Genomic DNA, 55,239 nt, shown 5'->3' with positions numbered 1-55,239 from the left:
CATGCTGATCGCGGAGCTCCAGTGGGTGAACCAGCTCCAGTCGGTGATCCTGCCGGGACTCGTCTCCGCCTTCGGGGTGTTCTTCATGCGCCAGTACCTGGTGCAGTCGCTGCCCGACGAGCTGATCGAGGCGGCGCGGGTGGACGGCGCGTCCACGGCCCGGATCTTCTGGTCGATCGTGGTGCCGATCGCCCGCCCCGGCATGGCCGTCCTCGGTCTGCTGACCTTCATGGCCGCCTGGAACGACTTCTTCTGGCCGATCGTGGCGCTCTCCTCGCAGGAGCCGACCGTCCAGGTGGCGCTGCGCCAGCTCGGCGGCGGCTACGTCCACGACCAGTCCGTGATCATGGCCGGCACCCTGCTCGGCACGCTGCCCGTGCTGCTGGTCTTCGGCCTGCTCGGCCGCCAGATCGTCGGCGGCATCATGCAGGGCGCGGTCAAGGGCTGAGCCCCTCCCGTCTTCTTCGTCTCTTCCCTCGACTTCTTGGAGTTGCCTCCTCATGACCGCTGTCGACGCACGCCCCGAGTCCTCCGCGACGCTCCGTTTCCCGGAGGGTTTCCGCTGGGGCACCGCCACCGCCGCGTACCAGATCGAGGGCGCGGCCACGGAGGACGGCCGGACGCCGTCCATCTGGGACACCTTCAGCCGGACGCCGGGCAAGGTCCGCAACGGCGACACCGGTGACATCGCCGCCGACCACTACCACCGGGTGCGCGAGGACGTGGCGCTGATGCGCGAGCTGGGCGTGACGGACTACCGGTTCTCGGTGGCGTGGCCGCGCGTCCAGCCGACCGGCCGCGGGCCCGCGCTGCAGAAGGGGCTGGACTTCTACCGGCGGCTCTGCGACGAGCTGCGGGAGGCGGGGATCCGCCCGGTGGCGACGCTGTACCACTGGGACCTGCCGCAGGAGCTGGAGGACGCGGGCGGCTGGCCGCGCCGGGAGACGGCGGAGCGGTTCGCCGAGTACGCGGGGATCACGGCGGCGGCGCTCGGCGACCGGGTCGCGACCTGGACGACGCTGAACGAGCCGTGGTGCGCCGCCTTCCTGGGGTACGGGAACGGGGTGCACGCGCCGGGCCGGACCAGCGACGCGGAGGCGCTGCGCGCGGCGCACCACCTGAACCTGGCGCACGGCCTCGCGGTGGGCGCCCTGCGGGAGGCGCTGCCGGCCGGGTCGGAGGTGTCGCTGACGCTGAACCTGCACGTGGTGCGGGCGCTGACGGAGTCGTCGGAGGACCTGGACGCGGCGCGCCGGATCGACGCGGTGGCGAACCGGATCTTCCTGGACCCGGTGTTCCGGGGCCGGCTGCCGGAGGACCTGGTGCGCGACACGGCCCGGGTGACGGACTGGGGGTTCGTGCGGGACGGGGACCTGGCGACGATCTCGGCGCCGATCGACTCGCTGGGGCTCAACTACTACTCCCCCACCGTCGTCGCGGCGGGGTCCTCGGAGTCGCCGTCGCCGTGGGGCGGCGCCGAGCGGCACGTACGGTTCCTGCCGGCGCCGGGGCCCCGGACGGCGATGGACTGGCCGGTGGACGCGGACGGGCTGTACGAGCTGCTCGTCCGGCTGCGCGACGAGCTGCCGGGCGTGCCGCTGGTGATCACCGAGAACGGGGCGGCGTACGACGACTACGCGGACCCGTCCGGGCAGGTGCGGGACCCGGAGCGGGTGGCGTACCTGCACGGGCATCTGGCGGCGGTGCGCCGGGCGATCGAGGACGGCGCGGACGTGCGGGGCTACTTCCTGTGGTCGCTCCTGGACAACTTCGAGTGGGCGTTCGGGTACAGCAAGCGGTTCGGGATCGTGCACGTGGACTTCGCGAGCCAGCGGCGGACGCTCAAGGACAGTGCCCGCTGGTACGCGCGGGTGATCGCGCGGGGCGGGCTGCCGTCCTGAGCGTCCGGCCCGCCGCCGCGCTTCCGGTCAGGCGGTGGTGAGGACGGCGAGGCGCTGGGTGGCGCGGGTCATCGCCACGTAGTGGTCGACCGCGCCCTCGACGCCCTCGCCGTACGTCTCCGGGTCGAGGAGGACGACGAGGTCGAACTCCAGGCCCTTGGAGAGGCTCGGGGTGAGCGCCCTGACCCGGGGGCGGTCGCCGAGTGCGGGGAGCCGGCCCTCGGCGGCGATGACGCAGGCGACTCCGTCGGCGTTCGCGGCGAGCCAGTCGTCGAGGAGGGCGTCGAGTTCGCCGGTGGTGCCGTGGTGGACGGGGAGGCCGGAGGCGCGGACCGAGGTCGGCACGTTGGCGTCCGGGAGGGCGGCGCGGATGACCGGTTCGGCCTCGGTCATGACCTCTTCCGGGGTGCGGTAGTTGATGCTGAGCGAGGCCGTCTGGACGCGGTCGAGGCCGACGCGCTCCAGGCGCTCCCGCCAGGTCTCGGTGAAGCCGTGGCGGGCCTGGGCGCGGTCGCCGACGATGGTGAAGCTGCGCGAGGGGCAGCGGGCGATCAGCATCTGCCATTCGGCGTCGGTGAGTTCCTGGGCCTCGTCGACGACGACGTGGGCGAAGGGCCCGGCCAGCGGGTCGCCGGCGGCGACGGGCAGTCCGGCGTCGTCGACGAGGCTGTCCTGGAGGTCCTGGCCGAGGAGCATGGTGACGGCGCCCTCGCCGTCGTCGTCGCCCCGCACGATGGTGTCGATGACGCCGGCCATGCGCTCCTTGCGGGCGGCGAGGGTGGCCTTCTCGCGGCGCTTGCGGGCACTGGACCGGGGGTCGCCGAGGCGCTGCCGGGCGGCGTCGAGGTAGGGCAGGTCGGACTCGGTCCACGCCTGGGCGTCGGCCCGCTGGAGGGCGCGCACCTCGTCCCGGTCGAGCCAGGGGGCGCACAGGCGGAGGTAGGCGGGCACGGTCCACAGGTCGCCGACGAGGTCGGTGGGCTCCAGCATGGGCCAGGCCCGGTCGAGAGTGGAGACGAGTTCGCGGTCGTGGCGCAGGGCGCGCTCGAAGAGGACGTCGGGAACCTCGCCGCGGGTCTTCTCCTTCAGGAGGGTGACGAGCTCCTCCCAGATCAGTTCGCGGGCCTCGTTGTGCGGGGTGCTGGGGCCGGGGGCGTCGAAGGCCTCGGCCCAGTCGTCGGCGGTGACGGTGAGGTCGCCCCAGTCGGTGGTGACGCGGGTCGGCCCGGCGGGGGGCTCCTCGTAGAAGCGGACGGCCTTCTCGATGCCCCGGACCAGGGCGGCGGAGGACTTGAGCCGGGCGACCTCGGGGTCCTTCTCGGGGCGGACGGTCGCCCCTTCGGGGACGAGGTCGCGGACGGTGCAGGTCCGCACGCCTTCCTCGCCGAGGCTGGGCAGCACGTCGGAGACGTAGGCGAGGTAGGGCTGGTGGGGGCCGACGAAGAGGACGCCGCCCCGGCGGTGGCCGAGCCGGGGGTCGGCGTAGAGGAGGTAGGCGGCCCGGTGGAGGGCGACGACGGTCTTGCCGGTGCCGGGTCCGCCGTCGACGACGAGGGCGCCGCGCGAGCCGGCGCGGACGATGGCGTCCTGGTCGGCCTGGATGGTGGAGAGGACGTCGCGCATCCGCTCGGAGCGGTTGGTGCCGAGGCTGGCGATGAAGGCGGACTGGTCGTCGAGGGCGGCGTGTTCGCCGAGGCCGCCCTCGGTGAAGACCTCGTCCCAGTAGTCGGTGATCCGGCCGCCGTTCCAGCGGTAACGGCGGCGGCTGGCGAGGCCCATCGGGTGGGCGTGGGTGGCGCCGAAGAAGGGCTCGGCGGCGGGCGAGCGCCAGTCGACGAGCAGCCGGTTCCCGGCGCTGTCGGTGAGGCCGAGGCGTCCGATGTAGAGGGGCTCGGAGCCGTCGGCGGAGACGATCCGGCCGAGGCAGAGGTCGAGGCCGAAGCGGCGCAGGGCGCGCAGCCGGCCGGAGAGGCGGTGGACCTCCAGGTCGCGCTCCATCGCCTCGCGGCCGACGCCGCCGGGGGCGCGGAGGGCCTCGCCGAGGCGCTCGGAGAGTTCGGCGACGGCCTGGTCGAGGCTCTCGGCGACGGCGGCGAAGTGCTTCTCGTCGTCGGCGATCAGCGCCGGGTCGGCCTTGGCGGCGAGACGGTCGGGAAGCTCGAAGGGGCCGGTGGTCCGCTGAGGCATGGGCACGCGCGCAATCTCGTTTCAGCAGGTGAAGGGGTAGATGTGCGATTGTGCGGCATCCGGGGGGCCTTGCCGCAAGGCCCCCCGTGCGCTATATCTTGAACATGGCGGGAGGAGTCCCGCCTTTCGCATGTCCGGCCCCACCGGTCCGCGTGCCGCGCGGGCGCCGGGCGCCCGGGGCCGTCAGCGGGTGTCGCCCGTCCAGTCGAAGCGTGCCGGATCGCCGGCCCGGGGGGCGTACACGGCCTTGCCCTCCGCGCCGTAGCGGCTCAGCTCCGTCTCCAGGACGGCGCCGGCGCGTATCTCCTCGCCGGTCCAGTCGGTGACGTCGAGCAGCAGCCCGTCGAGCGGGCCGCCGACCAGCTCCGCGTAGGCCCGCCCGGGGCGCGGTCCCGGGCGCGGGTCGTCGTGGTCCTGGCCGTAGACCCGGCCTCTCAGCAGCTCCTCGTCACGGTTCCCTCCCATGCCGTCTTCCTTCCCCCCGCCGCCGGGACTCTCGCTCCGCCTGTCCATGGCCCCAGGGTGACAGCCGCCACTGACAACGGCCCGCCGGCCGGCCCCGTACGGGGGCTTCCATGGGCGCCGGGGAACCGGACGGGGCGTCAGACCGTCCTCCCGGGCAGACCACCGGATCCCGTTCCGGCCGTGCCACCTGGAAGGACGTCGATGTCGATCACGCTCGCCGAGGAGATCACGCTGTTGTCCCTGGACGACGAGTCCGGGGAGGCGAAGGAGCGGCAGTCGGCGGCCTGGGCGGTCGCGGGCGGGATCCTCCTGGAGCTGGTGCTCGCGGGGCGGGTGTCGGTGACCGGCGGACGGCTGGCCGTGACGGACGAGGGCCCCACCGGGGAGGCGCTGCTCGACGGACGCCTTGCGGCGGTCGCGGCCTGGGCGGGGCGCCGGGGCAGGGTGCCGAAGGTCACCGAGTGGCTGGCGAAGGACCAGGCGAAGGCGCCGGCCGCGACGGTCGCCCGGCTGTGCGAGCGCGGGCTCGTCGTGGAGGAGACGCGCCGGGTCCTGGGCCTGTTCCCGGTCCGGCGGTATCCGGAGGCGGACGGCTCGGTCGAGCGGGAGCTGCGGGAGCGGCTGCGGGCCGTGGTCCTGGACGGCGCCGCGCCGGACGAGCGGACCGCCGGGCTGATCGCCCTGCTGCACGGGGCGAAGCTGCACCGGATCGCCTTCCCCGGCGAACCCCGCAAGGAGGTCGCCGCGCGGATGGCGGAGCTCGCGGAGGGCCGCTGGGCGGGCGAGGGCGTGCGGGAGGCGATCCGGGACATGCAGGCGGCGATGGCCGCGGTGACGGTGGTCACGATCGTCGCGGCCGCCGGCTGAGCGGGGGGCGGCTCAGGTCACGGCGTGTCCGTGTGCGGCGGCCAGGGCCTCGAGTTCGGGGTCCCCGTACAGACGGCGCAGGGTCTGGAAGACGGTGACCTTCTCCGGTCCGAAGCGGGCGATCCCCGCCTCGAAGGTGTCGGGGGAGACGAAGCGGGGCGGGGTGCTCTTGCTGTGGAACTTGTCAGCGTACATGACCATCCGCTCCTCCGGCGTGACGGGCACGTAGTCGGCGGGCGGGATGGGCAGCCCCTGCGTGAGGACGTCCTCCTGGGTGAGGCCGACTCCGGTGTGGCAGGAGCAGAAGCGGCAGAGGGTCTCGGGGAGGCCCTCCTCCGCGAGCAGCCGGTGGCCGAGGACGCCGTGGGTCACGTAGGAGGCGCCGTCGATGCGCCCGGCGGAGTCGTACAGGCGGTAGACGCCGATGTCGTGGAGCAGGCAGCCGGCGCGGACGAGCTCCGCGTCGGTCCCCCGGCCGTGTCGGGCGAGGAGCTGCTCGGCGATGGCGGCGACGATCTCGCAGTGGGTGAAGACGAGTTCGAAGGCGGCATCGCTCGGCGCGTGCTTCCGGTGCAGCGCCCGGATGTCGTCATATGAGGGGATCTCCACACCGGAAGGATAGCCGGGCGGGCCTCCGCCCCCGCCGGGGTTCGGCGCTGGCGTGACGGCCGGGCGCCGCGCCCGTCGGGGCCGGCGCCGCCGGGCCCTGTCCGCCGCGCGTCGTGAGCCGGGCCCGGGAGAGGGGGGAACCGAACCTTCCACCGCTCTGCCACAGGAGTCGAACTGCGCGTCATCATCCGGTAACTGACGGCTCGTTCCCTCGGTATCCAGGCAGTTCCCACTCGGGAAGGACTCCCATGCAGCGTAGGCCCCTCCTCATCCTGGTGGCCGCCGCGGTCCTGTCGACCGGGTCCTCGGTGCCCCTCGCCCAGGCCCGTCCCACCGGCCCCGCGGCCGCCACGCCCGCCCCCGCCCCCGCCGCACCGGCCGCCGGTGCCACGCGCGGCGCCGTCCACGCCGCCACCCGCGTCACCAGCGCCCCGGCACCGGGCGTGACGCTCACCTCCCTCACGTACGGGAAGCGCGACGCGAACGACTACTGGACCGTCCAGGTCAACCTCCCGCAGCAGCCCGACGGGCCCCTGACCGGCGCGCCGCTCGCGCTCGGACCCCACGACACCGCGCAGCGGGTCGCGAAGAACCTGGGCGCGGCCGGCTTCCCGCCGCGCGTCGAACGGGTGACGACACCCGCGTACGCGGACCGGCCCGCGGGGGTGCTCGGCTGGACGGTGCGGACCGGGCGGTACGCGGACGAGGCCGACGCGACCGCGCTCGTCGCACGGCTCAGGGCCGCCGGCTTCACCGCCCGCACCCGCTACACCGCCCAGGACGGCACCGACGAGGACGCCCCCCAGCGGGTGCACGTCCTGCGGATCGACCTCGACGCCTTCGGGGGCCGTCTCGCGGCCGGCCACGGTCCCGCGCTCAAGGGCACCGAGAAGCTGACGGACCTGATCGACGCCTCGGGCGCCGTCGCGGGGATCAACGGCCAGTGGTTCTACAACAGCGCGCCCGGCGGCATGTACGTGAAGGACGGCCGGATCCTCGGTTCCGCCACCCAGGGGCGGGCCGGCGTCCGGCTGGACCGCGGCGGCCGCTCCTTCGCCGTCGACACCTTCACCACCCGGGTGACGGTGACCGCCGGCGGCGAGACGGCGGAGGTCGACGGGATCAACCGGCTCCCCGGCGAGGTCTGGAACTGCGGCGGGGTCGGCGGCGACCAGCCGACCGAGCGCCCCCAGCACGATTTCAAGTGCACCGACCCCAGTGAACTCGTCCGCTTCACCCCCGAGTGGGGCGCTCCCCCGGCCGGCGCCGGCGCGGAGGCCGTCCTCGACGCCCGGGGCCGGGTGACCGCCGTGCACGCCACGCGCGGCGCGGCCGTCCCGGCCGGCGGCTCGACGCTGCAGGCCATCGGCGACAGCGCCGCCTGGCTGCTGCGCACCGCGCGGGTCGGCGCCACCCTCTCCTTCGACGAGCGGATACGGGACGGCCAGGGCCGTCCGGTCGCGCTCGGGCCCGACACGACGATCCTCCAGGTGGGCCCGTCCCTGGTCCGCGCGGGCCGGGTCGCGGTCAACGCGGTGGGCGACGGCATCGTCCGCGAGGGCCCCGACCAGTCCTTCACCTACGACTGGACGGTACGCGCCAACCCCCGGTCCATGATCGGCAGGGACGACCGGGGGCGGCTGCTCCTCGTCGTCGCCGACGGGCGCGATCCCGGCGTCAGCGAGGGCCTGAGCGTCGACGGCGCCGCCCGCCTGATGCGCTCCCTGGGCGCCCGTGAGGCCCTCAACCTCGACGGCGGCGGTTCGAGCGTCCTCGCGACCTCCGCGGGGATCGTCAACCGGCCCTCGGACGCCTCCGGCCAGCGCTCCCTCGGCAACGCGCTGCTCCTGCTCCCCTGGTGACGCCCGCCGCGTCACGACCGCCGCGTGTCGGTGGGAGTGGCGACGGGCGAAGGGCGCCCGGAGCGGCGAGACTGGGCCCGGACCGGGTGTCGACCGCAGGCAGGTGCACATGTTCGAGGACATCCCGCCCCTTCCCGGCACGGAGGGGGCGGCCTCCCTGGGCGGTGTGGCGGTGTCCGCGCTCGACCACGCCGTCCTCGACGCCGTGTTCCGGCAGTCCTCGGTCGGCGTGCACGTGCTCGACCGGGAGCTGCGGGTGATCCGGGTCACCGGTCCGGCGCTCGCGACGCGGGGCGCCTCGGAGGAGGTGCTCGGCCGGCCGGCGGTGGAGGCGTACCGGCGCTTGGGCGTCGACGTGAAGCAGCACGTGCTCCGGGACGTCCTCGACGGCGGGCCGCCGGCCCGGGACGTCCTGGTGCGGGGCCGTCCGGAGGGCGACGCGGACCGGGAGCACGTCTACTCGGTGTCCGTCCACCCGCTGTACGACCCGGCACCGGACGGCGCGGACCGACCCGCGATCGGGCTGGTCGCCACCGTCACGGACGTCACCGACCGGGTCCTGGCCGAGCAGCGGCTCGCCCTGCTCTACGAGGCCCGCGAGCGGATCGGGCGCACGCTCGACGTGGAACGGACCGCCCGCGAACTCGTCGAGGTGACCACGCCCGGCTTCGCCGGCTCGGTCGTCGTCGCGCTGACGGACGCGGTGCTGCGCGGGAAACCCCCGGAGCTGCGGCGGCCGGACGAGACGCCGCTGCTGCGGTGCACCGCCGTGGGCGGCTCCGGGCAGGCGGACGGCGACGCGCCGCTGCCGGAACCGGGGGCGGTGCTGCTGCCCGGGCTGTTCGGCGAGCGGCTGCCGGACGGTCCCGAACTGCGGCGGTGGGACGGCGGGGTACGGCTGGTGGCGCCGCTCGCGGTGCGCGGGCAGCTGCTCGGGGCCGTCGCCTTCGGGCGGCCGCCCGGGGCCGACCCGTACACCGAGGACGATCTCGCCGTCGTCGAGGGGGTGACCGCGCACACGGCGACCTGTCTGGAGAACGCGCTCCGCTTCACCCGCGAACACATCGTGATGACGGCCCTGCAGTCCTGGCCGCTGCGGCCCGACGGCGAGACCCGGCACGCGGTGGAGCTCGCCCAGCGGCACCGGCCCGGCGGCACGGGCGCGGGCTCGTGGTTCGACGTGATCGCGCTGCCGGGCGCGCGGGTGGCGCTGGTGGTCGGTCAGGTGGAGCGGCCCGGGCTGAGTGCGGTGGCGACGATGGGCCGGCTGCGGACCGCCGTGTACAGCCTGACGACGCTCGACCTCGCCCCGCACGAACTGCTGGCCCGGCTGCACGCGGTGACGCTGCGGCTCGCCCGGGAGCAGGGCCACGGGGACGGGAACGGCGCCGACGAGCCGGCCGCCAGCTGCACGGTCGCCGTGCACGATCCGCTGACCGGCCGGCTCGACCTCGCCCGGGCCGGGACGTCGCTGTGCGTCGCCGTCCGGCCGGACGGCTCCCTCGACGCGGACCTGGTGGACGAGGGGCCGCTCCTCGGCGAGGACGGCCCGCCGTTCGCCTGCTCCTCGCACCTCCTGCCGGAGGGCACCACGCTGTGCCTCGCCTCCTCCGCCCGCGCGGGCGGCGGCCCGTCGCGGGCGCGGGTGGCCCAGGCCCTGGCCGCCCCCGACCGGGGCCCGCACCCCATGGCGGACGACCTGGCGGCGCTGCTCGCGCCCGAGCGGGTCCTGCTGGTGGCCCGCACGCTGCGGCTGCCGGCCTCGGACGTCGCCGAGTGGGAGCTGCCGGGCGAGCTGTCGGCGGTGGCGCCGACACGGCACGCGGCGGAGGAGCGGGTGCGGGAGTGGGGCCTCGGCGTGGACCCGCTCACCGTCGAACTGGTCGTCAGCGAGCTGGTCACCAACGCGGTGCGGCACGGGGCTCCGCCGTACGCCCTCCGGCTGCTGCGGGGCGGGTCCGCCCTGACCGTGGAGGTGCGCGACGGCGCGGCCGCCGCCCCGAACCTGCGGCACGCGAAGGCCGGCGACGAGGGCGGCCGGGGCCTGCACATCTGCGCGATGCTGGCGGACGCGTGGGGCGTGCGGTACGAGGAGGACGGCAAGACGGTGTGGGCGGAGATCGCGCTGGACGCGGAGGGGGGCGGGGGCCGGGCCGCCGGGTGAACGGCCCCGGCCGGATCAGCCGATCCCGTACGCCCGGGGGGCCAGCGGCGCGACGGCGCGCGGGGCGACGAAGAGCCCGAAGCCGTGGTTGGCGGCGATCGCCCGGATGTGGTCGGCGGAGAGGGACCCCTGCCGTTCCAGGACGAGCGCGGGCAGGCCGGAGCGGGTGTGCCCGGCGGTGCGGTGGAAGGCCACGATGCTGACGGACGTCGGCCGGTGGAAGGGATGGCGGCGACGGGCGGCCTCCTCGTCGGCGTGGGCCAGGACGCGGACGCCCTCCTCGGCGCCGAACTCGTCGACGAGGCCGTCGGCCCGCCAGTGCGGCGGCTCGTGGTCGCGGCCGGTGAGGTGGCGGGAGCGGTTGACGGAGGTGACGGCGAGGAAGTCGCCGCCGGTGAGCGCCAGCGCGGCTGCGAGGAAGGCGTGCGAGGGGCAGCGGGTGCCGGTCGCGACGACCTGGACGGTGGGCCCGTCCCCGCCGGCGGCGACGAGCGCCTCCGGCACCCGGCCGGACGCGGGGCCGCGCAGCCCGACGGGCCCGAGCCCGAGCAGCTCGTCCATCAGCGACCTGACCTGCTGCCAGGGCACCCCGTCCGGCAGCCGCGTCCAGTCGAACGCGGCCGGCACCCGCTCCGGCACGGTCGTCGCGCTCGCGGTCCGTCCGGCCGGTCGCCCCTTCATCCGGCTGACCCGCTCCACGGCCTCCCGCTCCGGCCGGCAGCTCAGCGCGTAGACGTTCCCGAACCCGTACGCCACGGCCTCCCCGCCCGCGACGGCGCCCGCCGCCTCCCGTACGTCCTCCGGGTCGTCGAGCACCAGGGTCTTCACCGCCGCGTCCTGCTGCACGCTCACGGAACCACCTCCGCGTCTTCGCCATGTGATCGTTTTACGCGTGCAACGACCCAGCACCCCCACGGTCACCCGAACCGCCCCATCGGCCCATCGGATGCGCTCCGGGGTCGGGCCCGGGCGGCTCGCCCGGAGGGGGGTGGGCGTGGGGGTGCGGGCGGTGGTGCCGGCCGGGCGCCCGTCGGCGGGGTCAGACGACCGCGCCCGTGGGGTTGCTCGTGCGCGGCTTCGCCGGGCGGGCGGGGGGCTTCGGGGCGCGGGATTCCAGGGTGACCGTCAGGGGGAGGGCCGTGAAGACCGTCGACGCCATGCCCAGGACGACGCCGGCCAGGAGGGCCACGGAGAAGTCCGTGAGGGTGTCGCCGCCGAGGACGGCCAGGGCCGCGAGGACGAAGAGGGCGCCCATGCCGGTGTTGACCGTCCGCGGAAGGGTCTGGGCGACCGCGCGGTCGGCGAGGTCCGCGAGCGGGAGGCGGGTGCCGGTGCGGCGGATCTCCCTGAGGCGGTCGAGGACGACGACCGAGTCGTTGACCGAGTAGCCGACGACGGTCAGCAGCGCCGCCAGGAAGACGCTGTCCACCGGCTTGCCGAGCCAGGCGAAGAGGCCCACGACGAGCAGCACGTCCTGGGCCATCGCGACGACGGCCGCCGCCGCGTACGTCCAGCGGAAGCGGACGGAGAGGTAGGCGAGCTGGGCGGCGACCGCGAGGCCGAGCGCGAGGAGCGCGTGGGTGCGGAGCTCGCCGCCGAGGCTCGGGCCGACCAGGTCGTCGCGTTCGACGGTGACGGGGCCCGCGGTCCCGGTGAGGGCCTCGGTGATGCGGCGCTGCGCGGAGTCGCCGGTCTCCGCCACGCGTACGGTGACGTCCCGGCCGCCGTCGCCGGTGGCCTGGACGACGGCGTCGGGGAAGCCCGCCGCGGCGACCGCCGCGCGCGCCGCGTCCGCGTCGACGGGGCGGGTGGCCGCGTACTGGACGTCCCGGCCGCCGGTGAACTCGACGCCCAGCTGCACCCCGCGCACGCCGATCCCCGCGAGGGCGACCAGGAGGAGGACCGTGCTGACGGTGAACCAGCGGCGCCGGTGGACCATCAGCCGCGGTGCCCGCCGGGCCAGCCGGGTCCGCAGCCGGCCGAGCCCCGCCATGCCGGTGAGCGCGGGCCTGCGGCGTACGGCGGGCAGGGCGAGGGCCGCGTCGGCGAGCAGCCGGGTGATCACCATGGCGGTGACCATGGAGGCGAGGACGCCGAGGGCGAGGGTCACGCCGAAGCCCTTCACCGGCCCGGTGGCGAAGGCGAAGAGGAGGCCCGCGGCGAGGAGCGTGGTGACGTTGGAGTCGGCGACGGCGCTCCACGCCTTGGCGAAGGCGGTGGCGAGCGGGCGGCGCGGGTCGCGGACGGCGGTGGTGCGGCCGAGCGCCGCGTACTCCTCCCTGGCCCGTTCGAAGACGAGGACGTTCGCGTCGACGGCGATGCCGACCGCGAGGACGAAGCCGGCGAGGCCCGGGAGGGTGAGGGTGGCGCCGAGGGCGACGACCGCCGCGTACGAGAGGAGTCCGTAGAGGAGCAGGGCGAGCGTGGCGAGGAGGCCGAGGAGCCGGTAGACGACGATGACGAAGACGCCGGTGCAGGCGAGGCCGATGACGGCGGCGAGCGCGCTGGCGCGGATCGCGTCGGCGCCCAGCGTCGGTCCGACGGCGCTCTGTTCGAGGGTGGTGACGGGCAGCGGCAGCGCGCCGCCCTCGACGAGCGCGGCGAGGTCGCGGGCCTCCTCGGCGGAGAAGCCGCCGGTGATCTGGGTGGAGCCGCCGGCGATGCCGGCGCCGCAGGTCACGCCGGCCTGGACGGCGGGCGCGGAGACGATCCGGTCGTCGAGGACGATCGCGACCCGGCGGGCCGGGTCGCCGGCCGGTGCGCAGGCGGCCTCGCCGGTGAGCCGGGCCCAGTCGGCGGCGGCGCCGTCGCGGAAGGCGAGGTCGACGGTCCAGCCGCGGCCGCTCGTGGTGTCGAGGACGGCGTCGGCGCTCTTCACGCCGTCGCCGGTGAGGGCGGGCGCGGCGAGGGCGAGGAGGCCTCCGCCGTCGGGGTCGGCGAGGACGCGGCTGCCGTCGGCGGCGGGGCGGCCCCCGGGCACCGCGGCGGCGGTGCCGGTGACGGCGTGGACGGTGAGCTGGGCGGTGCGGCCGATGACCTCGGCGGCCTCGCGCGGGTCGCGCAGGCCGGGGAGCTCGACGACGATCCGGTTCTCGCCGGCGCGGGCGAGCGAGGGCTCGGCGACGCCGAGGCCGTCGACCCGCTTGCGGAGCACTTCGAGGGCGCGGTCGGTGGCCTCCGCGTCGGCGCGGAGCGCGGGGGTGTCCTGGGTCTCCAGGACGATCCGGGTGCCGCCGCGGAGGTCGAGTCCGAGGCGGGGCTGGGTGGTGAGGGCGGTCCAGAGGGCGAGTGCGACGACGGCGAGCGCGAGGAGCGCGCGCCGGAGCACGGCGGACGAGGGCATGGGTCCTCCACGGGCGGTGCACGGCCGGAGGCGTGAGGGCGGACGGTCCGTGCGGGCATGACGGGGGTACGCGCGCGTGGCCGGGGCTCGGGCATGCCGAGGGCCCGGACGGCGGCGCGGTGGAACGGCGTCACCTGTGCCGGGTGGAGGGCGGACCCCGGGGGTCCCTGGGGTCGTACGGGAGGCCGGGCGGGGCGCGCTCCCGGCGCGGGTCGCCCGCGACGCGCCCGGGTACGGGGATCACGTCGGCGGTCCGGACGACCGGCGGTGCGACGGGCGGGACCGGGAAGCGTACGGACTGCTCGACGACGGCGGGGAGTTCGGCCGCCTCGGCACCCGTCAGCTGCGGGTCCGGCGCGGACGGCGCCGCGGCGGCGGCCGTCGGGACCTCGATGCCGGCGCCGGTGCCGGTGGTCGCGGGCGCCATGAGGAACGCGCAGAGCGCGCAGAGCAGCGCCGGGAGGAGCCGGGCGAGGGCCGGGGACGGTCTCATGCTGCGCACCGCCCGCCTCCCCGCTCCGTCGTGACCTCGTGTCGGATCAGCCTAGACGGGCGGGCCGCGGGATGAGTACGGGGGTGAGTACGGGCGCGCATGTCGGAGGCGGGGGCTCCGGCCGACGATGGGCGGGCCGTCGTCGTCCGGTTCCCCGAAGGTGGAGGGTCCGCCCGTGCTCAGTCGTCTCGCCGCGCATCTCGTGCCGTTCTTCGGACGGTTGACCGTGACCGCGGACCCCGGTGCCCGGATCGAGCCGGGCACCATCATCGTCGCCAACCACACGTCGCTCGCCGATCCGGCGCTGGTCCTCGCCGCGCTGCGGCACCGGCTCGGCGCCGAGCCGGTGCTGCTCGCGGCGGCCGGCCTGTGGCGGGTGCCGGGGCTCGGGCGGGCGCTGTCCCGGGACGGGTACGTGCCGGTGCACCGCAACACGGCGCACGCCTCGGCGGCGCTGGACCGGGCGGCGGTGGCGCTCGCCTCGGGGCGGCCGGTGATGCTCTACGCGGAGGGGCGGATCCCGCCGCGCAGGGAGGCCTCGGAGGCGCCGCCGGAGGAGTTCCGCACCGGCCTCGCGCGGCTCGCGGGGGCGACGGGCGCGACGGTGGTGCCGGTCGGGCAGGCGGGGGCGCGACGGATCACCTCGGGCGGGACGGTGAAGCAGATCGCGGGCGTGCTGACGGCCCCGCTGCGGCGCCCGTGTCTGCACGTGCACATCGGGGCGCCGCTGCGGCTGCCGGAGGACGTGCCGGCGGCGACGGCGCTGGCGCACGGGGCCGTCACGGAGGCGTGGCGGACGGCGGCGCTGGCGCTGGGCGAGCCGGCGGCCGGGGCGGAGCCGGCCCGCCGCCCGAGGCGGTCCGGCTGACCCTTTCCGCCGGAAAGGGCCCGGGCGGCCGGGTGTCCTCGACGCGGCGCGGTCCGGGCCGGACCCCGCGGGACGGGTCAGACTGACCCGAGGCCGAGGTCGCCGCCGGGCGGGGGCACGAGGTAGCGGGCGACGGCGTCGTCGGTGACGCCGGCGAGCGCGGGCGGGTCCCAGCGCGGGTTCCGGTCCTTGTCGACGACCTGGGCGCGGATGCCCTCGACGAGGTCGTGGCTGGTGAGGGCGGCGCAGGAGGCCCGGTACTCCAGGTCGAGGACGGCTTCGAGGCCGTCGAGTCCGCGGGCGGCGCGGAGCACGGCGAGGGTGGCCTTGAGGGCGGTCGGGGACTTGGCGAGGAGGGTGTCGGCGGTCTCCTTCGCCGCGGGGACGCCGGAGTCGAGGAGGCGGTCGACGATCTCCTCGACGGTGGGGGCGGAGTAGCAGGCGTCGATCCACTCGCGCTGCTCGGCGAGGACGCCGGGGGCGGCCGGGGTGGTGTGCCGGGCGAGGGCCTCGTCGGCGGGGAGGCGGGTGAGGTCGGCGGCGAGGACGTCGAGCGCGGCGGCGGGGACGTGATGGTCGGCGAGGCCGGTGAGGAGGGCGTCGGCCGCGCCGATCTGCGCGCCGGTGAGGGCCAGGTGGGTGCCGAGTTCACCGGGGGCGCGGCCGAGGAGCCAGGTGCCGCCGACGTCGGGGACGAAGCCGATGCCGGTCTCGGGCATGGCGATCCGGGAACGTTCGGTGACGACGCGGACGGAGCCGTGGGCGGAGACGCCGACGCCGCCGCCCATGACGATGCCGTCCATGAAGGCGACGTACGGCTTCGGGTAGCGGGCGATGCGGGCGTTGAGGCGGTACTCGTCGCGCCAGAAGGCGGCGGAGGCGGTGCCGCCGGCGCGGGCGTCGTCGTGGATGGCGCGGATGTCGCCGCCGGCGCACAGGCCCCGCTCCCCCGCGCCGCGCAGGACGACGGTGGTGACGGCCGGGTCGTCCGCCCAGTCGGTGAGGGCGGCGTCGAGGGCGAGGACCATGGGATGGGTGAGGGCGTTGATGGCCCGGGGCCGGTCGAGGGTGAGGAAACCGGCCCGGCCCTCGGTGCGGCGCAGGACGTCGGGGCCCGGGGCCGCGGAGGCGGCGGCGGGGTTCTCGGCGGGCACGGCGATCACTCGGTCCTTCCCTGGCACGGCTCTGTGTCGCCGCCCACGCTACCCGCCGGCCTTGGGCCGACGGGCGGGGGGAGCCGGGGCGGCCTAGCGTGGATCGGGGGCCGGTGGCGAGGAGGGAGCGCGGTCATGGGCGGCAGCGCCGACAAGGCCCGGGGCAGGTGGAAGGAGCTCGCCGGGAAGCTCACCGGCGACGAGCGGCTGGCGGCCGAGGGCAGGACGGACCAGGCGCGGGCCAAGGCCCGCGAGGCGGTGAGGAGACTCCGTGAACGCGCTCGTGGCGTCAGGGACTCGTTCGGGCGTTCCTGACGGCCGCCGTCCCGCCGGGACGCACGGACGCGGGGTCGGAACGACTCCCGGGTACGGGTCCGCCGACGGACCCGGGCTCGGTTTCGGGCTCGGGCTCGGGCTCGGTTTCGGGCTCGGGCTCGGTTTCGGGTGGTGGCGCGATGGCGCTTGACCTGCTGTTGATCGGGCTGGCGGTGACGCTCTTCCCGCTGCCCGTCATGGCCTTCGTCGTGGTGCTGGCCTCGCCGCGCGGGGTGCGCAAGGGGCTGGTGTTCATCCTGGCCTGGGTGGCGTGTCTGGTGCTGGTGATCACGCTGGTGCTGCTCCTGACGGGCGGGAAGCCGCCGGAGCCCCGCTCGCCGCCGTCCATAGCGGCGCTCTGGGCCTCGCTGGTCTTCGGCGTCGGCCTGGTGGGCTACGGCCTGTACCGGTGGCGGCGGGTGCGGAGCGGCGCGATCGCGCCGAAGGCCGCGGAGAAGACCTCGGCGACCGCCCACGAGGGGGCCTCGCTCTGGTCCGCCGCGGTCCTCGCCGTGCTTCTCCAGCCGTGGGGGATGGTCGGCGCCGCGGCCGCCACCGTCGTCCAGGCCGATCTCTCCGACGCCGGGTCCGTCGTGGCCCTGGCCGCCTTCTGCCTGGTGGCCACGTCGAGCCTGCTGGTCATGGAGCTGTCGATGGTCTTCGCGCCGGAGCGGTCCGCGGGCGCCCTGATGGGGCTGCACGGCTGGTTGCGGCGGCACAAGGAGCCCGCGGTGATCGGCGTGTGCCTGGCGCTGGGCCTGTGGCTGATCAGCCGCAGCCTCTACCAGCTGGCGTGACGCACCGGCGCCCGCCCGTCCCGGTGGGCGTCGGCCGCGGAAAAGGCACGGAGGTGGAGGGAGGGGGGCGGGAAGGACTCACCCGCTTCTCGCGGATCCTGATTGCACGGTGCGCGGCCTCGGGGACCGCTACCCCGTGTCCTCACGCGGAGTCCTTCCCGTCATCCCCATGGAACCACCCCGTGGCGCCGCCCGCAGGTCAGGCGGCGCCCGGTGGTTCAGGCCGGGAGGAGGTCCGGGAGGACCCTGCCCCGGCGGGGGGAGCTGAGGCGCAGTTCGATGATGTCCCGGACGGTCGGCCACTCCTCGTCGAGGATCGAGTAGAAGGCCGTGTCCCGGACGGCGCCGTCGAGGCCGCGCGAGTGGGCCCGGCGGATCCCCTCGCAGGTGGCGCCGAGGCGTTCGATGGCGACACGCGAGCGGGTGTTGCGGGCGTCGGCGCGCAGCGTGATCCGGCGGACGCCCCAGGTGTCGAAGGCGTGGCGGAGCATGAGCAGCTTCGCCTCCGTGTTGATGCCGGTGCCCCGGGCGTCGCCGGAGATCCAGGTGTTCCCGATCTCGGCGGCGTCGGGGACCGCGGTGAGCGGATCGCCGTGGGGGTGGCCGGGGGTCGGCGGCCAGACGAGCGGGCCCCGCCAGTAGTCGAGTTCGAGGAAGCGGGTGGAGCCGATCACCCGGTCGTCGGCGGTACTGACCAGGGCGAAGGGCAGGCAGCGCCCGGTGGCCTGTTCGGCCAGGGCGCGGGCGATGTAGTCGAGCGCGGATTCCAGGCCGTTCGGCACGGGAGTGAAGGCATAGGCCGATCGGTCCGCCTCGCCGGCCCGCGCAAGGGCTTCGGCGTGCCGCATCGCCAGCGGCTCCAGGCGCACGGAGCGCCCGGTCAGGAGAACAGGTACTGGCACGGAACCTCGGGTCTTTCACGGGCAGGGGTCACTTCCGTCACGACGCTGTGCGCCGGAAGTGAAGGGGGGAATCTCGCCGGGTGCCGAGGTCAGCCGATGTCGCGTCGAAAGACGCCGGATGAGCAGGCAAAACGGTTCGTCACCAGGTGCGAGGAGGAACAGTATGCAGCCCCGACAGCTCTGAGAACAGAACCTGCGGAGAACCCGGATCCACGCGCGGGTGAAGCCTCCCGGAGGGGCCCCGAGGACGGTCTCAGGGGGCGGACAGGGACGCCCGCCCCTCGGACGGCCTCAGTGCTCAGACGCAGGTGGGATGGCCCCAGCCCTCACTGTTCTTCGCGATGCTCTCCCCCTTGTCATAGGCACGCCCACAGCGGCAGCGGCCCGGAAACTTGGCCTTCAGGGTGCCGCCGGACGGGCGACTCCGGCGGGCACCGGAAGCGGTGGATCCGCCGGGCGCGGAGGAGCGCGCCCGGGGCGTGCGGGGCGCGGAGACCCGCGCGGAGGCGGGCTCGGGGTCCGGCAGGGCGGAGCCGGCGTCCGAGCCGAGGGGTTCCTGGGTCCGGGCGCTGTGGCTGGCGGCCCGGTCGGCGGCGTCGTTGAGGGGGTCGCCGCCGGTCCGGTGCGCGGGGGTGTAGACGAAGTCGACGTCCCGGCCGGTGAGCAGGGCGTCGATGCGGACGACGAGGTCCTTGTTGGCGACCGGGGTGCCGGCGGCCGTCTTCCAGCCCTTGCGGCGCCAGCCGGGCAGCCAGGTGGTGACGGCCTTCATGGCGTACTGCGAGTCCATCCGGATCTCCGCGGGGGCGGCGGGATCCAGGGTTTCCAGGAGCCGTTCCAGGGCAGTGAGTTCGGCCACGTTGTTGGTGGCGCGGCCGAGCGGTCCGGCTTCCCAGCGCTCCAGCGTGCCGTCCGCGCGGCCGATGACCCAGGCCCAGGCGGCGGGGCCGGGATTTCCCTTGGACGCGCCGTCACACGCGGCGATGATCTTCTCAGGCATCCTTCGATCCTGACACGGGCGGGGGTGTGCTCGGGGCCGTCGGCGGTGTTCGTACGGGGTCCCCCGGGCGAGGGGCGGCGGGCTCCCCGCGCCACGCGCCGTCGGCGCTTCCCCGTAGACTCGCCGTCTGCCCGCCGGTGCGCGGCACCGACCCAGCTGACAGGAAGCGACGGACTCCATGAACCACGCGGACGGCACCGCACCGATCTACGCCCAGCTCATACGGGAGCGGGGGGACGTTCCCGGTGACGTGCGCCAGACCGCGGAGGAGGTGCTGCGGGACCTGAGCCGCTACATCAAGCTTCCCGCGCCCACGCAGCAGCAGCCGACGGGCCTCCAGGGGATGCCGGGCGTGCCGGGCCAGCCCGGGATGCACGGCCAGCCGCCGATGGGCGGGCCGGGGATGCACGGGCAGCCGCCGATGGGCCGGCCCGGGCTGCCGGGCCCGTCGCCGATGGGGCAGCCGGGCATGCACGGTCAGCCGGGGATGCCGGGGCAGCCGGGCATGTCGGCTCCGGCCCTTCCCGCGGTTCCCGGTCAGCCGATGCCCGGCCAGCCCGGGATGGCGGGCCCCGCGGGACTGCCGGGCCCGGCGGGCCTCCAGGGCCCCGCCGCGACCCCCGGCCAGGGCGGCCCGACCGGTCACGCCGGCGTCGTCGCGATGCGCTCGCTGCCCCAGGGCGGCTGAGACGCGCGCCCCGGGGCGGTACAGGGAAGCGGCGCCGGCGACGAGGCCGCCGCGGGGCGGTACGCACGGATCGGGCGTCGCTGCCGCGCCGGTGCGTACGACGGTCCGGACGCGGCCGCCGTCCTCCGCCGCCATTTCCAGGGGCTCGGCCCTGGTGCCCATGACGGTGACCGACTCCCCGCCGCACGCCGGGACCGGCGCTTCGAGATCCCCGTCACGGTGCGGCACGGCCTGGTCCCCGGTCCGCTCCGGACGACGGGCGCCCCCACGACCCTCGCACCCGGACACGCGGGGTACACGGACCCGCGCCTCGCGTCGTCCGATCGGTGGACCCCCGGGTCCACCGGAGGGGTCGGAGGGTGTGGACGGGCGGGCGAAAGAGCGGGGTGCCCGGAGGCCGGAGGATCGGGGTACGGGAGGGGCCGGGTCCGCGCGGCGTCCTCCTCCTGTCCCGTATCCGAGGAGCCGAGATGACGAAGATCCCCCGCACGTCCCGAACCGCTCGCGTCCTGCTGCCCGCGGCCGTCGCCGGGGCGCTGCTGTCGGGATGCGCCCAGGCCGACGAGGCTCCCGCCGCAGCGCCGGGCCGGTCCGCGAGCGCGGCTCCCGCCCCCGCCGTCACCGTCACTCCCCCACCCTCCGCCGAGTCCGGCGCGAAGCCCGCGGCGGGGACGCTGCTCGTCAGCGACTTCGGGTCGGACACGGTGACCTTCGTCGATCCGGCACGCGGCGCCACCGGCTCCGTACGGGTGGGCACCGCGCCGTACGGGCTGGCGCTCGGTGAGGACGGGCGGGCCTGGGTGGCGACGGCCGAGGGCGTCGCCGTCGTCGACACGGACACCCGCCGTCGCCTGGCCCTCGTCCCGTACCGGACGGACAGCGGGCCGGTGACCACCGGCGAGTACCGGGGCGGCGGGATGGGCATCGCGCTGTCGCCGGACGGGAAGCGGGTGTACGTGGGGGTGAACGTGCCCGGCGGGAACGGCACCCTGGAGGTGATCGACACCGCGTCCGTGGAGGTCGTGGACGTGGTCGGCGTGGGGCGCCGGCCGTTCGACGTGGACGTGAGCCGGGACGGGTCCGCCGTGTACGCCACGAACCACGACTCCTTCGACGTGACCGTCGTCGACGCGGACTCCCTCGACGCCCGGCGCGTCGAGGTCGCCCCGTACGGCACGGAGGGCGGGCTCGGCTCCTGGCTGAAGCCGCACTACACCGCCGTACGCCCCTCGGACGGGAAGCTGCTGCTGCCGTTCGAGGGCGAGCGGCTCGCCGTCGTCGACCCGGCCACCGGCCGGGTCGAGATCGAGGACATGACCGCGAACACCCACCAGCACGGGGCGGCCGTGACGGCGGACGGGACGCTGTACGCCGTCGGCACCGGGCCGATCGACCCGAGCGAGGACCGGGGCCCGTCGCTGACCGTCCGGCCGCCCGGGGGCAGGGAGCGGGTCTACCCGCTCGACGGGCCGCACGAGGACGTCGCCGTGTCGAAGGACGGCCGCACCGCGTACGTGACCGGCGGCTTCACCCGGGACGGGTACTGGGACGGGATCAGCGTCGTCGACCTCGGCTCGGGCGAGGTGAAGCGCCTCGCGGCGGGCTCGCGCCCGCTGGGCGTGGTCGTCCTCTAGGGGCCGGGCCCTGGTCGGCTTCCGAACCTCTCAGGGATTCCCCCCTAGGCCCTGTCCGCCGTGATCAGCCACGCCGTGCTGAGCAGCCTGACGGTGCCGTCGGGCTGCTCGTGCGCGCGCAGGTGGTCGGTGAGGGCGGCGCGGGCGCGGGCCCGCGCGGGCCCGTCGGCCCGGTCCATCAGGTGGCGGCCGGGGCCGGTGGCGAGGAGGAAGTCCGCCGCGTCCGTGGCGTCCCGGCCCCAGGTGCCGTACGCGCGCGTCTCTTCGAGCGTGACCGCCGTGAAGCCGGCGGCGGTGAGGACGGCGCGGACGCGGTCCGGCTCGCCGAGGGAGAACATGCCCGGATGTCCGGGGCGGGCGAAGTCGCCGACGGGCAGGATGCCGCGCAGGGAGGCCATGGCGGTGACCCAGCCGTTGAGGCCGGGGTCCGACGGGCAGATCAGGGCGAGCCGGCCGCCGGGGCGCAGGGCGCGCGCGATGTTCCCGAAGGCGGCTTCGGGGTCGGCGAAGAACATGGCGCCGTAGCGGCTGATCGCCGCGTCGAAGGCGCTCGCGTCGAGGGGATGGGTCTGGGCGTCGCCCCGGGTGAAGGTGACGTTCCGGACGCCTTCGGCCTCCGCCAGGGCGCGGGCCTCGGCGAGCATGGGGCCGGAGAGGTCGAGGCCGGAGGCGTGTCCCCGCGGGGCGCGGAGGGCGGCGAGCCGGGTGGTCCGGCCGGCGCCGCAGCCGATGTCGAGGGTGCGGTGGCGCTCCCCGATGCGGGCGGCGTCGAGCAGCGGCTCGTTGAAGCCGTCGTTGACGGCGTTCCAGCGGTCCTGGTGGCGGGCCCAGTGGGCGCCTTCCGGGCCGTTCCAGGCCTGCTCCTGCGCGGTGTTGACGATGACGGTCACGACTGCCTCCGTGAGTGACGGACCAGAATGGGCGGTCGCCCATTCTCGTGCGGCCCACAGTATGGGCAGGTGCCCATTCCGGCAATCCCGTCTACGATCCAGGTGACCCCGGCGGCCGGACGCCGGAAGGCACGAGCGACGTACGACGGAGAGGACGGCGGGTTCATGTCACCGCGTGGAGTGGCGACGCCGGATGTGCGCGAACGGCTGTTCGCGGCGGCCGAGCGGGTCGTGGAGAGGGACGGTCCGGGGGCGCTCACCAGCCGGTCCGTGACCACGGAGGCGGGGTGCGCCAAGGGGTTGCTGCACGCGCACTTCGAGGGCTTCGACGAGTTCGTCGCCGAGCTGTGCCTCGACCGCTTCGCCCGTACGACGGCGAGCGCGCGGGCCCTCGCCGGGCTGGTCGGCCGGGGGACGGTGGCCGGCAACCTCGACACGGTCGTCCAGGCCCTCTTCGACTCCGGCGGCCCCGCGCTCTCCGGCCTCGCCATGGCCCGCCCGGCCGCCGCGCTGCGCGTCCGCGAGGCCCTGGCGGCCGGTGCGCCGGGCTTCGCCTCGGTCGAGGAGGCCGTCGCCGGCTACCTGGAGGCCGAACGCGCCCTCGGCCGCACCCCCGCTTCCCTGGACCCGGCCTCCGTCGCCCTCGCCCTGGTCGGCGCCGGCCACCACCTCCTGATGACCACCTGGCCCGGCTCCCCCGACCCCCGCCCCGCGATCCGCCGCCTGGTGACCGCCCTGGTCGCGGGCGGGGGCGCGGAATGAGCGACGCGACGGCGGACGCGGGCGCACCCGTCGGATCCGGAGGACGGGCCGGACCCGGCGAGCGGGCCGAACCCGACGGACGGGCCGGACGAACCGCGGCGGCAGGCGTCGAACACCTGGACGTCCTCGTCGTGGGCGCCGGGGTGTCCGGCATCGGCATCGCCTGCCACCTGCGCAGGGAGCTGCCGGGGAAGAGCTTCGCGATCCTGGAGGCCCGCGCCCGCCTCGGCGGCACCTGGGACCTCTTCCGCTACCCCGGCGTCCGGTCCGACTCCGACCTGCACACCTTCGGCTACGCCTTCAAGCCCTGGCGGGACCGGCAGGCCATCGCCGACGGCTCCCGGATCCGGGACTACCTGCGCGAGACGGCGGCCGAGCACGGTCTCGACGGGGCCATCCGCCACCACCACCGGGTGCGCGCCGCCTCCTGGTCGGACGAACGAGCCCTGTGGACCGTGGAGGCGGAGCGCGCCGACACGGGCGAGTCGACCACGCTGACCTGCGACTGGCTGGTCGCCGCCGGCGGCTACTACCGCTACGACGAGGGGTTCACCCCCGCGTTCGAGGGCCGGGAGCGGTTCCGCGGCACGATCGCGCACCCGCAGCACTGGCCGGACGACCTGGATCACGCGGGGAAGCGGGTCGTGGTGATCGGCAGCGGCGCGACCGCCGTCACGCTGGTGCCCGCCCTGGCCGGCAGCGCCGCGCACGTGACGATGGTGCAGCGGACACCGACGTACGTCCTGCCGGTGAACCGGAACGACGCGCTCGCCGACGCCCTGCGCCGCTGCCTCGGCGAGCGGCGCGCCCATGCGCTGATCCGGCGGAAGAACGTCCTCCTGCAGAGCGTGTTCTTCCGCTTCTGCCGGCGGTACCCGAAGGCGGCGCGCCGCCTGATCCGCCGGCTCAACGCCCGTCGGCTGCCGCCCGGTTATCCGGTCGACGAGCACTTCAACCCGCCGTACGAGCCGTGGGACCAGCGGCTGTGCACCGCGCCCGACGGCGACCTGTTCACCGCGGTCCGGGAGGGACGGGCGACGGTGGTGACCGACCGGATCGCCGCCTTCACCGAGACCGGCGTGGAGCTGGCCTCCGGCCGGCACGTCGACGCGGACGTCGTCGTCACCGCCACCGGTCTGAACGTCCGGCTGATGGGCGGCATCGCGCTCACCGTCGACGGCGCCCCGGTGCGCCTCGCGGACACCGTCGTCTTCAAGGGGCTGATGCTGTCCGGGGTGCCGAACCTCGCCCTCGCGATCGGCTACACCCACGCGTCCTGGACGCTGAAGATCGACCTGGTCGGCGAGCACCTCTGCCGGTTGCTCCGGCACATGGACGCGCGCGGCCTGACCGTCTGCCGCCCCGAGCCGGCCGATCCCGCCATGCCGACCCGGCCGTTGTTCGACCTCGGCGCGGGGTACGTCCGGCGCGCCGCGGACGAGCTGCCCCGCCAGGGCGACCGGGGGCCGTGGCGGACGTCGGTGGACCACCGCGCGGACGTGAGGCTGTTGAGGGACGGGAGCGTGTCCGATCCCGAGCTGCGCTTCAGGTGACCAGACGCTCGATGGAGGTCTTGAAGTCGTCCGTGAGGTCCGGGAGGAACTGCTGGACGGTGGGGGCGGTGACCTCGCCGTCGCCGGAGAAGAGGCCGGCCCGGTACGTGGTGACGGGCGGGCGCCGTCTTCCGTGCGGGGTCCTCGGGCAACGTGTCCCGGGGACGGGAAGGCCGCCGGTCAGAGGCCGACGATGAGCTGGACGCAGACGATCTTCACCAGGATGGCGAGGGCGAAGAGGGTGGCGTAGCCGGTGTTGACGCGGCTGTCGGAGACCCGGCCGTTGGCGTACGCGGTGATGGCGGGATTGCCGACGTATCCGGCGAGCAGGCCCATCGTGCGGGGGCGGCTCTGGCCGAGGAGGCGGCAGACCAGGACCATCAGGGCGTAGCTGAGGACCGCGCCGGCGACGAGGACGGCGAGGAGCTTGAGGCCGAAGACGGAGAAGGCGTCGCGGCGGAAGGCGTAGCCGGAGGTGAGGCCGACGCAGGCGAGGAAGACGAGCAGGCCGATCTGGCGCAGGGTGAGGTTGGCGCGGGTGGGCAGGACCCAGACGAGGGGGCCGGTGCGGCGGAGCCGGCCGAGGAGCATGGCCATGACGAGGGGGCCGGCGGCGGTGCCGAGGGAGAGGGCCGTGGAGCCGATCGTGAGGGTGGGGATGCCGATGAGGAAGCCGGCGGCGAGGCCGAGGCCCATGCTGACGGCACTGACCTCGCTGACCTTGGCCTCGGTGTCGCCGAGGTGGGCGGTGACGTCGGCGGTGCGTTCGCGGGGCATCGCGACGCGGACGCGGTCGTCGAGCTGGAGCAGCAGGTCGTCGTGGGCGAGGAGGTCCTGGTCGCCGCGGCGGACCCGGGTGGCGCGGGCGCCGAAGCGTGGGCCGAGGCCGAGTTCGGCGACGGTGCGGGCGGCGAGGTCCGGGTTGGTGAGGAGGATGCGGCGGTAGTCGACGACGTCGCGGTGGTCGAGGAGGTGCTCGGGGGCCTCCGTGCCGAGGGCGGCGACGCCGGCGGCGACCGCCTCGGGGCCGCCGACGAGGACGAGCGCGTCGCCGGGGGCGAGCGGCCCGGGATCCCCGCCGTCGACGATGTGGACGGTGCCGCCCGCCGGGCGGTGGGCGCTGGCGAGGAGGTCGCCGGAGGCCGTGCCGGGGACGTCGGCCCAGCGTGCGGGGCGGGTGACGTCGACCGTCCGGGTGACGAGCCGGTCGGGGAGGCCGGTGCCGGGGTCGCGGCGGCCGGGCCAGTTCCGGGCGGCGGCGACGGCCGCGACGAAGAGGATGGTGAGGATGACGGCCAGCGGGTAGCCGATCGCGTAGCCGGTGGCCGCCTGGGTGGGGTCGTCGGAGGCGGCCTGGGCGGCGGCGAGGCCGGGGGTGGTGGTGCCGATGCCCGCGTAGCCGCCGGCGAGGAAGGGACCGGGGATGTCGAGGAGTCCGCTGCCGAGGACGCCGACGGCGAGCGCGGTGAGGACGAGGGCGACGACCGCGCCGGCCATCACCGCGAGCTGGGGCCGCAGCTCGCGGAAGAAGGCCGGTCCGGCCTCCAGGCCCACCGTGTACACGTACAGGGCGAGGCCGAGGACGGACAGCCCCGCGGGGACCGCCGCGCCGACGTCCGGGTCCAGCGCTCCCACCAGCAGTCCGACGAAGAGGACGCCGGCCGCGCCGAGCTTCACGGGACCGAAGCGGACCATGCCGAAGAGCGATCCTGATGCAATGACGATAAAAAGGGTAAACCACGGATAGTCAGCGAAAAATTGCCACATGTCCCTATGCAGTCACAGGGGACGGCACATTGCACGCTCATAGGGAAGGCGGCAAGCGTGACGCGACCGAGGATCCTCGTGGTGGGCGCCGGGTTCGCCGGCGTGGGCTGTGTGAAGCGGCTCGAACGGCGGCTGACCGAGCGGGAGGCGCGCATCACGCTGCTCTCCCCCTTCTCGTACCAGCTCTATCTGCCGCTGCTCCCCCAGGTGGCGGCGGGCGTCCTGACGCCCCAGTCGGTGGCGCTGTCGCTGCGGCGCAGCCAGCGGCACCGGACGCGGATCGTGCCGGGCGGCGCGGTGGGCGTGGACACGGCGGCGAAGGCCGTGGTGGTCCGGACGATCTCCGGGGAGTACGACGTCGAGCCCTACGACCATCTGGTGCTCGCGCCCGGCAGCGTGACCCGGACCTTCGACATCCCGGGGCTCGCCGACCACGCCCGCGGCATGAAGACCCTGGCGGAGGCGGTCTACGTGCGGGACCACGTGATCGCCCAGCTGGACCTGGCGGACGCGAGCGACGACGACGCCGAGCGGGCGGCCCGGCTGCAGTTCGTGGTCGTCGGCGGCGGATACGCGGGCACCGAGACGGCGGCCTGCCTGCAGCTGCTCACCCACAACGCGGTCAAGCGCTATCCGCGGCTCGACCCGGCCCTGATCAAGTGGCACCTGGTGGACATCGCGCCCCGGTTGATGCCGGAGCTGGGCGAGAAGCTGGGCGCGGCGGCGATGGACATCCTCACGAAGCGGGGCATCCAGGTCTCGCTGGGGGTGTCGGTGGCCTCGGTGGACGACGAGAACGTGACCCTGACGGACGGTCGGGTGCTGCCCTGCCGCACCCTGATCTGGACGGCCGGCGTGGCGGCCAGCCCGCTGGTCGGGACGGTCGGCGCGGAGACCGTGCGCGGCCGGCTCGTGACGACGGCCGAGATGCGGGTGCCGGGGACCGACGGGGTGTGGGCGCTGGGTGACGCGGCGGCCGTGCCGGATCTGGCGAAGGGCGAGGAGGGCGCGATCTGCCCTCCGACGGCGCAGCACGCGATGCGGCAGGGCAAGGCGCTCGCGGACAACCTGGTGTCGACCCTGCGCGGCGGGTCCCCGCGGCCGTACACGCACAAGGACCTGGGTCTGGTGGTGGACCTGGGCGGGATGGACGGGGTGTCGAAGCCGCTGGGCGTGGAGCTGCACGGGCCCGCGGCCCAGGCGGTGGCGCGCGGCTACCACTGGGCGGCGCTGCGGACGAACGTGGCGAAGACCCGGGTGATGACGAACTGGCTGCTGAACGCGGTGGCCGGGGACGACTACGTGCGCACCGGGTTCCTGGCGTCGAAGGCGGGGACGCTGCGGGACTTCGAGTACACCGACGCCTACCTGACGCCCGACCAGATCCGGCAGCACACCGAGCCGTTCCGGGGAGCGGTCGGCTGAGTCCGCCTCCCGCTCCCCGCGTCCCGCCCGGCCTCCGGCTCCGCCCGCTCAGCGGGCGAGTTCGGGGGCCGGTCCCATGACGACGACGGGTTCGGCGGCCGGGTCGAGGGCGACGAGCAGGGTGCGCAGGTCGTCGCGGTCGAGGGCGACGCAGGCCTGGGTGGGGCCGCCGTGGTCGACGTGGATCCAGACGCCGCCGCCCTTGGCCGCGCCGAGCGGGCGTTCCTTGTCGAGCGGGGTGCGGCCGGGGACCCGGTTGTAGTCGATGGCGATGACGTGGTCGAAGGAGCCTTCGAGGGACTCCCCGCGGAAGCCGGTGCCGCTGATGGCGAATTCGGGGTCCTCGTCGTAGGGGAGGCGGGCTCCGGGGTCGGGCAGCCGGCCGCCGGCGTCGCCGATGCGGTAGACGCCGATGGGGGTGCGCAGGTCACCCGCGGAGTGGTCGGCGGTCCAGCCCTTGAGGGCGTTGCGGGCGGGCCACGGGCCGCCGGCCTCGTACCAGCGGCCGCCGGGGGCGCGCTGGTGGAGGACGGCGGTGGCGGTGTTGCTGTTCTCGGTGGCGCCGGTGACGACGAGGGCCTGGGTGGCGCCGTCGGGGATCCGGGCCTGGGTGAGGGGGCCGAGGCCGGGAACGCGCGGGGCGGTGCGGGGGCGGGCGTCGGTGGCCGGGGCGGCCGCGCTCTTCTCGGGGGCGGGGGCGGTCGCCGGGGCGGGGCCGGTCGGTTCCGGGTGCGCGCAGGCGGTGAGCAGCAGGGCCGCGCACAGGGTGCCGGCGCCGAGGAGCGCGGGGGCGCCCTTGCGGACGAAGGCGGGCATGGGAAGGCATCCTCCTGGCCGGGGGCAGTGGAGCGATCCGTACCCGTTCGGCGGGCGGCGCTGCGCGGGGCGGCGGTGGCCCACCCGTACGGCGGAGCGGGCGGTGGGGGGGGAACCGGGTTGACCGGCGGGCGGGGACCGGGTTGGGTACGGGAATGAGTGATCTTGAGGCGTACGGGGAGCTGCGGGTGGTTCCGGCGGCGGACGGGCGGCGGCTGGCCGACTGGCGGGCGGTCCACAACGCGGTCATCCCGACGGCGGTGCTGACCGAGGACGAGGTGCGGGAGCGGGCCGGGCGGAACCGGCTGGACGTGGCGTATCTGGACGGGGTGGCCGTGGGCTGCTCGACGGTGCGGCCGCCGGACGGGGAGACGCCGGCGGCGACGGTGATCGCGCGGATCCTGCCGGAATACCGGGGGCGGGGTCACGGGACGGCGCTGTACGAACGGGGGCTCGCGCACGCGCGGACGCTGGGCGGCGACGGGGTGGAGACGGTGGTCCTCGCCTCGAACGAGGAGGGGCTGCGGTTCGCGCTGGCGCGGGGCTTCACGGAGGTGGAGCGGTACGTGCTGCCGGGGGACACGATCCCGTACGTGACGCTGCGCCTGACGTGATATCCGCCTTGGGAACAGTCGCCTGACCGGGCGTCAGGTCTTCTCGTCGCGGCTCTGGGAACCTCCGTCGCCCGGCGCTACCCTCCGCGCATGATACGGACGGTGGTGTGGGGGACCGGAAATGTCGGGCGGGCGGCCATCCGGGCCGTGGACGCCCATCCCGGGCTCGAACTCGCGGCGGTCCTCGTCGCCGACCCGGCGAAGGCGGGCCGGGACGCGGGCGCGCTCGCGGGCCTCGGGCACGGGCTCGGCGTGGTCGCGACCGACGACGTCGGGGCGGTCCTGGGCGCACGGCCGGGGGCCGTGGTGTACGCGGCCTCCGGGGACGCGCGGCCCGACGGGGCCCTGGAGGACGTGGTGCGGGCGGTGGCCGCGGGGGCGGTGGTGTCGATCTGCTCGATGGCCACGGTGTAGCCGCCGGCGGCGGCCGGGGTGACCGAGGTGACCCGGTGGAGGGCGGCGACGGTGACCCGGCCGGTGGCGGCGGCCTGGGCGAGGTAGGTCTTCCGGAGGGTCTTCTTGCCGTGGTTGTCGCCGTAGATGACCTCGCCGGCCAGGGCGGACTTCGGTACGGCTCCGGCGGCCTCCCGCTTCATGTGGTCCCGGTCGTAGACGTCGGGCACGAAGACGAACGGGAAGCCGGAGCGCTGGGCGTGCTTGCGGCCCACGCGCGCGTACTGGTAGGCGTCGGTGCCCTCCCACCAGGCCTCGTCGACGGAGGTGACGCCGAGGCCCGCGTTGGCGCGCGGGTAGTGGGTGGCGTACATCTCGGCCGGGTCGACGGTGGGGAGGATCTCGGGGAAGCGCTCGCGGAGCGGGGTGACGGCCATGCCGCCGTTGACGAGGGAGCCGCCTCCGATGCCGCGGCCCTGGTAGACGGTGATGCCGGCGAAGTCCTCGGCGTCGAGGATGCCGGTGTGCCGGGACACGTCCTTGTCGAGGGGGAAGCCGAGGAACTGGCTCAGCGGCTGCTTGGTGCGGGTGCGCAGCCAGAGGGAGCGGTGGTCGGGGACGGTGGTGTTGGCGAAGACCTTGCCGTCGGGGCCCGCGGTGTCCCAGGCCATGCCCATCTCGGTCATGTGGACGTCGACGCCGGCGCGGGCCGGCAGGAGGGCGGCGACGGAGCCGCCGTGTCCGGTGCCGACGACGAGGACGCGCACGCGGGAGTCGGCGGGGACGGGGCGGACGTCGAGGCCGGGGACCTGGGCGCGGGCGGGGGCGGGGAGAGTGCCGGCCAGGGCGGCGGCGCCGAGAACGGAACCCGTTCCCGTCAGGAAGCGGCGGCGGCTGACCCCGTGAATTCCCTGGGCGGAAAGGGGCATTCACTCATGCGATCTTCCTCACTCGTGAGCGAAGGGGAACATGTTCTACGACCGACCGCCGAGGAAGTCACGAGAAACCGACGGGTAACTTCAGGCCTGGCGAGCCCTCTCGATCTCCCCGGCGACGTACGCCGCGTGGGCCCGCGCGGCGGGCAGCGCGTCCGCCCAGGAGCCGTACTCCCCCGCCAGGTACTGGGCCCGGGCCGCCGCGAGCACCGGCCGGTGCGCTTCCGGGAGCTCCGGCAGCAGCGCGGCGGCGGCCGCGTCCTTCGACCGGATCCGGCCGGTGCGGAGGGTGGTGAGGATCCGGGCCAGGGTGAGCAGGACGTTGCGGGTGTCGCCGTCCAGATCGGCGAGGAGCCCGGGCACGCCCGCGACGATCGCCGCCCGCAGGTCGGCATCGGGAACCGGGTCGAACAGCTCGGACGGGCGCGGCCCGAGCAGGGAGACGTCACCGGTGCGGGCCATGGTGATCAGCGGGGCCAGATCGGGGCAGGGCGAGGGGGCGGGGGTGACCCCGGCCTCGAAGTCGTCGCGCAGCCACTCGCCGTAGAGGTACTCGCAGACCGGCGGGTACCGCCAGGGACGGACCTCGGCGTGGACGACCAGGCTCAGCTCGACGGGCCGGGCGGGGCCCTCGTACGCCCGCGCGCCGGAGACGGCGAGCAGCGCGTCGGTGAGGGCGCGGCGCTCGGCCGCGGTGGTCGGCCGGCTCAGCACCGCGAGGACGTCGACGTCGCTGGTGGGCCGCAGCCCGCCGAGGACGGCGGAACCGTGCACGCAGGCGGCCGGGACGGCCCGGTCGCCGAGGACCTCGCGGACGACGCGGACGACGTGCCGGGCCTGCGCGGTGGCGTCCGCGCTCGCGGTCGCTCCGGCTTCGGGCACGGGGGCTCCTGGCGGCGGTCGGGGACGGGGAGTCCGTCACCGTACCGAAGGAACCGGGGGCGTACCGGGGTGTTTCGGCTCGCGCCGGAGACAACCGGGGCGCAGGGGGTGCTTCCGCTCGCGCGGGAAGGAACCGGGGTCGTACTGGGGGGCTTCTCGCTCGCGCGGGAAGGAACTGGGGCCGTGCAGGGGATGCCTCCCGCTCCCGCGGGGAGGAACCGGGGCCGTACGGGAAGTGTTTCCGGCTCGCGGGCGGAGGAGGGGGCGACGCCCGCGAGCCGGTGCCGGGGCCGCTCGCCGGAGGGTGCCGGGCCGTCAGGCCCGGGTCGGGACCGGGGTGGGGGCGGCCTCGCGGGAGGCACCGGTGGCGAGGGCGGGAGCGGGGCGGACCGGGCCTTCGAGGAGGCGGCGCAGGAGGGCGGTGCGGCGGGCCGGGTCGTCGCCGTCGGTCTCCGCGAGGAGCACGGAGAGGACGGCGATGCGGGCCTGGGCGGCCCGCAGGGTGCCGGCCAGCAGGCCGCCGTTGGCGACGAGGTCGACGGCGCCGCCGCCGGTGTAGATCTCGGCGAGCGGGCCGGCCGGGACGCGGGTGGTGACGGCGACGAGGACGCCCCGCGCGGTGGCCTCGGCGACGGCCTCGGCGATCTCCGGGGTGGCGTTGCCGGCACCGGTGGCGACGAGGACGATGCCGCGGGCCCCGGCGGCGAGGGCCGCGTCGAAGTGGAGCCGGTCGCCGTCGGTGTGGTGGAGGACGACGTCCACGCGGGGCAGCGCGCCCCGGCCCGCGGCCGGGTCGGCGGTGCGGGCGGCGGCCGGCAGCGGAAGGACGGCCGGACGGTCCGGGAGGCGCTCGATGTCGACGCGGGAGAATCCGACCCGGCCCAGGCGCTCGGCCGACGGGTCCGAGAAGGCGTCCGCGGCGAGGGTCTGCGTCTTCACCGTGCCGCGGGCGGCGTGCACGCGGCCGTCGAAGACGACGAGGACGCCGAGGTCGCGGACGGTCGCGGCGACCTGGAGGGCGTCGTACAGATTGCCGGGGCCGTCGCCGTCGCCGGTGCCGAAGGGGCGCTGGGCGCCGGTGAGGACGACCGGGCGGGCGTCGTCGTGGTGGAGGTCCAGGAGGAAGGCGGTCTCCTCCAGGGTGTCGGTGCCGTGGGTGACGACGATGCCGTCGACGCCCGGGTCAGCCAGGGTCTCGTGGACCGTGCGGAGCAGCACGAGCTGGTGGGCGGCGGTGAGGAGCGAGCTGTTGACGTTGAAGAGGTCGCGGACCTCGACCGTCACGCCCTCGGGCAGCGGGGCGGTGGCGAGGACGTCGTCGCCGGAGGCGTCGGCCGCGTAGCCGGTCCCCTGCCAGCGGCTCGCGATGGTGCCGCCGGTGCTGATGACGACGATCCGCCGCGGGCTTCCGTCGTTCGTCCGCTGCATGTCCGCCGCCTCTCCGTGCCTGGTGTGCCGCGGCCCCGCCCGGTTCCGGGGCCATCTCGGCAACGGTAGGCCAGAAGGAGGAGCAGGCGATTGCCAATCCCGGCGCAGAAATGTTTCACCGTGGCAGATAATCGCGCCATGGACCGAATCGATCTCCACATCTTGCGCGAGCTCCAGCAGGACGGCCGGCTGAGCAACCAGGAGCTGGCCCAGCGGGTCGGCCTGAGCCCCTCCCCCTGTCTGCGCCGGGTGCGCCAGCTGGAGCAGGACGGAGTGATCCGGGGGTACCGGGCGGTCATCGACCCGGAGGCGGTGGGCCGGGGCTTCGAGGTGCTGGTCTCCGTCGAGGTGAGGCGCGACCGGGAGACGGTGGAGGCCTTCGAGGAGGCGCTCCAGTCGATCCCGGACGTCATCGAGGCGTACCGGCTCTTCGGCAGCCCGGGGTGCCTGCTGCGGATCGCGGTGGCGGACCTCTCGGCGTACGAGCGGCTCTGGATCGAACAGCTGACGGCGCTGGCCGGGGTCACCGAGGTGAACTCCCAGATCATCATGAAGCGGATCAAGGAGCCGAAGGGGATGCCGGTGGACCTCCGGGGCGCCTGAGGCCGAAGTGGCGCGACTCGCCCGCCCGCGGCCGCCGCGTATGCGAGAACGTCACCGAATGGCTCTTTGTCCGTAACACGACAACCCCCTCTCCCGTGCGACCCTCCCCGGTGACACGAAGTCAACACGCGTAGAACGCCGTCCCCTCGAGCCGGGCGCACGGCGGTCGTCCGCGTGCCCGTCCCCGGGAAAGGGCCCCCATGTCGGTTGCACGGATACGCAGGTGGAAGGTCTGGGCGGCGCTGTCGGCCGCCGTCGCCGGACTCACGCTCCCCGTGGTGACGGCGACCCCCGCGGCCGCCACCACGACCGCGTACGACACCACGTACTACAAGAACGCCGTCGGCAAGACCGGCACCAGCCTCAAGTCGGCGCTGCACACCATCATCAGCAGCCAGAACAAGATCTCGTACGACGCGGTCTGGAACGCCCTGAAGGTCACCGACCAGGACCCGAACAACACCAACAACGTCGTCCTGCTGTACAGCGGCGCCTCGCGCAGCAAGGCGCTCAACGGCGGCGACGTCGGCGACTGGAACCGCGAGCACGTCTGGGCCCAGTCCCACGGCAGCTTCGGGACCTCGGCCGGCCCCGGCACGGACCTGCACCACCTGCGCGCCTGTGACGTCCAGGTCAACAGCATCCGCGGCAATAAGGACTGGGACCTCGGCGGCAGCGCCGTCAGCGGCGCCACCGGCAGCTACACGGACTCCAACTCCTTCGAGCCTCGCAACGCCGACAAGGGCGACGTGGCCCGGATGATCCTCTACATGGCCGTCCGCTACGAGGGCGACGACGCCTGGCCCGACCTGGAGCCCAACGAGTCGACCGCCAACGGCAGCGTCCCCTGGCACGGCCGCCTCTCGGTCCTCAAGCAGTGGAACGAGCAGGACCCGCCGAGCGCCTTCGAGGAGCGCCGCAACGACATCATCTTCAACTCCTACCAGGGCAACCGGAACCCGTTCATCGACCACCCGGAGTGGGTCGAGGCGATCTGGTAGCCCGTCAGGGCCGCACGTCCGGCTCCCCGTCCGGCTCCCCGCCCGGTTCCGGACCGACGGGGAGCCGGACCCCGGTTTTGGATTGTCGGAGGATCATCAATACGATCCGCCGATGATCACGAGAAAACGGCTGGCGACCGGGGTCTGCGCACTGCTCGTCGCCCTGACCGCCGCGCTGCTCCCCGCGAGCGCCTCCGCCGACGGACCGGCGGCGAAGGAATCCCCCAAGGTCGAACTGGTCCTCGACGTCAGCGGCTCCATGCGGGCCAAGGACATCGACGGCAAGTCCCGGATGAGCGCCGCCAAACAGGCCTTCAACGAGGTCCTGGACGCGGTGCCGGAGGAGGTCAGGCTCGGCATCCGCACGCTCGGCGCCGACTACCCCGGAAACGACCGCAAGCGCGGCTGCAAGGACACCCGCCAGCTGTACCCCGTCGGACCGCTCGACCGGACCGAGGCGAAGGCCGCCGTCGCCACCCTCGCCCCCACCGGCTGGACCCCGATCGGTCCGGCCCTGCTCGGCGCGGCCGACGACCTCGGCGAGGACGGGGCGACCAAGCGGATCGTCCTCATCACCGACGGCGAGGACACCTGCGCCCCGCTCGACCCCTGCCAGGTGGCCCGCGAGATCGCCGCCAAGGGCATCCACCTCGTGATCGACACCCTGGGCCTGGTCCCCGACGCCAAGACCCGGCAGCAGCTCACCTGCATCGCCGAGGCCACCGGAGGCACGTACACCTCCGTCCACCGCACCGACGAACTCTCCCGGCGGGTCCGCCAGCTGGTGGACCGCGCCGCCGACCCGGTGGTGACCCCCGTCGCCACCGAGGGCGCCGGGCGCTGCGCGGACGCCCCGCGGCTCACGCCGGGCCTCTACACGGACCGGGAGGCCTTCGGCGAGCACCGCTGGTACAAGGTCGACCTGCTGCCCGGCCAGGAGCTGCGCGCCTCCGTCAGCGTCTCCGCCGACCGGGCCGTCAACGACGACTACGGGGTGCTGCTGCGCGCCGTCACCCGCCACGGACGGGAGATCGTGCGTGGCTCGGAGGCCGGCGACGGCCGCACCGACGTCATCTCGACCGGACTGCGCTACCCGAAGCCGGAGGCGCAGGACGCGGACGGCGACGACAAGCCGGCCGCCGAGACCGTCTGCCTCCAGGTCAGCAACTCCTTCTCCGCGCCCCCGGCGGTGAAGACCACGCCCGGCATGCCGATCGAGCTCACCGTCGACGTCGTGGACGGCCCGGCGAGCGCCTCGGACGTCGCCTCCTTCGGCCTCGGCCGCGGCTGGTGGCTCCTCGGCGCGCTGGTGCTCGCCGGCTTCCTCGCCGGTCTGATCTGGGGCTGGCTGTCCCGCTGGCGCGTCGCCGTCTGGAGGACCCACTGATGCGTACCGTACGGATGCTCGCGGCGGCCGCGCTGGCCGGCGCCGCCCTCCTCGGCCCCGCCGCGCCGGGCGCCCTCGCCGACGCGCCCACCCCATCGGCCACGGCCGGCGAGGACGCCGGCCCCACCGAGGCCGGCACCACCTTCCGGACCGCCGCCGCCTTCCGCCCCGGCCAGGAGGCCACCGCGCAGGCGGCGACGGGCGACTACCTGTACTGGGTGTTCCCGGCCGACACCGGCGAGCGGCCCACCGTGAAGGCGACGGTGACGCTGCCGGAGAGCGCCCTGCGGCACGGCCCGGCCACCTGGCGGGTCGACGTGTACGACGGCCTGCGCCGCCGTCAGCCGTGCATGTACGGAGCCCAGTCGCGCACCGCCGCGAAGGAGGCGGCGTCACTGGAGCTCGCCTGCGTGCTGCGGCCGGTGCGGGCCTCCGCCGACGCCTGGGCGAACGACCCGCTGCCGGGCAGCTACTACGTGCGGCTGACCGTCACCGGGCTGCCGGAGGAGGACCTGGGCCAGTCGTTCTCGGCCCGGGTCGGCGTCGACGTCTCCGACAAGGGCGGCGCGTACGCCACCGACGGGGCGCTCGCCGCGCCGCTGGTGCCGGGTGCCACCACGGCCGAACCGGCGGAGCAGGCCGAGGAGGAGGACCGCCGGACCGCCGTGGAGGCGGCCGCGCCCGAGGACGGCTGGTCCTCCGGCCGGTGGTCCGACCGCTGGCTCTGGACCGCGGCCGGCGGTGTCCTCGCCGCGCTCGCGGGCATCGGCGGCCACGCCCTGACCAGGGGTGCGGGCCGTCCGCCGCGGGTGCCGCCCGCCACCTGAGCCGCCCCCTTCCGAAGGCCCCCGTCGCGCACGCGGCGGGGGCCTTCGCGCGTCCGGGCCGGAACCGGGTTTACAGTTCGTGACACGAACTATATGGTTCGTAGCACGAACTACCTGGGCGGGTGCGCCGCCCGGGGGCTTCTTCCGGAGGGGAACACGGACATGAACGCGATCGTCACCGTCATCGGCGGGGGTTACGGCGGCTCGACCCTCGTCAAGGCGCTGGAAGCGGACGCCGAGGCGGGCGTCGAGGTGGTCCTCGTCGACCCGAAGGACGCCTTCGTGCACGCCGCCGGCGCGCTGCGGGCCCTCGTCCGGCCCGAGTGGGCACCGAACGTCTTCTTCCCGTACGACCGGCTCCTCTCCCGGGGCCGGGTGGTCCGCGACCGGGCCGTCTCGGTCGACGCCCGCGGCGTCACCCTCGCCTCCGGGGAACGCGTCGACGCCGACTACGTGGTGGTCGCCACCGGCTCCGCCTACCCGTACCCGGCGAAGTTCGCCACCGACTCCTCCGCCGAGGCCCTGGCCCTGCTCCGCGCCACCCACGAGGAACTGGCCGGTGCCGGCCACGTACTGATCAGCGGTGCCGGCCCGGTCGGCCTGGAGCTGGCCGGCGAGGTCCGGGCCGTCTGGCCCGACAAGCGGATCACCCTCGTCGACCCGGGCGAGGCGCTCCTCCCCGGCTTCGACCCCGAGCTCCGCGAGGACCTCGCCCGCCAGCTGGAGGAGCTGAAGGTGGAGGTGCGGCTCGGCGTCACGCTCACCGAGGAGCCGCCGGCCGGTCCCGGCCGCGCGGGGACCTTCACGGTGGGCACCTCGGACGGCGGCGCGCTCACCGCCGACATCTGGTTCCGGGCCCACGGCGGCAGCGTGAACGGCGGCTTCCTCGCGGACGAGCCGGCCGGCGCGCTCACCCCGCGGGGGCAGCTGCGCGTCGACGAGCGCCTGCGGGTCGAGGGCCAGGAGCGGGTCTACGCGATCGGGGACGTCACGGCCCTGGAGGAGGCCAAGATGGCCGGGTACGCGATGCGGCACGCGGAGGTCGTCGCGGCCGACATCCTGGCCCGGGTGCGGGGCGAGGAGCCGGGGGTCACGTACGCGCCCTCCCCCGTCCCCTCCGTGCTGCTGCCGCTCGGGCCGCTCGGCGGGGTCGGACAGTTCCCGTCCCCGGACGGGCCGCTGGTCCTGCCGGCCGCCACGGTCTGCGAGTACAAGGGCGGCGACCTCTTCACCGGCCGGTTCGCCGAACTGTTCGGCACGGGTGCCGGCACCGGCGGGGCGTAGCCCCGGAGGAGGCGCGTAGCTCCGGAGGAGGCGGGCTCAGCGCCGGTCGGCGAAGACCTCCGGGACCTCGTTGTCCACGACGACCCGGCCGAGGAGCTCGGCCAGCCGCTCCCGCTCGGGGCCGTCGAGCCCCGAGGGCAGCAGGTCGATGCGGCGGCAGGCCTCCGTGTAGAAGGCGTCGGCGAGACGGGCGCCCTCCTCGGTGAGGACGACCCGCACGGCCCGGCCGTCGTCCGGGTCGGCCTCGCGGCCGACGAAGCCCAGCCTGGAGGTGCGGTCGACCAGGCCGGTGAGGCTGGACTTGGCGAGTCCGAGCTTGGCGCCCAGCTCGCCCATCCCGGTCGGCCCCGGCATCAGGACGCAGAGCAGCTGGCCCTGCTGGGGCGTCAGCCCGTACGCGTGCGCGGCCTCCGCGTACGCGGTGTTCACCAGGAACGCGGAGCGCACCAGCGCGCCGACCACTCCGATCCGCTCACCCTCGTCCTTCGCCATGCCGACAGAGTACCTACCCTTCGCGGCACGAACTATCTTCCGGGAGCCCGTCAGGGCATGCGGCGGGCCCCTTCGAGGACCGCCTGCCGGATGCGGTGGTAGGTGCCGCAGCGGCAGATGTTGCGCAGCTCGTCGAGGTCGGCCTCGGTGACCTCGCGGCCCGCCTCCCGGGCCCGGCGGACCGCGTCGACGGCCGCCATGATCTGGCCGGGCTGGCAGTAGCCGCACTGGGCGACGTCGAGGTCCAGCCAGGCCTCCTGCATCGGGTGGAGGTCGGCGCCGACGGTGTCGGGCAGCCCCTCGATGGTGGTGACCTCGTCGTCGGCCGCGAGCTCGCCGACGGGCACGGCGCAGGGCGTGAACGCCTTGCCGTTCAGATGGCTCGTACAGGCCCGGCAGACGCCGACCCCGCAGCCGTACTTGGGCCCGGTGACGCCGAGGACGTCCCTGAGGACCCACAGGAGCCGGACGTCGGACTCGACCTCGGCGGTGACGGCCTTGCCGTTGAGGATGAAGGTGTGCTGGGGCACGGGGAGCTCCGGGAGGGGTCAGAGGACGCGGTCGCGGCCGTCGGTCGGGGAGGCCGGGACCGGCGGGACGGCCGGTGCGGGCGTGAAGGCGAGCGGGGCGGTGTGGTTGACGGGGAAGACCGTCGGCATGGTGCCGGTCGCCCGGCCGTACGCGCCGGCGACGGCCGCCATCGCCGCGGCGACGGCCAGCTCGCCCGCCCCGCCGGGCTTGTCGCCCGTCGGCGGCATGACGACGATCTCCAGCTCCGGCGGGGTGTTCCACTGCCGCGTGTAGTAGTAGTTGTCCCAGCTGGACTCCAGGAAGGCGCCGTCCTCCAGGTGCAGCCCGGAGGTGAGCGCGAGGGCGATGCCGTCGGAGATGCCGCCCATCATCTGGGCTTCCAGGCCGCGCGGGTTGACGGCGAGGCCGACGTCGACCGCGCAGACCACCTTGGTGACCCGCGGGCCGGTGTACGCGTTCGGGACGGTGCGCCCGGTGGTCGCGGGCCGGCAGTCGATCTCGGCGAGCACGGCGACGTACGCGTGGTACTCGGGGTGCACGGCGATGCCCTGCGCCGTGCCGGGCTCCATCGGCCGTCCCCAGCGGCCCCGTCGCGCGACCTCGTCGAGGACGGCCCGGGCCCGGGCCTCCTTCATCAGGCGGCGCCGCAGCCCGTAGGCGTCCTCGCCCAGGCGGCGGGCCAGCTCGTCGATGACGAGCTCCTGGGCGGTGCGCACGTTCGGCGAGTAGATGTTCCGCATCGAGCCGGTGTTGTAGCCCTTGTCGGTCTCGGCGAGGAGCTGGGTGGTGACGCCCAGGTGGTAGGGGCTGATCTGGGTGAGCTGGAACATCGTCTCGGAGAAGGTGAGGTCGGCGACCGGCAGCCGGGCCGCCTCCGCCGTCAGCACCTCGCCGATGCCGTGCCCGAAGTCCGTGGCGACGGAGGTGTGCCGCTGCTCGTACGTGAGCACCTCGCCGAGCGAGTAGGTGGCGCGGACCCGGGAGGTCGACATGGGGTGGGTACGCCCCTGCCGGAAGTCGTCGGTGCGGTGCCACATCAGCTTCACCGGCTTGCCGAGCTTCTCCGAGATCTCGGCGGCCTCGTGGGCGGCGTCGTGGAACAGCTTGCGGCCGAAGGAGCCACCGCCCTCGGTGACGTGCACCTTCACGGCGGAGACGGGCAGACCGAGGCGGAGCGCGATCTGCTCCTGGGCGATGATCGGCGCCTTCAACGAGCCCCAGATCTCGGCGGAGTCCGGACGGACGTCGGCGATCGCGCAGTTGGTCTCCAGGGCGCCGTTGCTGGCGAAGTGGAAGGTGAAGCGGGCGTCGACGGCCTTGGTGAGAAGCGGCAACGGCGGTACGACGAGAGGGAGTTCCGCGCGGCGCAGCTCGGCGAGGACGGTGGCGTCGGTGGCGCCCTCGGCGGTGCCGGGGCCCCAGTCGACGTCGAGGGCGCGGATCGCGTCGACGCACTGGCCGAAGGTGCGGGCGCGGACGGCGACGCCGGTGGAGACGGTGACGACGTCGGTGACGCCCGGCATGGCCCGTACGGCGTCGAGGTTGGCGACGGAGCGGACGGTGCCGTTGATGGTGGGCGGGCGGCAGACCATGGTCGGCAGGGCGCCGTCGACCTGGAGGTCCATCGCGAACTTCTTGCGGCCGGTGACGGCGTCGAGCGCGTCGAGCCGGCGGCGGGACGTGCCGATGACCCGGAAGTCCTCGCGGTCCTTGAGGGTGACGGTGACGGCGGAGTCCGCCACGGCGGCGGCCCTGGCGGCGAGTTCGCCGTAGCCGAGGACGGCGCCCGCCGGGGAGAGGACCGTGCCCGCCTTGGTGGTGAGGGTGGAGACGGCCTCGCCGAGGACGAGGGAGGCGGCGTGCAGCAGCCGGCCGCGCGCGACGGCGGCGGCGACCCGGATCGGGGTGTAGGTGGAGACGGTGGTGTTGGAACCGCCGGTCAGTTGGTTGAAGAGCAGCTCGGGGCGGGCGTCGGCGAGCGTGACCCTCACCTTCTCCAGGGGGATGTCCAGCTCCTCCGCGATGAGCATGGCGGAGGAGGTGGTGACGCCCTGCCCGACCTCGGCGCGCGGCAGGGCGAAGTGGACGGTGCCGTCCGGGTCGAGGCGGAGGGTGATGAGGTGGCTGGTCGGCAGCGCGGCCACGGTCAGCAGGTCGTTGAGGTCGAGGATCTCGGCCGGCCCGGGCAGGGAGGGGACGACGGCCTCGGCGGTGGCGGGGGCGAGGGCCTCGACGCCTGCCTGGGCGGCGACGGTGAGCGTCGGCGCGGCGAGCACGTAGCCGAGGAAGCGGCGCCGGCCGATGCCGGCCGGGTCGCCGCCGTCCCGTGCCGAAACGGCGGGCGGGGGGCTCTGCTCGTTCGCGCGCGCGGGATGCCGCCTGGCCATGAGGGATGCCTTTCGACGCTGCCGTACCCGCCCGAGGGTCCGGTCCTCCTCGGGTGCGGGCGCGATCATCGCGCATCCCGGGGCGACGCGGGGCCACTTCGGTGCGGATTCCGCGAAGATCCCCGCTGGTCAGAGACGTTTTCAGTCAGGTCCGCCGGATTTCGCCCCGGGCTCCGGAGCGGATCGTGCGGCTCCTGGGTGCGGTGGGCCCGGTCGGGTCGGCGCGGCTGGTGCGGGAACCGGACGCGGCCGACGCTTCGCCCCGGGGCTTCGTCCTGGCGCGCAGGCCGCGCAGGGCCCGAACGCGGCGGGCGTTCATCCGGTCCCCGCAGGAGCGCAGCTGGTGCCGGGAGACGCGGGCCCGCTGGCCGCCGCCGGCGATGAGGGCGTTCACCGAGACCATCGGGTCGCCGCCGACCGAGCGGGCGAGCAGCGCGCCCACCACGACCGGGCCGAGCGCGACCACCAGGGCGGTGCCGGTGGCCGAGGCGCGGCGGAGGGGGCGGGGGCGGCGCGGGGTGCGGAGGCTCATGGACCCATTGCAGCCGCCGGGGGCGCCGGGCGGATCCGCCGGTGTACTCAGCGGACGGCGGCAACCGTACTCAGGGAAGCGCACCGGCAGGGGCCGTCAGCCGCCGCGGCGGGCACGGACGAACGTCCGGGCGCCGAGGGCCGTCGCGGCGAGGCAGCCGCTGATCCGCAGTGGTTTCCGCGCCCTGCTCGATCTGGACGACGGCATCGAGGTGGTGGCCGCGTACGGGTCCGGTCCCGTCGCCCCGGGCGGGTGGCGGCGTCCGGGGCCGGGTGGGGCGGGCGGGCCGGGAGCCGTAGCGTACGGGGCAGATGTCCGTACGCAGCTGAGGAGTACCCCATGGCCGACTACCGCGTCGAGACCGAACGCACCGGATACCGCCGGTGGACCGCCCGCAACGACCGGGGCGCGGAGGTGCTGATGGCCGCCGCCGACGACGAGGGGGCGCAGCCCTCCTTCACGCCGGTGGAGCTGCTGCTGGCGGCGATGGCGGGCTGCGGGGGCCTGGTGACCGACCGGACGGCGCGGGCCGTCGAGCACGACGGGCTGCGGATCGTGGTGGAGTCGGTGTCGGCGCCGGAGGACGAGGGGCGGATCGGGCGGATCCGGGTGAGCTACGAGATGGAGCTGCCGGAGTCGAACCCGAAGGCGGCGGAGGTGTTCGCGCGCGGGGTGCGGCTCACGCACGAGAAGTTCTGCACGGTGAGCCGCACGGTCGAGCACGGGGCGCGGGTGGAGGCGATCCTGCCGGACGGCACGGTCGGGTTCGAGGGCTGACGGGACCCGCTCCCGCTCCCCGGCGGTCGTCCCGGTCGGCGCGGCCGGAGTGCGCGGACACGGGCGAGCGGGTCGCCGGCGACGCGGCTCTCGGTGTCCCGGAGCCTCGTGGCGCGGCCGCCGGGGGTGTGGCGGGGCCGGTCGGCACCCCGGGTCCTGGTCCTTGGCGAAGGCGGCCCGGGCGCGGTGGACGGCGTCGGCGAGGGCCTGCGGCCGCGCCGTCGGAGCGGCAGTCGTCGCGAGCCCCGCACGCCGTGGGCGCGGTGTTCGGTGCGGGTGCGGAGCCGGCGGCGCGCGCCCATCATGGAGGCATGACCGTCCGGGACGACTTCCTGACGTGGGTCAGGACCGACCTCCAGGCCGCCGAGCGGGCGCTGCACGACGGGGACCCGGCACCGCGCCGGGCGCTCTGGTCGCGCCGCGAACCGGTGAGCGTGCTGGGGGCCTGGTACAACGCCGTCGGGCAGGAGGACGTGGACACGCTGTTCACGGCGCTCGCCCGGCGTTTCTCCGACTGCGTCGACTACCGCGTCGAGGTGCTCAGCCACGACGTCGTCGGCGACATGGCCTACACCGCGTGCTTCGAGCACATCTCGGCGTCGGTGGACGGCGAGGCCCGCGTCTACACGCTGCGCGCCACCCAGACGTACCGCCGCGAGGACGGCGAGTGGCGGGTGGTCCACCGGCACGGCGATCTCGTCCAGGCCTGACCCGCGACCGTAGGATCCCCTGCGGACGAGGAGGGCGGCGGATCGTGCAGTGGAGCGTCGGCGGCGTCGTGGCCGGACTGATCGTGGGCGGCGGAGGGCTCGGGCTGATGGTGGCCGGGGTGGTGTGGAAGGGGCGCGCCACCCGCCCGTTCGCCGCCCGGCGGGCGCGGGTGATGGCCCACCGGGCGTACGTACGGGACCTGACGCGCGCCGCGGACCGGGCGATCGCCGCCGCCCGCCGGGCCGCCGGCGAGGGCGAGCCGGCGATCGTCACCGTCGAGGCCGTCGAACGGCTGGTGCGCGAGCGGTACGGGCACGCGCACGTGGAGCGGCGGCACGCGGCGGCGGCCCTCCGCCGCGGCTTCCGCGAGCACGGTTGCGCGGCGGACTGCGTGACGGACGCCTACGGCTGAGGCGTGCCGTCCGGGACCGGGGTGCCCTGGTGGTAGTAGAGGCGGAGGGTGCCGGCGGTGTCGCGGCGCCAGAGGGAGGAGCGGCGGGCGCGGCGGCCGTCGATGACGGTCTCGTAGGTGAGGTGGACGAGACCGGGGGCGAGGACCGTCCCGGCGAACGCCTCGGCGACGATGGGCGGTCCTTCCTCGCCGCCGTGGAGGCCGGGCAGGGCGGCGAGCATCTCCTCGTACGTCCAGCGCCGCCCGGAGGCGCCGACCTCGGTGAACTCGGGATCGAACAGGTCCTCGACGAGCGTCCGGGAGAGCCGGACGGCGGGGTCGTGGAGGCGGAGCTCGCCGCGGATCGCCTCGGCGACGTCCGGGTGCTGACGTTCCGTCATGGCCGTGTCACTCCCCCGTCGCGCCGTCGATGCGCTCGCGGAGCAGGTCCGCGTGGCCGTTGTGCCGGGCGTATTCCTCGATCATGTGGGCGAGGACGTAGCGGACCGAGTACGTCTCCTCCCCCAGCCGTCCGGTGGCGTCGAGGGAGTCCGCCGCCTCGACGATCGCGCGGGAGCGGGCGCACTCGGCGCGCCAGACGGCGAAGTCCGCCTCGGCGTCGGCGTGTTCGACGTCGAAGTCGGCCCACCGGGTCGAGCCCGGCGGGGTCCAGGGGCTGCGGCTCTCCTCCCCCGCGAGGACGTTCCGGAACCAGCCGCGCTCGACCTCCGCGGCGTGCCGGACCAGACCGTGGAGGGAGAGCCCGGAGGGCGGCACGGCGCGCTCCTTGAGCTGCTCGGGGGTGAGCCCCGCGCACTTGAGCGCGAGGGTGTCCCGCTGGAACTGGAGCATGGCCGTGAGCGTGGCGCGCTCGTCGGCGCCGGCGGTCGGAACGGGGGTGCGGCGGTCGTTCTGGATCATGGCGGCATTCTGCCCGGCCGGGGACGTCGGGTCGCGGGGATATCAGCGGGTGGACGGTGCCGCACCGGCACCCTCGCGCCGGACGGCCTCCTCGCCCTCGGTGTCCGGGCGGGCAGGACGCGGTCCGACCCCCGCGGACCGTGCGTCCACGGCCCCGCCGCGCCCGGAGGGGCACGTCCCCGGGCCGGCCGTGCCGCGTCGCTCCCCGTCGGTTCGTCGTCGCTCCGTCCATGGTGCCCCCGCCGGGCGGCGACGGCATCCCGTCTCGGGCGCGCGCCGGGCGACGGTCGCGGATAGTGGAGGGATGAAGCGCTATCCGCTCATCGCCGAGCACGGCCTGGTGGGGGATCTGCAGACCGCCGCGCTCATCTCGGACGAGGGCGTCGTGGACTGGTTCGCGGCGCCCCGGTTCGACTCCCCGGGGGTGTTCTCGGCGCTCCTGGACCACGACCGGGGCGGTTACTTCCGGCTCTCGGTGGACGGGCCGGGCGTGACGGTCAAGCAGCTCTATTATCCGGACACGGCGATCCTGGTGACCCGGTTCATGTCCCCCGACGGGGTGGGCGAGTTGATGGACTGGATGCCGCCGGACCGGACCGGGAGGCCGACGGACCGGCACACCCTGATGCGGGCGATGCGGTGCACCCGGGGCAGCATCGCGTTCACCCTGGAGTGCCGGCCCCGGTTCGGCTTCGGGCGGACCCCGCACGACGTCCGGATCGACGGACGCACGGCGGCCTTCCGCTCCGCGGCGATGGCGGGATTCCTCCGGACGAACGTGCCGCTGGAGCGGGACGGGCCGTACGACGTGCGGGGGCGACTGGAGCTGTCCGAGGGGCAGCTGGCGGGGGCGTCCTTCACCGTGGACGGCCCCGAGGCCGCGCCGCCGCCGCTGCCGGACCTCCGGGAGGCGGAGGCCGCGCTGTGGGGCGCGGTGGACTTCTGGCAGCGGTGGGTGCGCACCGCGCGGTACCGGGGACGCTGGCCCGACATGGTGCACCGCTCGGCGATCACCCTGAAGCTGCTGACGTACCTGCCGTCGGGGGCGCCGATCGCGGCGCCGACGCTGGGGCTGCCGGAGCAGGTGGGCGGCGAGCGGAACTGGGACTACCGCTACACCTGGGTGCGGGACGGCTCGCTGGCCGTGCGGGCCCTGCTCGACCTGGGCTTCGCGGAGGAGGCGGCGGCGTTCACGGAGTGGCTGACGGCGCGGGTCGCCGAGCGGTCGGCGGGCCCGGCGGGCGGGCGGCCGCTGCAGATCATGTACCGGGTGGACGGGGACCCGTCGCTGCCCGAGGAGGTGCTGCCGGAGTTCGAGGGGTACCGGGGTTCGGCCCCGGTGCGGGTGGGGAACGCGGCGGCGGACCAGCTCCAGCTCGACGTCTTCGGCGAGGCGATGTACGCGCTGGCGCAGGGCGGCGGGCAGGACATCCTGCCGACGTACGAGGGGTGGCGGGCGGTGTCGGGGATGCTCGACTGGCTCGCCGACGCCTGGGACGCGCCCGACGAGGGCATCTGGGAGACGCGCGGCGGGCGCCGGGACTTCACCTTCAGCCGGGTGATGTCCTGGGTGGCCTTCGACCGGGGGCTGCGGCTGGCGGAGGAGTTCGGCCGGCCGGCGGCCCTGGACACCTGGCGGGCGGCGCGGGACGAGATCTTCGCGCAGGTGATGCGGCGCGGGTGGAGCGAGCGGCGCCGGGCGCTGACGCAGTACTTCGGCGGGGACGTGCTGGACGCCTCGCTGCTGCTGGTCCCCCGGACCGGGCTGCTCAATCCGACGGACCCGCGGTGGCTGAGCACCCTGGACGCGATCGAGCGCGGCCTCGTCCGGGACAACCTGGTCCACCGCTACGACCCGGGCACCGCGCCGGACGGACTGCGGGGCGCCGAGGGCACGTTCAGCCTCTGCACCTTCCTGTACGTGGACGCGCTGGCGCGGGCCGGGCGGGTGCGGCAGGCGCGGTTCGCCTTCGAGAAGATGCTCACGTACGCCAACCATGTCGGCCTGTTCGCCGAGGAGATCGGGCCGAGCGGCGAGCAACTGGGCAACTTCCCGCAGGCGTTCACCCACCTGTCGCTGATCATGGCGGCCACGACCCTGGACGAGGCCCTGGACGCCCTCGCCGCCCGGCAGGACTGAGGGCGCCTGCCCGAAGGCGGCGGCGACGGCTTCGGGGATCGGGTCCGGGGCCGGACGGCCGGCTGCGGGAACGGCGGGGACGGCCGCCGTCGCGGCCGTCCCCGCCGTTCCGTGCCCCGCCCGTGGGGAGGGTCCACGAGGAGGGGCACCGACAGGGCGGAGGAGGTGTCAGGAGGCCTTGGCGTAGTCGGCGAAGCCGTTCCAGTCCAGCGCCACGCAGGGTTCGTCACCGACGACCCAGGCGTCGTGCCCGGGAGTGACCTGCATGAAGTCGCCGGGGCCGAACTCGTCCTCCTCGCCGTCGTCCATGACGACGTGGATCCGTCCGCTGACCACGTAGCCGACGTGCGCCGCCTGGCAGCTGTCCGTGCCGGCGATCGGTTTCACGTGCTCGGACCACCGCCAGCCGGGCTCGAACACGGCCCGTCCGACGGAGCCGCTCTCCGTGCTGAGCAGATCGAGCCTGCCCTTGTCGCCCTCGAAGGGACGGGTCTCGTCCGCCTGGTCGAAACTTCTTCGCGTGATGCCGGTCATCGTCTCCGCCTCCCGGCGGTGAGCGGGTTCCCCGAGTCCTCTCCCAGCCTACGCCGCACCGGGCGGACGCTCCCGCCTCCACTTCACATAAGGAACATATAAGAGCACAATGGGACTGCGGCATTCGTGCCGCGAGCGCGGTCCGACACGCAGCACGCCAAGCAAGGAGGCGAGTCACATGGCCGATGTCTCTCACCGTCACGGTGACATCGCGGGACACCCCGACGCGACGGAGATGCGCGCACGCTACGCACAGATCATGCAGACCAGGGGGGTGGCGGCCGTCGAGGAACTCGTCATCCTCGCCGGCGTCTGGATCGCGATCTCCGCCTACACGGTCCACTTCGCGGCCGCCAGGCCGGAGCTGGCCATCACCAACCTGGTCGTCGGCATCGCGCTCGCGGTCCTCGGCCTGTGCGCTTCGATGGCACCCGAGCGTTCCCAGGACCTCAACTTCGTGGTCCTGCTGCTCGGCGCCTGGACGATCGTCGCGCCGTGGATCGTCACCCGGGGCCCCGACACCGGCATGATCCTGAGCAACGTCATCGCGGGCGCGTGCGTCTGTCTGTTCGCCCTCGCCGCGGGCGGAATGCTGATGAGCAAGCGCCGGACGTGAGGCACCCCCTTCCCGTCCCCACGGCGGCGCTCCCCCGGGAGCGCCGCCGTACGCGTGTCCGCGCCGCTCCGCCCAGTGACGAAGCGGCGCGTTTCCGTACCGGGCCTTGTGCAGGATGGCGCAGGCCCCGCCGCACCGCCCCCGCCTAGCCTCGCCGCAACGAGCAACGAGGGGCGGAACCACCGGTGAACTGGCACATCCACGACTACCGCGAGAACGATCTCGCCGCCGTCGTCCACCTGATCGACACCACGGCCGAGCTGGGACAGGAGTCCGTCTTCTCGCTCGCCGAGTGCATCGGCGCGCTCACCTCCCGGCAGCCGGCCGTCGTCGCCGTCCACCAGGGCATGCCCATCGGCGCGGCGCTCGCCTGCGTCTCCGGGGAGCGCGCCTGGGTGATGCGGGTGGCGATCGCCTCGGGCTGGCGCGGCCGGGGCCTGGCCAGCGCCCTCCTGGTGGAGCTGGAGCGGAAGCTGGTCGCCGCCCGGGTGGGGAGGATCGCGTACGTGCTCCCCGAGGAGGAACTGCTCGGCGAGGGACTCCTCAACGCCGGGTACACGCGCCGGCCGGCGGTCGCGTACTTCGAGAAGACCGAGCCGCTGCACGGGCCCGCCGCCGGGCTGCTCGACGACCTCGGCGGCCGGCTCCTGCCGGGCGACCTGTGGGCGAAGGTGGCCGGCATGGAGCGGGAGAAGGACCTCATCGAGCGGCGGGTGGTGCTGCCGCTCGCCGAGCCGGAGCGGGCGGCCCGACACGGAGTCCGGCCGCCCCGGGCGATCTGCCTCTTCGGGCCGCCGGGCACCGGCAAGACGACCTTCGCCCGCGCGGTGGCCTCGCGGCTCGGCTGGCCGTTCGTGGAGATCCTGCCGTCGCGGCTCGCCGACGGCGGCAACCTCGCGGCGGCGCTGCGCACCGCCTTCGCGCGGATCGCGGAGCTCGACCGGGTCCTCGTCTTCATCGACGAGGTCGAGGAGATCGCCCCGGTCCGCTCCGAGCCGGCGCAGCCGGGCGGGCTGCACGGGGTCACCAACGAACTGCTCAAGCTGATCCCGGGCTTCCGGGAGGGCGACGAGCGGCTCCTGGTGTGCGCGACCAACTCGGTCCGCTCCCTCGACCCCGCCTTCCTGCGGCCCGGCCGCTTCGACTACCTGATCCCGATCGGTACGCCGGACAAGGCGGCCCGGGCGGCGATCTGGTCCCGCTACACGGACGGCCGCCCGGAGGTGGACATCGACGGACTGGTCCTCGCCAGCGACCTGTTCACCCCGGCGGACATCGAGCACGCGGCCCGGGTGGCGGCGCAGGCCTCCTTCGAGCGGGACCTCGTCGCCCCCGGCGGCCGGGGCCCGGACGTCGCGGCGCCGGGCGCGCGCACGACCGACTACCTGGCGGCGATCGCCGCCGCCCGCCCGACGGTGACGCCGGAGCTCGTCGAACGGTTCGCGGAGGACATCACGAGCCACGCCCGCACGTGACGGCGACCGCGGCCGTCGCCCGGACCTCCGCGCGCGGCGTCACCGGTCGGCGAGCGCCGCGTCCAGCTCCGCCCGGTCGGGCGGCCGGGCGCCGGCCCGGGAGACGGTGACGGCCGCCGCGGCGCCCGCCCGGGCCAGCAGCCCGGCGAGGTCGCCGGGGCCGAGCGCGGCGAGCGCGGCCCGGTCGCGGCCGGCGAGGGCGTCGAGGACGGCCGCCATGAAGGAGTCGCCCGCGCCGACCGTGTCGACGACGGCGACGGGCGGCGCCTCGGCGGCCACGGAGTGCTCCCGGGTCACGGCCAGCGCCCCGTCCCCTCCCCGCGTGACGAGGACGACGGAGGGCCCGAGCGCCAGCCAGCGCGCGGCCACCGCCGCCGGCGGCTCGCCCGGATGGAGCCAGGCCAGGTCCTCGTCACTCGCCTTCACCACGTCGGCGAGGGCGACGCACCGCTCGACCCGGGCCACGGCCGCCCCGTGCTCCCCCATCAGGGCGGGCCGCACGTTCGGGTCGTAGCTGACGGTGGCGGTGGCCCGGAGCCGTTCCGTCAGGGCGAGCACGGTGGCGGCCCCGGGGTCGGTGACGGCCGCGATCGAGCCCAGGTGCACGTGCCGCACCGGCTCCGGAGTCGCCGGCGGCTCCTCGGCGCTCAGGGTCCAGGCGATGTCGAAGGCGTACGTCGCCTGCCCGCCCCCGTCGAGCGAGACGACGGCCGACGGGGTGCGGGCGGGGGCGCCCCCGACGGCGAGGCGCACCCCCGCGCGGGTGAGGTGCCCGGCGATGAGGCGCCCGGAGGGGTCGTCGGCGAGCTGGGTGAGCAGGGTGGTGGCACGGCCGAGCCGGGCGAGGCCGTAGGCGACGTTGGCGGGACTGCCGCCGGGGTGGACGACGTCGGCGGCGCCGGGGCCACGGACGATGTCGGCGACGCACTCGCCGATCACCAGGAAGGACATCGGGATTCACGGCTCCTTGGCGTGGGGTGTCCTGGCGGCCCGCACGGACACGTACGCGGGGCCGGGGCGTGGTTCGGGGTCGGAGGGCGGGGTCGAAGAGCGGGGTCGGAGGGCGGGTCGGTCAGGTCGATGATGCCGCGCCCGTGGAGGAAGCCCCGGACCGCCCCGGATCCGGGTGTCCCCGCACGCGCGGCGGCACCCGACCGGTGTCGATATCTTGGGATCTTGGGCGCGACGCGAGGGAAGGCGGATGCCCGTGGAACCGGTCGGTACGGACGAGGGCCTGGAGGTCCTCGCCTTCGAGGACTGCGGCGAGCTGGAGGAGTGGCTGGCCGCGCACCACGGCGACACCGCGGGCATCTGGCTGCTGCTGGGCCGCAGGGGCGGCGGTCTGCCCTCGCCGACGGCCGACGAGATCCTCGACGCGACGCTGGCGTACGGCTGGATCACCGGCAAGCGCAAGGCCCGGGACGCGCGCTCGTACCTCCAGAAGATCACCCCGCGCCGGCCCCGCAGCCTGTGGTCCCAGGTCAACGTCCGCCAGGTCGAACACCTGCTCGCCGCAGGTCGGATGCGCGAGCCGGGCCTGGCGGAGGTGCGGGCGGCGCGGGCGGACGGCCGGTGGGAGGCGGCGTACCCCTCCCAGAAGGACGCGACGGTCCCCGACGACCTGGCGACGGCCCTCGCGGCCCGCCCGGAGGCGGCCCGCGCCTTCGAGGCGCTGGGGAAGACGGACCGCTACCTGATCGTCCTCGGCCTGTGGCAGGCCAGGACGGCGAAGACCCGCGCCGCCCGCCTGGACCGGGCGGTGACCCGGCTGGCGGAGGGCGGCGGCCCCTGAGGGGATCCTCCGGCCGCGCCGCTCAGGCGCGGCGGCGGTAGAGGACCTGGTGGGCGTCCCACTCCACGAAGGATCCGGCGTGTCCCAGGCCGACGGCCTCCAGGAGGCGACGCGAGCGGTGGTTCTCCTCCTGGGTGACGGCGACGACGCTCGGCGCGGTCTCCAGGACCCGGGCGACGACCGCGGCCACCGCCTCGCGGGCGTAGCCGCTCCCCCAGTGCTCGGGCAGGAACTGGTACGACACCTCGGTCTCGCCGCCGCGCCCGGCCGCCTCCACGGTGACGAGCCCGAGCAGCACGCCGTCCCCGGCCCGCACGACGGCGTGGCAGCCGGGCGCGCCGACGATCCGCCGCTGCCGGATCCGCACGACGGAGTCGATGACCGGCCCGCCGAGATGGCGACGCACCTCCGGATCGGTCCAGAGCCGGGTCACCGCGGGGACGTCCGCGCTCCGCACGGGCCGCAGCTCCAGCCGCTCGGTGCGGAGCGCGGCGGCCGGGCGCCGGGCCGGTGAGACGGTCATGCCTCCGATCATCGCAGCCCCGACGACAGCACCGCCGCACCGGCTCCGGGGCGCCGCTCCGGACGCTCGGCCCGGTCCCCCGCGGTTGCACGCGGTCGCCGGCCCCGGAATGATCACCAGGATCCGCGGGGGCGGGTCCCGGCGCGGTGAGCGTGGCGAGAAGCCGCTCGGCGACGTTCGCGTCGCCGAGCAGGTCGTCGTGGCCCCTGTCGGCCACCTGCACGGTGCGCGCGCCCGACAGGGCGGTGCTGCTCGCGGGGATGATCCGGCCGTCGCCGGCGGACCAGAGCGTGGTGGGGCGAGCCGGCCGGCGAGCACCTCGTTCGTCGACTGCGACCAGTCGTAGCTCCACGCGAAGATCCGGTCGGCGGGCGTCCCGGCGACGGTCAGGCGCTCCGCCGGCGACCCCCACACGCCGGGCCGGCATTGCGGCCGTGGACGAACACCACCGGCCGCGGCACGCCCGCCGAGACGTCCCGGGGCTCGGCCTGCGCGGTGGCGGGGAGGGCGACCGCACCGGCGGGGAGTGCTCCGGCGAGGAACGGGACGGCGGTGCGGCGCATGGAGGACCTCCGACGGGGGCGGCGGAACAGGCCTGCCCTCTGCCTGACGTGACGCCACCTCACTCCCACCCCTGCGCATGAAAGGATTTACCGCCGGTGATCTCCAGCGTGTCCCGTACGCCCCCGCGCGGTCGGACCACCGCCCTCCCCCTCTTCGAGGACGGTGAGGAAGAACCCTCCCCCGGCGGCGTTCAGACCTTCAGGAGAGCCCGTACGGCGTCCCAGTCGGCGTCCATCGGCGCGACCGCCGTCCGCCCCGTGGCCACGTCCTTGTACCCGCTGGAGGTGACCACGCAGACGACGGGCCCCTCCTCGTCCGCCGGATCCGGTCCGTGCCCGCGCAGGCCGGCGAGGCCGGCGGCCGCCGACACCTCGCACCAGATGCCCTGCGCGGCCAACTCCTCTCGCGCGGAGACGAGCTGGGGGTCGGTCACCGTGCTTGCGGCGCCGCCGGTGCGCCGGATCGCGAGGACCCCCCGGTAGCTGTTCACCTCGCAGTCGATGGCGTACGCGGCGGTCGGCCCGACGGGCACGCGGGCGGCCGGGCGGCCGGACCGCAGCGCCTCGGTGAGGGCGCCCGCCGCGGCCGGCTCGACGCCGTACACCCGGGGCACGGCGTCCGTCACCCCCAGCCGGGCCAGCTCCTGGAATCCCTTCGCCACACCGAACAGCAACTCGCCGTACCCCGTGGGCACATGGACGGCGGCGGGAGCCCTGCCGAGCGCGAGCGCGATCTCGTACGCGATGGTCTTGTACCCCTCCGGGCCGAACGAGTGCCCGGTGTGCGCGGAGTCCGTGACGCTGCTGACCGACTGGAAGCCCAGCTCGTCGACGATCCGCCGCATCAGGGGCCGTACGGAGGCGTACGGGACGGTCAGCACGGTCGCGCCGTAGGCCCTCAGGTGGGAGGCGACGGCGGGCGGCGCGTCCGGCGAGGTGAACACGGCGCACGGCAGTCCCGCGCGGGCCGCGTACGCGGCGGCGGCCGCACCGTGGTTGCCCGACGAGGACACGACGACGCCCCGCGCGCCGGAGGCCACCGCGGCGCTGACCGCCACCCGGTTCAGCCGGTCCTTGTGGCTCCACGTGGGGTTGCGCGACTCGTCCTTCACCCACACGCCGTCGGCGAGCTCCACCAGCGGCGTGTTCCCCTCCCCCAGTCCCGGCGCGGCCAGCGGCGGCGACAGCGGCGCCCACCGTTCGAGCCCGTGCGCGGCGGGCCGGGCGAAGAGGTCCGCCGGGACGGCGTCGTAGTCGTACTCCACCTCCAGCGGGTACGCGACCTCGTCGGTCGACGTCACCGGGCACCCGGCGGTCAGCGGCGGCCACAGCGGATGGCGCACGGACGGATCGGCGAGCGACCGCTGGAAACGGGCGAGAGACGTCACGAGGAACCTTCCTGCGGGGTCGAGCAGCCGCGTCAGGACGCCGGAAGGGGCGGCGGGGTCGGCGACGGCCCCCCGGAGCCAGGCGTCCGGGAGAGAGGCGGCGGATGGCATCCCGACATCCTGTCAGGCCGCCGCGAGGCGTCGGCAGTCCGGCCCCGGCGCCCACGCGTCGGGACATGACGAGGCGCAATGGGGGACGGCGGGGGACGAGTGGGACGGAAAACCATCCGACGGGCCGCGGGCACGGTGACGTTCCTGGACCTTCTCCGGAGCCCGGGCAGGCTGCTCGACAGGGCCACGGGAAGGGGCGGCGCCCGTGCCGAGGCCGACGTGGCGGCGCTGCGCGCGGGCGAGGGGCGCGAGATGTCCGCGTTCGTGCGCGACGGGCGACGCCTCCGGCCGGGGTCGCTGGTCCTCGACCCCGGCGCGCGGTCACCGGTGGTGTGGCGGCCGTACCGGTTCCCCGGCCGGCGTGGCCGGGCCGTCGCGCTGACCGGCCCGCTCCGCGTCCGCGGGGAGGGGCCGGCCGACGGCCCGGGAAGCCCGGCGGTCGACCGGCGCGCCTTCCGGCTGCTCACCGTCGAAGCGGCCGACCGCTCCTGGGAACTGGCCGTTCCCGCCGTCGACGTCCCGCTGGTCCGCGCGGCGCTGCGACTCCCCCGGACCGGTGCGTAGGCCCGTCAGCGGGCGTGCATACGACGGCGGAGCGCCTCCAGGGCGCCGGGGCGGCGGCCGGGTACACGGCGGCGGAGCGCCAAGAGGGTGGGGCCGAGGGCCCGGGCCCGGGCCGGCTCGGTGATCTGCTCCCACTGGTGGTGCGCCCGGTCCACCGCGCCCTCGACGTCCCGGTCGTCCGGCTGCTGGCGCAGCCCGAGCCGCGCCTCGGCGACGGCGAGCCACAGCTCGCAGCTACGGGCCGGCTCGCCCGCCAGCCGGGCGAGGTCCGCGCGGACCTCCATCCAGTGCACCGCCTCGGCCGACCGGGGCCCGAACCGCCGCAGCGCGTCCCGCTCCCACGCGGCCGCCATCTCCGCGGCCTCGGCGTGCCGCCCTGCCATCGCGGCGGACAGGATCGCGGGATGCGGATCGTGCGGGGCCGGCCCCGCCGTCGCGGCCTGCCCGTACCCGGCGCGCCGCGGATCCACGGCCCCGGCTGCCCCGGCTGCCCCGGCGGGCACGGCGGGCACGGCGGGAGGAGTCGAAGGCATCGGCGGGATACCCGGCCCCGGCACGCTCCCCGCCTGCCCCTTCCCGCCGGACGGCAGCGACTTCATGGTCCCCGGAGCCTCTTCGGCCTCGGCGGCGACCGGCGGAACGGGCGAGGGAACCTCCGCCGCGCCCGCCTCGGGCCCGGCACCCGCCGCAGGCGCGGGCGGCACGGCCTCGCGCGCGATCCCGGGAGCGGATCCACTCCGCTCCGGCGCGACCGGATCCGCCGAGGCGGGCCCGCCGTCGGCGTCGTCCCGAACCGGGGACACGGAGGCGACCTCCCCCTCCCCCTCCGCCTCGGGCCCGGCCCCGGAGTCCGCCTCCCCGTCCGCCGGCTCCGGCGCGGGCTCGACCACAGGTGCCGGCTCGACGTCCACGGGTTCGTCAGGTTCGTCCCGGACAGGGGTGGCCGCCGCCGGCACGGCCCCGGCCCCGACCTCG

General features: G+C 75.4%; 53 protein-coding genes and 1 pseudogene (1 of these 54 only partly in view). 28 read left to right on the top strand and 26 right to left on the bottom strand.

Translation table 11 applies throughout. The features are described 5' to 3' along the window. Both IE245_RS09780 and IE245_RS09775 read left to right on the top strand, forming a co-directional pair. A protein-coding gene (locus tag IE245_RS09780; protein ID WP_189946365.1) for a carbohydrate ABC transporter permease crosses the window boundary here: on the top strand, positions 1-448 show its end. It extends 458 nt beyond the left edge of the window; only the last 448 of its 906 coding nucleotides appear in the window; its start codon lies off the left edge, out of view; it ends in the stop codon at positions 446-448. A gap of 52 nt (positions 449-500) precedes the next feature. Further along, positions 501-1,901: a GH1 family beta-glucosidase gene (locus IE245_RS09775; protein WP_189946364.1), complete on the top strand. Its 1,401-nt coding sequence runs from the start codon at positions 501-503 to the stop codon at positions 1,899-1,901. 27 nt (positions 1,902-1,928) lie between these two features. On the opposite strand, the gene helR is transcribed toward IE245_RS09775, so the two are convergent. Both helR and IE245_RS09765 read right to left on the bottom strand, forming a co-directional pair. Next, the gene (helR, locus tag IE245_RS09770; RefSeq protein ID WP_189946406.1) at positions 1,929-4,088 is read right to left on the bottom strand and encodes an RNA polymerase recycling motor ATPase HelR; all 2,160 of its coding nucleotides are present in this window, start codon (positions 4,086-4,088) and stop codon (positions 1,929-1,931) included. A 183-nt stretch (positions 4,089-4,271) separates the two neighbouring features. After that, positions 4,272-4,553 carry a hypothetical protein gene (locus IE245_RS09765; protein ID WP_189946363.1) on the bottom strand — a complete coding sequence of 94 codons (282 nt, stop codon included), beginning with the start codon at positions 4,551-4,553 and terminating at the stop codon, positions 4,272-4,274. Between the two features lie 201 nt (positions 4,554-4,754). Between IE245_RS09765 and IE245_RS09760 the strand changes: the two genes are divergently transcribed. Further along, positions 4,755-5,420: a GOLPH3/VPS74 family protein gene (locus IE245_RS09760; protein ID WP_189946362.1), complete on the top strand. Its 666-nt coding sequence runs from the start codon at positions 4,755-4,757 to the stop codon at positions 5,418-5,420. A gap of 12 nt (positions 5,421-5,432) precedes the next feature. On the opposite strand, the gene IE245_RS09755 is transcribed toward IE245_RS09760, so the two are convergent. After that, a complete protein-coding gene (locus IE245_RS09755) occupies positions 5,433-6,029 on the bottom strand; it encodes an HD domain-containing protein (protein WP_189946361.1) in 597 nt (198 codons plus the stop codon). 248 nt (positions 6,030-6,277) lie between these two features. Between IE245_RS09755 and IE245_RS09750 the strand changes: the two genes are divergently transcribed. Next, positions 6,278-7,891: a phosphodiester glycosidase family protein gene (locus tag IE245_RS09750; RefSeq protein ID WP_189946360.1), complete on the top strand. Its 1,614-nt coding sequence runs from the start codon at positions 6,278-6,280 to the stop codon at positions 7,889-7,891. Positions 7,892-8,000: 109 nt separating this feature from the next. Continuing rightward, the gene (locus tag IE245_RS09745) at positions 8,001-10,055 is read left to right on the top strand and encodes a SpoIIE family protein phosphatase (RefSeq protein ID WP_189946359.1); all 2,055 of its coding nucleotides are present in this window, start codon (positions 8,001-8,003) and stop codon (positions 10,053-10,055) included. A gap of 15 nt (positions 10,056-10,070) precedes the next feature. Here IE245_RS09745 and IE245_RS09740 read toward each other — a convergent pair whose 3' ends face one another. The 3 genes from IE245_RS09740 to IE245_RS09730 all read right to left on the bottom strand — a co-directional run bounded on the left by IE245_RS09740 (position 10,071) and on the right by IE245_RS09730 (position 13,891). Beyond that, positions 10,071-10,907, bottom strand: coding sequence for a hypothetical protein (locus IE245_RS09740; RefSeq protein WP_229851179.1), 837 nt, complete (start codon positions 10,905-10,907; stop codon positions 10,071-10,073). Positions 10,908-11,094: 187 nt separating this feature from the next. Next, entirely contained in the window at positions 11,095-13,398 is a 2,304-nt protein-coding gene (gene secD, locus IE245_RS09735; protein WP_189946358.1) for a protein translocase subunit SecD, read from the bottom strand. Positions 13,399-13,528: 130 nt separating this feature from the next. Continuing rightward, complete coding sequence (locus IE245_RS09730; RefSeq protein ID WP_189946357.1) at positions 13,529-13,891, bottom strand: hypothetical protein; 363 nt, start codon at positions 13,889-13,891, stop codon at positions 13,529-13,531. A 175-nt stretch (positions 13,892-14,066) separates the two neighbouring features. Here IE245_RS09730 and IE245_RS09725 point away from each other — a divergent pair, with 175 nt between their 5' ends. Then, a complete protein-coding gene (locus IE245_RS09725; RefSeq protein WP_189946356.1) occupies positions 14,067-14,759 on the top strand; it encodes a lysophospholipid acyltransferase family protein in 693 nt (230 codons plus the stop codon). A 77-nt stretch (positions 14,760-14,836) separates the two neighbouring features. Here the strand turns inward: IE245_RS09725 and IE245_RS09720 are convergent, their stop codons facing one another. Next, positions 14,837-15,922 carry an enoyl-CoA hydratase/isomerase family protein gene (locus tag IE245_RS09720; RefSeq protein WP_229851178.1) on the bottom strand — a complete coding sequence of 362 codons (1,086 nt, stop codon included), beginning with the start codon at positions 15,920-15,922 and terminating at the stop codon, positions 14,837-14,839. 126 nt (positions 15,923-16,048) lie between these two features. Here IE245_RS09720 and IE245_RS09715 point away from each other — a divergent pair, with 126 nt between their 5' ends. Further along, on the top strand, positions 16,049-16,228 hold the full coding sequence (locus tag IE245_RS09715) for a CsbD family protein (protein ID WP_189946355.1): 180 nt from the start codon (positions 16,049-16,051) through the stop codon (positions 16,226-16,228). Between the two features lie 140 nt (positions 16,229-16,368). Beyond that, entirely contained in the window at positions 16,369-17,025 is a 657-nt protein-coding gene (locus tag IE245_RS09710) for a GAP family protein (protein WP_189946354.1), read from the top strand. Between the two features lie 218 nt (positions 17,026-17,243). On the opposite strand, the gene IE245_RS09705 is transcribed toward IE245_RS09710, so the two are convergent. Together IE245_RS09705 and IE245_RS09700 are read right to left on the bottom strand one after the other, a co-directional pair. Continuing rightward, on the bottom strand, positions 17,244-17,927 hold the full coding sequence (locus IE245_RS09705; RefSeq protein ID WP_189946353.1) for a GNAT family N-acetyltransferase: 684 nt from the start codon (positions 17,925-17,927) through the stop codon (positions 17,244-17,246). 298 nt (positions 17,928-18,225) lie between these two features. Then, complete coding sequence (locus tag IE245_RS09700; protein WP_189946352.1) at positions 18,226-18,927, bottom strand: ribonuclease H family protein; 702 nt, start codon at positions 18,925-18,927, stop codon at positions 18,226-18,228. Positions 18,928-19,105: 178 nt separating this feature from the next. Here IE245_RS09700 and IE245_RS09695 point away from each other — a divergent pair, with 178 nt between their 5' ends. Both IE245_RS09695 and IE245_RS09690 read left to right on the top strand, forming a co-directional pair. Continuing rightward, positions 19,106-19,615, top strand: a complete 510-nt coding sequence (locus IE245_RS09695; RefSeq protein ID WP_189946351.1) for a polyadenylate binding domain-containing protein — start codon at positions 19,106-19,108, stop codon at positions 19,613-19,615. 470 nt (positions 19,616-20,085) lie between these two features. Next, positions 20,086-21,249, top strand: a complete 1,164-nt coding sequence (locus IE245_RS09690) for a YncE family protein (protein ID WP_189946350.1) — start codon at positions 20,086-20,088, stop codon at positions 21,247-21,249. 44 nt (positions 21,250-21,293) lie between these two features. Here IE245_RS09690 and IE245_RS09685 read toward each other — a convergent pair whose 3' ends face one another. Next, positions 21,294-22,139, bottom strand: coding sequence for a class I SAM-dependent methyltransferase (locus IE245_RS09685; protein WP_189946349.1), 846 nt, complete (start codon positions 22,137-22,139; stop codon positions 21,294-21,296). 165 nt (positions 22,140-22,304) lie between these two features. Between IE245_RS09685 and IE245_RS09680 the strand changes: the two genes are divergently transcribed. Together IE245_RS09680 and IE245_RS09675 are read left to right on the top strand one after the other, a co-directional pair. After that, positions 22,305-22,901: a TetR/AcrR family transcriptional regulator gene (locus IE245_RS09680; RefSeq protein WP_189946348.1), complete on the top strand. Its 597-nt coding sequence runs from the start codon at positions 22,305-22,307 to the stop codon at positions 22,899-22,901. Next, complete coding sequence (locus tag IE245_RS09675; protein WP_189946347.1) at positions 22,898-24,454, top strand: flavin-containing monooxygenase; 1,557 nt, start codon at positions 22,898-22,900, stop codon at positions 24,452-24,454. The genes IE245_RS09680 and IE245_RS09675 overlap by 4 nt, the downstream gene beginning before the upstream one ends. A gap of 180 nt (positions 24,455-24,634) precedes the next feature. On the opposite strand, the gene IE245_RS09670 is transcribed toward IE245_RS09675, so the two are convergent. Then, on the bottom strand, positions 24,635-26,221 hold the full coding sequence (locus tag IE245_RS09670) for an aspartate:alanine exchanger family transporter (RefSeq protein WP_189946346.1): 1,587 nt from the start codon (positions 26,219-26,221) through the stop codon (positions 24,635-24,637). 57 nt (positions 26,222-26,278) lie between these two features. On the opposite strand from IE245_RS09670, the gene IE245_RS09665 reads away from it, so the two are divergent. Then, positions 26,279-27,646 (top strand): NAD(P)/FAD-dependent oxidoreductase, encoded by a 1,368-nt coding sequence (locus IE245_RS09665; protein WP_189946345.1) that lies wholly within the window; start codon positions 26,279-26,281, stop codon positions 27,644-27,646. Between the two features lie 48 nt (positions 27,647-27,694). On the opposite strand, the gene IE245_RS09660 is transcribed toward IE245_RS09665, so the two are convergent. After that, positions 27,695-28,462: a L,D-transpeptidase family protein gene (locus IE245_RS09660; protein ID WP_189946344.1), complete on the bottom strand. Its 768-nt coding sequence runs from the start codon at positions 28,460-28,462 to the stop codon at positions 27,695-27,697. Between the two features lie 155 nt (positions 28,463-28,617). Between IE245_RS09660 and IE245_RS09655 the strand changes: the two genes are divergently transcribed. Together IE245_RS09655 and IE245_RS09650 are read left to right on the top strand one after the other, a co-directional pair. Beyond that, positions 28,618-29,076, top strand: a complete 459-nt coding sequence (locus IE245_RS09655; protein ID WP_189946343.1) for a GNAT family N-acetyltransferase — start codon at positions 28,618-28,620, stop codon at positions 29,074-29,076. 90 nt (positions 29,077-29,166) lie between these two features. Further along, positions 29,167-29,463 (top strand): annotated as a pseudogene (locus IE245_RS09650) (dihydrodipicolinate reductase); the annotation flags it as partial. A 1,025-nt stretch (positions 29,464-30,488) separates the two neighbouring features. On the opposite strand, the gene IE245_RS09640 reads toward IE245_RS09650, so the two are convergent. Together IE245_RS09640 and IE245_RS09635 are read right to left on the bottom strand one after the other, a co-directional pair. Continuing rightward, entirely contained in the window at positions 30,489-31,286 is a 798-nt protein-coding gene (locus IE245_RS09640; protein WP_189946342.1) for an aminoglycoside adenylyltransferase family protein, read from the bottom strand. 315 nt (positions 31,287-31,601) lie between these two features. After that, a complete protein-coding gene (locus IE245_RS09635) occupies positions 31,602-32,714 on the bottom strand; it encodes an asparaginase (RefSeq protein WP_189946341.1) in 1,113 nt (370 codons plus the stop codon). Between the two features lie 138 nt (positions 32,715-32,852). Between IE245_RS09635 and IE245_RS09630 the strand changes: the two genes are divergently transcribed. From IE245_RS09630 to IE245_RS09610, 5 genes are all read left to right on the top strand, one after another. Then, entirely contained in the window at positions 32,853-33,317 is a 465-nt protein-coding gene (locus tag IE245_RS09630; RefSeq protein ID WP_189946340.1) for an Lrp/AsnC family transcriptional regulator, read from the top strand. 200 nt (positions 33,318-33,517) lie between these two features. Further along, positions 33,518-34,318 (top strand): endonuclease I family protein, encoded by an 801-nt coding sequence (locus IE245_RS09625; RefSeq protein ID WP_189946339.1) that lies wholly within the window; start codon positions 33,518-33,520, stop codon positions 34,316-34,318. A 112-nt stretch (positions 34,319-34,430) separates the two neighbouring features. After that, complete coding sequence (locus tag IE245_RS09620) at positions 34,431-35,705, top strand: VWA domain-containing protein (protein ID WP_189946338.1); 1,275 nt, start codon at positions 34,431-34,433, stop codon at positions 35,703-35,705. Next, positions 35,705-36,532 (top strand): hypothetical protein, encoded by an 828-nt coding sequence (locus tag IE245_RS09615; RefSeq protein ID WP_189946337.1) that lies wholly within the window; start codon positions 35,705-35,707, stop codon positions 36,530-36,532. The genes IE245_RS09620 and IE245_RS09615 overlap by 1 nt, the downstream gene beginning before the upstream one ends. A 162-nt stretch (positions 36,533-36,694) precedes the next feature. Beyond that, on the top strand, positions 36,695-37,816 hold the full coding sequence (locus tag IE245_RS09610; protein WP_189946336.1) for an NAD(P)/FAD-dependent oxidoreductase: 1,122 nt from the start codon (positions 36,695-36,697) through the stop codon (positions 37,814-37,816). Between the two features lie 36 nt (positions 37,817-37,852). On the opposite strand, the gene IE245_RS09605 is transcribed toward IE245_RS09610, so the two are convergent. The 4 genes from IE245_RS09605 to IE245_RS36825 all read right to left on the bottom strand — a co-directional run bounded on the left by IE245_RS09605 (position 37,853) and on the right by IE245_RS36825 (position 41,758). Then, entirely contained in the window at positions 37,853-38,308 is a 456-nt protein-coding gene (locus tag IE245_RS09605; RefSeq protein ID WP_189946335.1) for a MarR family winged helix-turn-helix transcriptional regulator, read from the bottom strand. 50 nt (positions 38,309-38,358) lie between these two features. Further along, positions 38,359-38,838, bottom strand: coding sequence for a (2Fe-2S)-binding protein (locus tag IE245_RS09600; protein ID WP_189946334.1), 480 nt, complete (start codon positions 38,836-38,838; stop codon positions 38,359-38,361). Positions 38,839-38,856: 18 nt separating this feature from the next. After that, positions 38,857-41,226 (bottom strand): molybdopterin cofactor-binding domain-containing protein, encoded by a 2,370-nt coding sequence (locus tag IE245_RS09595; RefSeq protein WP_189946333.1) that lies wholly within the window; start codon positions 41,224-41,226, stop codon positions 38,857-38,859. A 145-nt stretch (positions 41,227-41,371) separates the two neighbouring features. After that, entirely contained in the window at positions 41,372-41,758 is a 387-nt protein-coding gene (locus IE245_RS36825; protein WP_229851176.1) for a cyclin family protein, read from the bottom strand. A 339-nt stretch (positions 41,759-42,097) separates the two neighbouring features. On the opposite strand from IE245_RS36825, the gene IE245_RS09585 reads away from it, so the two are divergent. The 3 genes from IE245_RS09585 to IE245_RS09575 all read left to right on the top strand — a co-directional run bounded on the left by IE245_RS09585 (position 42,098) and on the right by IE245_RS09575 (position 43,658). Then, a complete protein-coding gene (locus IE245_RS09585) occupies positions 42,098-42,535 on the top strand; it encodes an OsmC family protein (protein WP_189946332.1) in 438 nt (145 codons plus the stop codon). 311 nt (positions 42,536-42,846) lie between these two features. Continuing rightward, entirely contained in the window at positions 42,847-43,245 is a 399-nt protein-coding gene (locus IE245_RS09580; RefSeq protein ID WP_189946331.1) for a nuclear transport factor 2 family protein, read from the top strand. A gap of 44 nt (positions 43,246-43,289) precedes the next feature. Then, the gene (locus IE245_RS09575; protein ID WP_229851175.1) at positions 43,290-43,658 is read left to right on the top strand and encodes a hypothetical protein; all 369 of its coding nucleotides are present in this window, start codon (positions 43,290-43,292) and stop codon (positions 43,656-43,658) included. On the opposite strand, the gene IE245_RS09570 is transcribed toward IE245_RS09575, so the two are convergent. Together IE245_RS09570 and IE245_RS09565 are read right to left on the bottom strand one after the other, a co-directional pair. Continuing rightward, positions 43,649-44,038, bottom strand: a complete 390-nt coding sequence (locus tag IE245_RS09570; RefSeq protein WP_189946330.1) for a nuclear transport factor 2 family protein — start codon at positions 44,036-44,038, stop codon at positions 43,649-43,651. The genes IE245_RS09575 and IE245_RS09570 overlap by 10 nt on opposite strands. Before the next feature lie 7 nt (positions 44,039-44,045). Continuing rightward, positions 44,046-44,558: a DinB family protein gene (locus IE245_RS09565; protein ID WP_189946329.1), complete on the bottom strand. Its 513-nt coding sequence runs from the start codon at positions 44,556-44,558 to the stop codon at positions 44,046-44,048. A 304-nt stretch (positions 44,559-44,862) separates the two neighbouring features. Here IE245_RS09565 and IE245_RS09560 point away from each other — a divergent pair, with 304 nt between their 5' ends. Continuing rightward, complete coding sequence (locus IE245_RS09560; protein ID WP_189946328.1) at positions 44,863-46,698, top strand: glycoside hydrolase family 15 protein; 1,836 nt, start codon at positions 44,863-44,865, stop codon at positions 46,696-46,698. Positions 46,699-46,866: 168 nt separating this feature from the next. Here the strand turns inward: IE245_RS09560 and IE245_RS09555 are convergent, their stop codons facing one another. Beyond that, the gene (locus IE245_RS09555) at positions 46,867-47,232 is read right to left on the bottom strand and encodes a cupin domain-containing protein (RefSeq protein ID WP_189946327.1); all 366 of its coding nucleotides are present in this window, start codon (positions 47,230-47,232) and stop codon (positions 46,867-46,869) included. 178 nt (positions 47,233-47,410) lie between these two features. On the opposite strand from IE245_RS09555, the gene IE245_RS09550 reads away from it, so the two are divergent. Next, positions 47,411-47,848, top strand: coding sequence for an SPW repeat protein (locus IE245_RS09550; RefSeq protein ID WP_189946326.1), 438 nt, complete (start codon positions 47,411-47,413; stop codon positions 47,846-47,848). A gap of 185 nt (positions 47,849-48,033) precedes the next feature. Continuing rightward, on the top strand, positions 48,034-49,323 hold the full coding sequence (locus tag IE245_RS09545; RefSeq protein ID WP_189946325.1) for an ATP-binding protein: 1,290 nt from the start codon (positions 48,034-48,036) through the stop codon (positions 49,321-49,323). Positions 49,324-49,362: 39 nt separating this feature from the next. On the opposite strand, the gene IE245_RS09540 is transcribed toward IE245_RS09545, so the two are convergent. Beyond that, positions 49,363-50,274 (bottom strand): carbohydrate kinase family protein, encoded by a 912-nt coding sequence (locus IE245_RS09540; RefSeq protein WP_189946324.1) that lies wholly within the window; start codon positions 50,272-50,274, stop codon positions 49,363-49,365. 250 nt (positions 50,275-50,524) lie between these two features. On the opposite strand from IE245_RS09540, the gene IE245_RS09535 reads away from it, so the two are divergent. Further along, positions 50,525-51,115: a YdeI/OmpD-associated family protein gene (locus IE245_RS09535; RefSeq protein ID WP_189946323.1), complete on the top strand. Its 591-nt coding sequence runs from the start codon at positions 50,525-50,527 to the stop codon at positions 51,113-51,115. A gap of 22 nt (positions 51,116-51,137) precedes the next feature. Here IE245_RS09535 and IE245_RS09530 read toward each other — a convergent pair whose 3' ends face one another. The 3 genes from IE245_RS09530 to IE245_RS09520 form a co-directional block, all read right to left on the bottom strand. After that, the gene (locus IE245_RS09530; protein WP_229851174.1) at positions 51,138-51,638 is read right to left on the bottom strand and encodes a GNAT family N-acetyltransferase; all 501 of its coding nucleotides are present in this window, start codon (positions 51,636-51,638) and stop codon (positions 51,138-51,140) included. 386 nt (positions 51,639-52,024) lie between these two features. Next, a complete protein-coding gene (locus tag IE245_RS09525) occupies positions 52,025-52,201 on the bottom strand; it encodes a hypothetical protein (RefSeq protein WP_189946321.1) in 177 nt (58 codons plus the stop codon). A 191-nt stretch (positions 52,202-52,392) separates the two neighbouring features. Beyond that, entirely contained in the window at positions 52,393-53,700 is a 1,308-nt protein-coding gene (locus tag IE245_RS09520; RefSeq protein ID WP_189946320.1) for a threonine synthase, read from the bottom strand. A 252-nt stretch (positions 53,701-53,952) separates the two neighbouring features. Here IE245_RS09520 and IE245_RS09515 point away from each other — a divergent pair, with 252 nt between their 5' ends. Then, positions 53,953-54,264: a hypothetical protein gene (locus IE245_RS09515; RefSeq protein ID WP_189946319.1), complete on the top strand. Its 312-nt coding sequence runs from the start codon at positions 53,953-53,955 to the stop codon at positions 54,262-54,264. Positions 54,265-54,269: 5 nt separating this feature from the next. On the opposite strand, the gene IE245_RS36820 is transcribed toward IE245_RS09515, so the two are convergent. Further along, positions 54,270-55,239 (bottom strand): hypothetical protein (locus IE245_RS36820; protein WP_229851173.1); only part of this gene is annotated, 970 nt, incomplete at its 5' end.

This window comes from Streptomyces roseolus (assembly GCF_014649855.1).
In the GTDB taxonomy this organism is placed as follows: Bacteria; Actinomycetota; Actinomycetes; order Streptomycetales; family Streptomycetaceae; genus Streptomyces; species Streptomyces roseolus.
Note: the sequence above shows the minus strand (reverse complement) of the source record. Positions and strands in the feature narration are given on the sequence as shown.

Excerpts from the sequence above, each read along its gene's own strand:
- IE245_RS09775 (WP_189946364.1), top strand. The coding sequence starts at position 501 with ATGACCGCTGTCGACGCACGCCCCGAGTCCTCCGCGACGCTCCGTTTC.
- helR (WP_189946406.1), bottom strand. The coding sequence starts at position 4,088 with ATGCCTCAGCGGACCACCGGCCCCTTCGAGCTTCCCGACCGTCTCGCC.
- IE245_RS09765 (WP_189946363.1), bottom strand. The coding sequence starts at position 4,553 with ATGGGAGGGAACCGTGACGAGGAGCTGCTGAGAGGCCGGGTCTACGGC.
- IE245_RS09760 (WP_189946362.1), top strand. The coding sequence starts at position 4,755 with ATGTCGATCACGCTCGCCGAGGAGATCACGCTGTTGTCCCTGGACGAC.
- IE245_RS09750 (WP_189946360.1), top strand. The coding sequence starts at position 6,278 with ATGCAGCGTAGGCCCCTCCTCATCCTGGTGGCCGCCGCGGTCCTGTCG.
- IE245_RS09745 (WP_189946359.1), top strand. The coding sequence starts at position 8,001 with ATGTTCGAGGACATCCCGCCCCTTCCCGGCACGGAGGGGGCGGCCTCC.
- secD (WP_189946358.1), bottom strand. The coding sequence starts at position 13,398 with ATGCCCTCGTCCGCCGTGCTCCGGCGCGCGCTCCTCGCGCTCGCCGTC.
- IE245_RS09730 (WP_189946357.1), bottom strand. The coding sequence starts at position 13,891 with ATGAGACCGTCCCCGGCCCTCGCCCGGCTCCTCCCGGCGCTGCTCTGC.
- IE245_RS09715 (WP_189946355.1), top strand. The coding sequence starts at position 16,049 with ATGGGCGGCAGCGCCGACAAGGCCCGGGGCAGGTGGAAGGAGCTCGCC.
- IE245_RS09710 (WP_189946354.1), top strand. The coding sequence starts at position 16,369 with ATGGCGCTTGACCTGCTGTTGATCGGGCTGGCGGTGACGCTCTTCCCG.
- IE245_RS09700 (WP_189946352.1), bottom strand. The coding sequence starts at position 18,927 with ATGCCTGAGAAGATCATCGCCGCGTGTGACGGCGCGTCCAAGGGAAAT.
- IE245_RS09695 (WP_189946351.1), top strand. The coding sequence starts at position 19,106 with ATGAACCACGCGGACGGCACCGCACCGATCTACGCCCAGCTCATACGG.
- IE245_RS09690 (WP_189946350.1), top strand. The coding sequence starts at position 20,086 with ATGACGAAGATCCCCCGCACGTCCCGAACCGCTCGCGTCCTGCTGCCC.
- IE245_RS09680 (WP_189946348.1), top strand. The coding sequence starts at position 22,305 with ATGTCACCGCGTGGAGTGGCGACGCCGGATGTGCGCGAACGGCTGTTC.
- IE245_RS09675 (WP_189946347.1), top strand. The coding sequence starts at position 22,898 with ATGAGCGACGCGACGGCGGACGCGGGCGCACCCGTCGGATCCGGAGGA.
- IE245_RS09670 (WP_189946346.1), bottom strand. The coding sequence starts at position 26,221 with ATGTGGCAATTTTTCGCTGACTATCCGTGGTTTACCCTTTTTATCGTC.
- IE245_RS09660 (WP_189946344.1), bottom strand. The coding sequence starts at position 28,462 with ATGCCCGCCTTCGTCCGCAAGGGCGCCCCCGCGCTCCTCGGCGCCGGC.
- IE245_RS09655 (WP_189946343.1), top strand. The coding sequence starts at position 28,618 with ATGAGTGATCTTGAGGCGTACGGGGAGCTGCGGGTGGTTCCGGCGGCG.
- IE245_RS09635 (WP_189946341.1), bottom strand. The coding sequence starts at position 32,714 with ATGCAGCGGACGAACGACGGAAGCCCGCGGCGGATCGTCGTCATCAGC.
- IE245_RS09630 (WP_189946340.1), top strand. The coding sequence starts at position 32,853 with ATGGACCGAATCGATCTCCACATCTTGCGCGAGCTCCAGCAGGACGGC.
- IE245_RS09625 (WP_189946339.1), top strand. The coding sequence starts at position 33,518 with ATGTCGGTTGCACGGATACGCAGGTGGAAGGTCTGGGCGGCGCTGTCG.
- IE245_RS09620 (WP_189946338.1), top strand. The coding sequence starts at position 34,431 with ATGATCACGAGAAAACGGCTGGCGACCGGGGTCTGCGCACTGCTCGTC.
- IE245_RS09615 (WP_189946337.1), top strand. The coding sequence starts at position 35,705 with ATGCGTACCGTACGGATGCTCGCGGCGGCCGCGCTGGCCGGCGCCGCC.
- IE245_RS09610 (WP_189946336.1), top strand. The coding sequence starts at position 36,695 with ATGAACGCGATCGTCACCGTCATCGGCGGGGGTTACGGCGGCTCGACC.
- IE245_RS09605 (WP_189946335.1), bottom strand. The coding sequence starts at position 38,308 with ATGGCGAAGGACGAGGGTGAGCGGATCGGAGTGGTCGGCGCGCTGGTG.
- IE245_RS09595 (WP_189946333.1), bottom strand. The coding sequence starts at position 41,226 with ATGGCCAGGCGGCATCCCGCGCGCGCGAACGAGCAGAGCCCCCCGCCC.
- IE245_RS36825 (WP_229851176.1), bottom strand. The coding sequence starts at position 41,758 with ATGAGCCTCCGCACCCCGCGCCGCCCCCGCCCCCTCCGCCGCGCCTCG.
- IE245_RS09585 (WP_189946332.1), top strand. The coding sequence starts at position 42,098 with ATGGCCGACTACCGCGTCGAGACCGAACGCACCGGATACCGCCGGTGG.
- IE245_RS09580 (WP_189946331.1), top strand. The coding sequence starts at position 42,847 with ATGACCGTCCGGGACGACTTCCTGACGTGGGTCAGGACCGACCTCCAG.
- IE245_RS09570 (WP_189946330.1), bottom strand. The coding sequence starts at position 44,038 with ATGACGGAACGTCAGCACCCGGACGTCGCCGAGGCGATCCGCGGCGAG.
- IE245_RS09565 (WP_189946329.1), bottom strand. The coding sequence starts at position 44,558 with ATGATCCAGAACGACCGCCGCACCCCCGTTCCGACCGCCGGCGCCGAC.
- IE245_RS09560 (WP_189946328.1), top strand. The coding sequence starts at position 44,863 with ATGAAGCGCTATCCGCTCATCGCCGAGCACGGCCTGGTGGGGGATCTG.
- IE245_RS09555 (WP_189946327.1), bottom strand. The coding sequence starts at position 47,232 with ATGACCGGCATCACGCGAAGAAGTTTCGACCAGGCGGACGAGACCCGT.
- IE245_RS09550 (WP_189946326.1), top strand. The coding sequence starts at position 47,411 with ATGGCCGATGTCTCTCACCGTCACGGTGACATCGCGGGACACCCCGAC.
- IE245_RS09540 (WP_189946324.1), bottom strand. The coding sequence starts at position 50,274 with ATGTCCTTCCTGGTGATCGGCGAGTGCGTCGCCGACATCGTCCGTGGC.
- IE245_RS09535 (WP_189946323.1), top strand. The coding sequence starts at position 50,525 with ATGCCCGTGGAACCGGTCGGTACGGACGAGGGCCTGGAGGTCCTCGCC.
- IE245_RS09530 (WP_229851174.1), bottom strand. The coding sequence starts at position 51,638 with ATGACCGTCTCACCGGCCCGGCGCCCGGCCGCCGCGCTCCGCACCGAG.
- IE245_RS09525 (WP_189946321.1), bottom strand. The coding sequence starts at position 52,201 with ATGCGCCGCACCGCCGTCCCGTTCCTCGCCGGAGCACTCCCCGCCGGT.
- IE245_RS09520 (WP_189946320.1), bottom strand. The coding sequence starts at position 53,700 with ATGCCATCCGCCGCCTCTCTCCCGGACGCCTGGCTCCGGGGGGCCGTC.
- IE245_RS09515 (WP_189946319.1), top strand. The coding sequence starts at position 53,953 with ATGTCCGCGTTCGTGCGCGACGGGCGACGCCTCCGGCCGGGGTCGCTG.